Annotated in this window: 69 protein-coding genes and 1 riboswitch (1 of these 70 running past the window's edge); of the genes, 21 read left to right on the top strand and 48 right to left on the bottom strand. The window is 37.5% G+C overall.

Going from position 1 to position 56477, the window contains the following annotated elements; genetic code table 11:
• Positions 1-214 precede the first annotated feature (214 nt).
• From ACTWQB_RS02875 to acpS, 5 genes are all read right to left on the bottom strand, one after another.
• Positions 215-565 (bottom strand): type II toxin-antitoxin system PemK/MazF family toxin, encoded by a 351-nt coding sequence (locus ACTWQB_RS02875; RefSeq protein ID WP_054754806.1) that lies wholly within the window; start codon positions 563-565, stop codon positions 215-217.
• Positions 566-570: 5 nt separating this feature from the next.
• Positions 571-849 carry an antitoxin gene (locus ACTWQB_RS02880; protein WP_443137678.1) on the bottom strand — a complete coding sequence of 93 codons (279 nt, stop codon included), beginning with the start codon at positions 847-849 and terminating at the stop codon, positions 571-573.
• A 130-nt stretch (positions 850-979) separates the two neighbouring features.
• Positions 980-2104 (bottom strand): alanine racemase, encoded by a 1125-nt coding sequence (gene alr, locus ACTWQB_RS02885; RefSeq protein ID WP_443137679.1) that lies wholly within the window; start codon positions 2102-2104, stop codon positions 980-982.
• A 338-nt stretch (positions 2105-2442) separates the two neighbouring features.
• Entirely contained in the window at positions 2443-3465 is a 1023-nt protein-coding gene (locus ACTWQB_RS02890) for a DUF4367 domain-containing protein (protein WP_443137680.1), read from the bottom strand.
• Positions 3466-3623: 158 nt separating this feature from the next.
• Positions 3624-3983 (bottom strand): holo-ACP synthase, encoded by a 360-nt coding sequence (gene acpS / locus ACTWQB_RS02895; RefSeq protein WP_443137681.1) that lies wholly within the window; start codon positions 3981-3983, stop codon positions 3624-3626.
• Between the two features lie 119 nt (positions 3984-4102).
• Here acpS and ACTWQB_RS02900 point away from each other — a divergent pair, with 119 nt between their 5' ends.
• The 3 genes from ACTWQB_RS02900 to ACTWQB_RS02910 all read left to right on the top strand — a co-directional run bounded on the left by ACTWQB_RS02900 (position 4103) and on the right by ACTWQB_RS02910 (position 6712).
• The gene (locus ACTWQB_RS02900) at positions 4103-4720 is read left to right on the top strand and encodes a rhomboid family intramembrane serine protease (protein WP_443137682.1); all 618 of its coding nucleotides are present in this window, start codon (positions 4103-4105) and stop codon (positions 4718-4720) included.
• Positions 4721-4917: 197 nt separating this feature from the next.
• Positions 4918-5817: a DMT family transporter gene (locus ACTWQB_RS02905; RefSeq protein ID WP_443137683.1), complete on the top strand. Its 900-nt coding sequence runs from the start codon at positions 4918-4920 to the stop codon at positions 5815-5817.
• Between the two features lie 40 nt (positions 5818-5857).
• A complete protein-coding gene (locus ACTWQB_RS02910) occupies positions 5858-6712 on the top strand; it encodes a DegV family protein (RefSeq protein ID WP_443137684.1) in 855 nt (284 codons plus the stop codon).
• Positions 6713-6735: 23 nt separating this feature from the next.
• On the opposite strand, the gene ACTWQB_RS02915 is transcribed toward ACTWQB_RS02910, so the two are convergent.
• Positions 6736-7185, bottom strand: coding sequence for an MFS transporter (locus ACTWQB_RS02915; RefSeq protein WP_443137685.1), 450 nt, complete (start codon positions 7183-7185; stop codon positions 6736-6738).
• Positions 7186-7622: 437 nt separating this feature from the next.
• Here ACTWQB_RS02915 and ACTWQB_RS02920 point away from each other — a divergent pair, with 437 nt between their 5' ends.
• Entirely contained in the window at positions 7623-8021 is a 399-nt protein-coding gene (locus tag ACTWQB_RS02920) for a hypothetical protein (protein ID WP_443137686.1), read from the top strand.
• Between the two features lie 364 nt (positions 8022-8385).
• On the opposite strand, the gene ACTWQB_RS02925 is transcribed toward ACTWQB_RS02920, so the two are convergent.
• The 3 genes from ACTWQB_RS02925 to ACTWQB_RS02935 form a co-directional block, all read right to left on the bottom strand.
• The gene (locus tag ACTWQB_RS02925) at positions 8386-8730 is read right to left on the bottom strand and encodes a YppG family protein (RefSeq protein ID WP_443137687.1); all 345 of its coding nucleotides are present in this window, start codon (positions 8728-8730) and stop codon (positions 8386-8388) included.
• A gap of 56 nt (positions 8731-8786) precedes the next feature.
• Positions 8787-9026, bottom strand: a complete 240-nt coding sequence (locus ACTWQB_RS02930) for a glutaredoxin family protein (protein WP_443137688.1) — start codon at positions 9024-9026, stop codon at positions 8787-8789.
• Positions 9027-9089: 63 nt separating this feature from the next.
• Positions 9090-9557 carry a MarR family winged helix-turn-helix transcriptional regulator gene (locus ACTWQB_RS02935; RefSeq protein WP_443137689.1) on the bottom strand — a complete coding sequence of 156 codons (468 nt, stop codon included), beginning with the start codon at positions 9555-9557 and terminating at the stop codon, positions 9090-9092.
• A 121-nt stretch (positions 9558-9678) separates the two neighbouring features.
• Here ACTWQB_RS02935 and ACTWQB_RS02940 point away from each other — a divergent pair, with 121 nt between their 5' ends.
• A complete protein-coding gene (locus ACTWQB_RS02940) occupies positions 9679-10305 on the top strand; it encodes a class I SAM-dependent methyltransferase (RefSeq protein WP_443137690.1) in 627 nt (208 codons plus the stop codon).
• Between the two features lie 4 nt (positions 10306-10309).
• Here ACTWQB_RS02940 and ACTWQB_RS02945 read toward each other — a convergent pair whose 3' ends face one another.
• Positions 10310-11206 carry a diacylglycerol/lipid kinase family protein gene (locus ACTWQB_RS02945; RefSeq protein ID WP_443137691.1) on the bottom strand — a complete coding sequence of 299 codons (897 nt, stop codon included), beginning with the start codon at positions 11204-11206 and terminating at the stop codon, positions 10310-10312.
• Between the two features lie 125 nt (positions 11207-11331).
• Here ACTWQB_RS02945 and ACTWQB_RS02950 point away from each other — a divergent pair, with 125 nt between their 5' ends.
• The 4 genes from ACTWQB_RS02950 to ACTWQB_RS02965 all read left to right on the top strand — a co-directional run bounded on the left by ACTWQB_RS02950 (position 11332) and on the right by ACTWQB_RS02965 (position 15319).
• Positions 11332-11577, top strand: a complete 246-nt coding sequence (locus ACTWQB_RS02950; protein WP_443137692.1) for a GlsB/YeaQ/YmgE family stress response membrane protein — start codon at positions 11332-11334, stop codon at positions 11575-11577.
• A gap of 140 nt (positions 11578-11717) precedes the next feature.
• Positions 11718-12713, top strand: coding sequence for an LLM class flavin-dependent oxidoreductase (locus tag ACTWQB_RS02955; RefSeq protein WP_443137693.1), 996 nt, complete (start codon positions 11718-11720; stop codon positions 12711-12713).
• 12 nt (positions 12714-12725) lie between these two features.
• A complete protein-coding gene (locus tag ACTWQB_RS02960; RefSeq protein ID WP_443137694.1) occupies positions 12726-13418 on the top strand; it encodes a VOC family protein in 693 nt (230 codons plus the stop codon).
• 119 nt (positions 13419-13537) lie between these two features.
• Entirely contained in the window at positions 13538-15319 is a 1782-nt protein-coding gene (locus ACTWQB_RS02965) for a M3 family oligoendopeptidase (protein WP_443137695.1), read from the top strand.
• Positions 15320-15537: 218 nt separating this feature from the next.
• Here the strand turns inward: ACTWQB_RS02965 and ACTWQB_RS02970 are convergent, their stop codons facing one another.
• Positions 15538-16056 (bottom strand): GNAT family N-acetyltransferase, encoded by a 519-nt coding sequence (locus ACTWQB_RS02970; RefSeq protein WP_443137696.1) that lies wholly within the window; start codon positions 16054-16056, stop codon positions 15538-15540.
• Positions 16057-16181: 125 nt separating this feature from the next.
• Here ACTWQB_RS02970 and ACTWQB_RS02975 point away from each other — a divergent pair, with 125 nt between their 5' ends.
• A complete protein-coding gene (locus ACTWQB_RS02975) occupies positions 16182-16538 on the top strand; it encodes an ArsR/SmtB family transcription factor (protein WP_443137697.1) in 357 nt (118 codons plus the stop codon).
• A gap of 3 nt (positions 16539-16541) precedes the next feature.
• On the top strand, positions 16542-18644 hold the full coding sequence (locus ACTWQB_RS02980; protein ID WP_443137698.1) for a heavy metal translocating P-type ATPase: 2103 nt from the start codon (positions 16542-16544) through the stop codon (positions 18642-18644).
• Positions 18645-18842: 198 nt separating this feature from the next.
• On the opposite strand, the gene hisC is transcribed toward ACTWQB_RS02980, so the two are convergent.
• Genes hisC through hisZ form a run of 9 tightly spaced genes read right to left on the bottom strand, consistent with a single transcriptional unit; the run spans position 18843 to position 26328 of the window.
• Positions 18843-19895, bottom strand: coding sequence for a histidinol-phosphate transaminase (gene hisC, locus ACTWQB_RS02985; protein WP_443137699.1), 1053 nt, complete (start codon positions 19893-19895; stop codon positions 18843-18845).
• A gap of 2 nt (positions 19896-19897) precedes the next feature.
• Positions 19898-20512 (bottom strand): bifunctional phosphoribosyl-AMP cyclohydrolase/phosphoribosyl-ATP diphosphatase HisIE, encoded by a 615-nt coding sequence (gene hisIE, locus ACTWQB_RS02990; RefSeq protein WP_443137700.1) that lies wholly within the window; start codon positions 20510-20512, stop codon positions 19898-19900.
• Between the two features lie 4 nt (positions 20513-20516).
• Positions 20517-21272 carry an imidazole glycerol phosphate synthase subunit HisF gene (gene hisF, locus ACTWQB_RS02995; protein WP_443137701.1) on the bottom strand — a complete coding sequence of 252 codons (756 nt, stop codon included), beginning with the start codon at positions 21270-21272 and terminating at the stop codon, positions 20517-20519.
• A complete protein-coding gene (gene hisA, locus ACTWQB_RS03000; RefSeq protein ID WP_443137702.1) occupies positions 21272-21979 on the bottom strand; it encodes a 1-(5-phosphoribosyl)-5-[(5-phosphoribosylamino)methylideneamino]imidazole-4-carboxamide isomerase in 708 nt (235 codons plus the stop codon). The genes hisF and hisA overlap by 1 nt, the downstream gene beginning before the upstream one ends.
• On the bottom strand, positions 21957-22592 hold the full coding sequence (gene hisH / locus ACTWQB_RS03005) for an imidazole glycerol phosphate synthase subunit HisH (RefSeq protein WP_443137703.1): 636 nt from the start codon (positions 22590-22592) through the stop codon (positions 21957-21959). The genes hisA and hisH overlap by 23 nt, the downstream gene beginning before the upstream one ends.
• Positions 22589-23176: an imidazoleglycerol-phosphate dehydratase HisB gene (gene hisB, locus ACTWQB_RS03010; protein WP_443137704.1), complete on the bottom strand. Its 588-nt coding sequence runs from the start codon at positions 23174-23176 to the stop codon at positions 22589-22591. The genes hisH and hisB overlap by 4 nt, the downstream gene beginning before the upstream one ends.
• A gap of 14 nt (positions 23177-23190) precedes the next feature.
• Complete coding sequence (hisD, locus tag ACTWQB_RS03015; RefSeq protein ID WP_443137705.1) at positions 23191-24474, bottom strand: histidinol dehydrogenase; 1284 nt, start codon at positions 24472-24474, stop codon at positions 23191-23193.
• A 5-nt stretch (positions 24475-24479) separates the two neighbouring features.
• Positions 24480-25118, bottom strand: a complete 639-nt coding sequence (gene hisG, locus ACTWQB_RS03020; RefSeq protein WP_443137706.1) for an ATP phosphoribosyltransferase — start codon at positions 25116-25118, stop codon at positions 24480-24482.
• Positions 25105-26328 carry an ATP phosphoribosyltransferase regulatory subunit gene (hisZ, locus tag ACTWQB_RS03025; protein WP_443137707.1) on the bottom strand — a complete coding sequence of 408 codons (1224 nt, stop codon included), beginning with the start codon at positions 26326-26328 and terminating at the stop codon, positions 25105-25107. Before hisZ ends, hisG begins: the two co-directional genes overlap by 14 nt.
• Before the next feature lie 135 nt (positions 26329-26463).
• Here hisZ and ACTWQB_RS03030 point away from each other — a divergent pair, with 135 nt between their 5' ends.
• The gene (locus ACTWQB_RS03030) at positions 26464-27249 is read left to right on the top strand and encodes a histidinol-phosphatase HisJ family protein (protein ID WP_443137708.1); all 786 of its coding nucleotides are present in this window, start codon (positions 26464-26466) and stop codon (positions 27247-27249) included.
• Positions 27250-27678: 429 nt separating this feature from the next.
• Here ACTWQB_RS03030 and ACTWQB_RS03035 read toward each other — a convergent pair whose 3' ends face one another.
• The 4 genes from ACTWQB_RS03035 to ACTWQB_RS03050 all read right to left on the bottom strand — a co-directional run bounded on the left by ACTWQB_RS03035 (position 27679) and on the right by ACTWQB_RS03050 (position 31653).
• Positions 27679-28494, bottom strand: coding sequence for a DUF368 domain-containing protein (locus ACTWQB_RS03035; RefSeq protein ID WP_443137709.1), 816 nt, complete (start codon positions 28492-28494; stop codon positions 27679-27681).
• A gap of 68 nt (positions 28495-28562) precedes the next feature.
• Positions 28563-29327, bottom strand: a complete 765-nt coding sequence (locus tag ACTWQB_RS03040; RefSeq protein WP_443137710.1) for an ABC transporter ATP-binding protein — start codon at positions 29325-29327, stop codon at positions 28563-28565.
• Between the two features lie 293 nt (positions 29328-29620).
• On the bottom strand, positions 29621-30664 hold the full coding sequence (locus ACTWQB_RS03045; protein WP_443137711.1) for a FecCD family ABC transporter permease: 1044 nt from the start codon (positions 30662-30664) through the stop codon (positions 29621-29623).
• A 14-nt stretch (positions 30665-30678) separates the two neighbouring features.
• Positions 30679-31653: an ABC transporter substrate-binding protein gene (locus tag ACTWQB_RS03050; RefSeq protein ID WP_443137712.1), complete on the bottom strand. Its 975-nt coding sequence runs from the start codon at positions 31651-31653 to the stop codon at positions 30679-30681.
• A 123-nt stretch (positions 31654-31776) separates the two neighbouring features.
• A riboswitch (cobalamin riboswitch) is annotated at positions 31777-31961 on the bottom strand.
• 104 nt (positions 31962-32065) lie between these two features.
• On the opposite strand from ACTWQB_RS03050, the gene ACTWQB_RS03055 reads away from it, so the two are divergent.
• Positions 32066-33307 carry a helix-turn-helix domain-containing protein gene (locus ACTWQB_RS03055; RefSeq protein WP_443137713.1) on the top strand — a complete coding sequence of 414 codons (1242 nt, stop codon included), beginning with the start codon at positions 32066-32068 and terminating at the stop codon, positions 33305-33307.
• 12 nt (positions 33308-33319) lie between these two features.
• On the top strand, positions 33320-34090 hold the full coding sequence (locus tag ACTWQB_RS03060) for an enoyl-CoA hydratase (RefSeq protein WP_443137714.1): 771 nt from the start codon (positions 33320-33322) through the stop codon (positions 34088-34090).
• Positions 34091-34323: 233 nt separating this feature from the next.
• Here ACTWQB_RS03060 and ACTWQB_RS03065 read toward each other — a convergent pair whose 3' ends face one another.
• The gene (locus tag ACTWQB_RS03065; RefSeq protein WP_443137715.1) at positions 34324-34872 is read right to left on the bottom strand and encodes an NADPH-dependent FMN reductase; all 549 of its coding nucleotides are present in this window, start codon (positions 34870-34872) and stop codon (positions 34324-34326) included.
• A gap of 319 nt (positions 34873-35191) precedes the next feature.
• Here ACTWQB_RS03065 and ACTWQB_RS03070 point away from each other — a divergent pair, with 319 nt between their 5' ends.
• Positions 35192-35767 (top strand): 3D domain-containing protein, encoded by a 576-nt coding sequence (locus ACTWQB_RS03070; RefSeq protein ID WP_443137716.1) that lies wholly within the window; start codon positions 35192-35194, stop codon positions 35765-35767.
• 112 nt (positions 35768-35879) lie between these two features.
• On the opposite strand, the gene ACTWQB_RS03075 is transcribed toward ACTWQB_RS03070, so the two are convergent.
• The 4 genes from ACTWQB_RS03075 to ACTWQB_RS03090 form a co-directional block, all read right to left on the bottom strand.
• Positions 35880-36296: an organic hydroperoxide resistance protein gene (locus tag ACTWQB_RS03075; RefSeq protein ID WP_443137717.1), complete on the bottom strand. Its 417-nt coding sequence runs from the start codon at positions 36294-36296 to the stop codon at positions 35880-35882.
• A gap of 67 nt (positions 36297-36363) precedes the next feature.
• Positions 36364-37239 carry a GNAT family N-acetyltransferase gene (locus ACTWQB_RS03080; RefSeq protein WP_443137718.1) on the bottom strand — a complete coding sequence of 292 codons (876 nt, stop codon included), beginning with the start codon at positions 37237-37239 and terminating at the stop codon, positions 36364-36366.
• Between the two features lie 53 nt (positions 37240-37292).
• A complete protein-coding gene (locus ACTWQB_RS03085) occupies positions 37293-37745 on the bottom strand; it encodes a GNAT family N-acetyltransferase (RefSeq protein ID WP_443137719.1) in 453 nt (150 codons plus the stop codon).
• A gap of 85 nt (positions 37746-37830) precedes the next feature.
• The gene (locus ACTWQB_RS03090; RefSeq protein ID WP_054751951.1) at positions 37831-38028 is read right to left on the bottom strand and encodes a cold shock domain-containing protein; all 198 of its coding nucleotides are present in this window, start codon (positions 38026-38028) and stop codon (positions 37831-37833) included.
• 260 nt (positions 38029-38288) lie between these two features.
• Between ACTWQB_RS03090 and ACTWQB_RS03095 the strand changes: the two genes are divergently transcribed.
• On the top strand, positions 38289-39038 hold the full coding sequence (locus tag ACTWQB_RS03095; protein ID WP_443137720.1) for a SurA N-terminal domain-containing protein: 750 nt from the start codon (positions 38289-38291) through the stop codon (positions 39036-39038).
• Positions 39039-39068: 30 nt separating this feature from the next.
• Here the strand turns inward: ACTWQB_RS03095 and ACTWQB_RS03100 are convergent, their stop codons facing one another.
• Positions 39069-39749, bottom strand: coding sequence for a class I SAM-dependent methyltransferase (locus ACTWQB_RS03100; RefSeq protein ID WP_443137721.1), 681 nt, complete (start codon positions 39747-39749; stop codon positions 39069-39071).
• A gap of 11 nt (positions 39750-39760) precedes the next feature.
• Entirely contained in the window at positions 39761-40264 is a 504-nt protein-coding gene (locus ACTWQB_RS03105; protein ID WP_443137722.1) for a DUF4269 domain-containing protein, read from the bottom strand.
• 117 nt (positions 40265-40381) lie between these two features.
• Between ACTWQB_RS03105 and ACTWQB_RS03110 the strand changes: the two genes are divergently transcribed.
• A complete protein-coding gene (locus ACTWQB_RS03110) occupies positions 40382-41005 on the top strand; it encodes a lysoplasmalogenase (protein WP_443137723.1) in 624 nt (207 codons plus the stop codon).
• Positions 41006-41084: 79 nt separating this feature from the next.
• Here ACTWQB_RS03110 and arsC read toward each other — a convergent pair whose 3' ends face one another.
• From arsC to ACTWQB_RS03125, 3 genes are read right to left on the bottom strand one after another with little or no spacing between them, the layout of a single operon-like run.
• Positions 41085-41504 (bottom strand): arsenate reductase (thioredoxin), encoded by a 420-nt coding sequence (gene arsC / locus ACTWQB_RS03115; protein ID WP_443137724.1) that lies wholly within the window; start codon positions 41502-41504, stop codon positions 41085-41087.
• A gap of 15 nt (positions 41505-41519) precedes the next feature.
• Complete coding sequence (locus tag ACTWQB_RS03120; protein ID WP_443137725.1) at positions 41520-42812, bottom strand: arsenic transporter; 1293 nt, start codon at positions 42810-42812, stop codon at positions 41520-41522.
• A 14-nt stretch (positions 42813-42826) separates the two neighbouring features.
• Entirely contained in the window at positions 42827-43171 is a 345-nt protein-coding gene (locus ACTWQB_RS03125; RefSeq protein ID WP_443137726.1) for an ArsR/SmtB family transcription factor, read from the bottom strand.
• Between the two features lie 172 nt (positions 43172-43343).
• On the opposite strand from ACTWQB_RS03125, the gene ACTWQB_RS03130 reads away from it, so the two are divergent.
• Complete coding sequence (locus tag ACTWQB_RS03130; protein WP_443137727.1) at positions 43344-43766, top strand: disulfide oxidoreductase; 423 nt, start codon at positions 43344-43346, stop codon at positions 43764-43766.
• A 2-nt stretch (positions 43767-43768) separates the two neighbouring features.
• Positions 43769-44239: a thioredoxin family protein gene (locus ACTWQB_RS03135; protein ID WP_443137728.1), complete on the top strand. Its 471-nt coding sequence runs from the start codon at positions 43769-43771 to the stop codon at positions 44237-44239.
• Positions 44240-44476: 237 nt separating this feature from the next.
• On the opposite strand, the gene ytzI is transcribed toward ACTWQB_RS03135, so the two are convergent.
• From ytzI to ACTWQB_RS03150, 3 genes are all read right to left on the bottom strand, one after another.
• Positions 44477-44638 carry a YtzI protein gene (ytzI, locus tag ACTWQB_RS03140; RefSeq protein ID WP_443137729.1) on the bottom strand — a complete coding sequence of 54 codons (162 nt, stop codon included), beginning with the start codon at positions 44636-44638 and terminating at the stop codon, positions 44477-44479.
• A 12-nt stretch (positions 44639-44650) separates the two neighbouring features.
• Positions 44651-46132, bottom strand: a complete 1482-nt coding sequence (locus ACTWQB_RS03145) for a DEAD/DEAH box helicase (protein WP_443137730.1) — start codon at positions 46130-46132, stop codon at positions 44651-44653.
• Positions 46133-46347: 215 nt separating this feature from the next.
• The gene (locus ACTWQB_RS03150; protein ID WP_443137731.1) at positions 46348-47499 is read right to left on the bottom strand and encodes an acyl-CoA dehydrogenase family protein; all 1152 of its coding nucleotides are present in this window, start codon (positions 47497-47499) and stop codon (positions 46348-46350) included.
• A 135-nt stretch (positions 47500-47634) separates the two neighbouring features.
• On the opposite strand from ACTWQB_RS03150, the gene ACTWQB_RS03155 reads away from it, so the two are divergent.
• Positions 47635-47940, top strand: coding sequence for a YggT family protein (locus ACTWQB_RS03155; RefSeq protein ID WP_443137732.1), 306 nt, complete (start codon positions 47635-47637; stop codon positions 47938-47940).
• Positions 47941-48008: 68 nt separating this feature from the next.
• Here the strand turns inward: ACTWQB_RS03155 and ACTWQB_RS03160 are convergent, their stop codons facing one another.
• The 11 genes from ACTWQB_RS03160 to ACTWQB_RS03210 form a co-directional block, all read right to left on the bottom strand.
• A complete protein-coding gene (locus ACTWQB_RS03160; protein ID WP_443137733.1) occupies positions 48009-48881 on the bottom strand; it encodes a DMT family transporter in 873 nt (290 codons plus the stop codon).
• A gap of 10 nt (positions 48882-48891) precedes the next feature.
• Positions 48892-49218 carry a hypothetical protein gene (locus ACTWQB_RS03165; protein ID WP_443137734.1) on the bottom strand — a complete coding sequence of 109 codons (327 nt, stop codon included), beginning with the start codon at positions 49216-49218 and terminating at the stop codon, positions 48892-48894.
• Positions 49219-49287: 69 nt separating this feature from the next.
• Positions 49288-50010 carry a 3-ketoacyl-ACP reductase gene (locus ACTWQB_RS03170; protein WP_443137735.1) on the bottom strand — a complete coding sequence of 241 codons (723 nt, stop codon included), beginning with the start codon at positions 50008-50010 and terminating at the stop codon, positions 49288-49290.
• Positions 50011-50077: 67 nt separating this feature from the next.
• On the bottom strand, positions 50078-51046 hold the full coding sequence (locus ACTWQB_RS03175) for a ring-cleaving dioxygenase (RefSeq protein ID WP_443137736.1): 969 nt from the start codon (positions 51044-51046) through the stop codon (positions 50078-50080).
• 70 nt (positions 51047-51116) lie between these two features.
• Positions 51117-51959 (bottom strand): hypothetical protein, encoded by an 843-nt coding sequence (locus ACTWQB_RS03180; protein WP_443137737.1) that lies wholly within the window; start codon positions 51957-51959, stop codon positions 51117-51119.
• A 110-nt stretch (positions 51960-52069) separates the two neighbouring features.
• Complete coding sequence (locus tag ACTWQB_RS03185) at positions 52070-52579, bottom strand: GNAT family N-acetyltransferase (RefSeq protein WP_443137738.1); 510 nt, start codon at positions 52577-52579, stop codon at positions 52070-52072.
• A gap of 178 nt (positions 52580-52757) precedes the next feature.
• Positions 52758-53195, bottom strand: a complete 438-nt coding sequence (locus ACTWQB_RS03190; protein ID WP_443137739.1) for a pyrimidine dimer DNA glycosylase/endonuclease V — start codon at positions 53193-53195, stop codon at positions 52758-52760.
• A 13-nt stretch (positions 53196-53208) separates the two neighbouring features.
• Positions 53209-54072, bottom strand: coding sequence for a 5'-3' exonuclease (locus ACTWQB_RS03195; RefSeq protein WP_443137740.1), 864 nt, complete (start codon positions 54070-54072; stop codon positions 53209-53211).
• Between the two features lie 47 nt (positions 54073-54119).
• Complete coding sequence (locus tag ACTWQB_RS03200; RefSeq protein WP_443137741.1) at positions 54120-54311, bottom strand: hypothetical protein; 192 nt, start codon at positions 54309-54311, stop codon at positions 54120-54122.
• A 153-nt stretch (positions 54312-54464) separates the two neighbouring features.
• Complete coding sequence (locus ACTWQB_RS03205; protein WP_443137742.1) at positions 54465-55001, bottom strand: hypothetical protein; 537 nt, start codon at positions 54999-55001, stop codon at positions 54465-54467.
• 45 nt (positions 55002-55046) lie between these two features.
• Positions 55047-56186 (bottom strand): M20 family metallopeptidase, encoded by a 1140-nt coding sequence (locus ACTWQB_RS03210; protein WP_443137743.1) that lies wholly within the window; start codon positions 56184-56186, stop codon positions 55047-55049.
• Between the two features lie 106 nt (positions 56187-56292).
• Here ACTWQB_RS03210 and ACTWQB_RS03215 point away from each other — a divergent pair, with 106 nt between their 5' ends.
• On the top strand, positions 56293-56477 hold the 5' portion of the coding sequence (locus ACTWQB_RS03215; RefSeq protein ID WP_443137744.1) for an HD domain-containing protein. The gene runs 391 nt beyond the window's last position; 185 of the gene's 576 nt are visible here — the first part of the coding sequence; the start codon lies at positions 56293-56295; the stop codon falls past the right edge of the window.

Consider the following 56477-nt stretch of genomic DNA (forward strand, 5'->3'; position numbering starts at 1 on the left):
ATTCTCGAAATTTCTCTATTTCTTTCAGGACAATTGGACGCACTCGTCCCCCATATTTGTTAACGAATCGATCCCAATGATTATGTTTATCAAAAAATATGCGTCTTAGAATATTATCCATACTAAAAAAATACCACAGAACAGCGTTCTATGGCACAATTTTTATACTTTCTTATCTTTTAAGAAAAAACACCTAGTGTCTATACTAGGTGTCTTAAAGGTCCATTAAACCTAAACTAATTTGTAAAGCTTCATCGACCTGTTTCATCAGGTGTTCATCCAATGAAGTTATTTTGTCGGTTAATCGTTGTTTATCAATCGTACGTATTTGTTCTAATAAGACTACCGAATCTCTTTCAAACTTATACTTTTTTGAATCAATCTCAACGTGGGTAGGCAGTTTAGCTTTCTGAATTTGAGCAGTAATAGCTGCCACAATCACCGTTGGACTAAAACGATTACCTATATTATTTTGTATAATGAGGACTGGGCGAACTCCGCCTTGCTCTGATCCTACAACGGGTGTTAGATCAGCATAGTAGACGTCGCCACGTTTTACGTACAAATTAATTACACCCCACTCACTAAGCGCTCAAGAGTGGTTTCAGCCTCCTCTTCGGCTTCAAATGCTTCAGATGCAATTCCTAAGTTGATATTTCTCATTTCGACATAACCACGGCGCATCTTATCTTTAATTTTACGTTTCTTTTCCTCTTGCACATAAGTGTTAACAGCTTGCAGGATTAATGCCTCACGATCAAGTTCATCGTGATTTTCAACTAAGTGATCACACTCGTTAATTAAAGACACGGGTAGTCTTACGACAATTTCTTTCGAAGCTTCAGACATTCCTTACACCCCCAGGTTAATTCGCGCAGCAAAATCTATTCATTATCATAGCACTCTTCCCCATGATTCGTAAAGAAAAAACAGAAAAAAAGTCGGTTATAAAAGAATTTTAAGTGATTTTTAAGAAAAATTAGTGTTTATTTTTATAGAACCTTGGAATTCTTTCACCTAACATACAAGGTATTTCATAGTTTATCGTTTCAAGATGGTCAGCTACATCATCCATCGTAACTAGACTAGATTCTTGAGAGCCAATTAGTGTAACGGTAGTACCTAATTCATAACGTTGGTCGAGTTTTATCATGCATTGGTCCATGCATATACGACCAACAATCGGAAAAAGTTGGTTTTCAATTTGGATTTCAAAGTTTTGTAGCTTTCGTATCCATCCATCCCCATAACCAATTGGGATAGTTCCGATCCATTCGTCTTCTGGAGCACGATAAGTAGCTCCGTAACTAATTGCATCACCTTTGTGAATCCACTTAACATGAATGAGCTTAGAATATAGTGCAAAGGCAGGTTTCAAGTTAATCGGTTTCTCTGCTTTAATTGGTTTGGATGGGTATAGCCCATACATACTAATTCCAAACCGTACACCATCATACATATCATTTGGAAAGCGCATAGAAGCAGCTGAGTTACCAATATGAATTGTAATTGAATCTGGCAAATAAGGTTTAACTTGTTTTAACCACTGTCGGAATGCCCCCAATTGTTGATGAAAGTATTTCAAGTCTTCTTCATCAGCCGTTGCAAAATGGGTGAAAACACCTGTGATTCTAATATTAGAATCATTACAAGCCCTAATAACATCATATGCTTCTTCAACACTTCTTATACCTATACGTCCCATACCTGTGTCAACTTTAAGGTGGATAGATAAATCTTGATCCTCTAATTGACCTTTAGCCTGTTCTATCCATTCCGTTTGAAAGGCTGTGAGTGTAATACCATTTTCAGCAGCCAACTGGACGTAGTCTGGGCTTGTCCAACCCATCACAATAATCGGAATTTCCTTGAAATGTTTTCTTAACCTCAAAGCTTCGTCTAATATTGCAACAGCTAATGTAGTAGCTCCAGCCTCAAGAGCTGCTTGCGCTACTTCAACTTCTCCATGTCCATAAGCATCAGCTTTAACAACAGCGAAGACTTCTTTATCTAGTAGATGTTTTTTCATTTCTCTTACATTGTGACGAATCGCATCAAGATCAATGTCAATCCATGTATCACGATGATATCCAGCTTTATCCATGCTATACCCTCTTCTAATTGTTATTTATACTGTCATTATTATCTTAGTAACCTTCTGATACTGTCAATGGAATCACCGCTGGAAATTATATTAAATTGATTTGGCATACATAAAATCAATAACGATATAAATTTATTAGACATAAGAAATCATTATATGAGACATTTGAGGACAAATTGAGGAATAGAATTTTGTCGAAAATGGGTATTCGTCTTAATTTATAAGACATTGAAGTCAATTTATAGGACATTATAGCTAAAATATGAGATATTGGCACAAAAAAATTACCCATAATAGAAACTATTACGGGTAATCAATAATTCACAACAGTATTCATTTTATTTCATCGCTTGCCCTTGAACAGATTTAGCAATTGCCATCATCTCTTCAATGGTTAACGTGTCACTCGCTAACACGAAACTCATACCATCTTGTTGCCACTCAAGGGAATGACCAGAAAAATGACCCACTGTAAAGCCTAAGTCTACCATTTCACCCTGTGCGTAGACTGGTACATCTACAGAGGTAGGGTGAGAATTCGCGTACATCTCTTGTACTAACGAGAAGTGCTTGTCACCTTCATACGTTAAGATTGATCGCTCGCCATTTTCCGTCGAAACTACTTTCTCGTTTGTGAACTCAACCCCTTCAGGTAAGTTCGTTGGATAATAGACCGCCATTGACTGTTCTTCTAACTCAGCAACAGTTGGAACACTAACTGTACCTTCTGCTAAGTTTTGCTCAGTATTGAATTCACCCTCTTCAATTTCAGGGTTAAATTCAAATTCTGTGAAATCTACTTTCACCATCGTCTCATTTTGAGAGTTTAACACTCTTACATGAGCTGGCTCATATGTTTTCTTATGGAAGTAGATTTTTTGGTAAGGTAATTGTTGATTACCTTTATAGTTCGTTTTCACAGTAAACTCATAGAAATTTTCCGTACTCTTGAATTCACGGTCAGAGTCATTTGCGATATCTGACACTAACGATGTGAATAGATATGGCTGGCTATGATGTTTCGGCCAATCATTTTGGAACTTGTAACTTTTGTTGATGGAAGGAGTTAATACAAAAACACCTTCGTCATTTCTTAAGATTACTTGGTTCCCTTTTTCATCTAGCTCATTTTGAAGTACAACTTTGTAATAATCGTCTTTCTTATGCCAAACTTGTACATCAAATTGTTGTGGTTCTTCTCCTGTTTCGATCACCATGTCTGCATTTGCTTTAAAGCTTTGCATGTCCCCTGCTTTTTTGTTTAATGCATCCACAACATCTTCAGCCGTGTTCTCTCCACACGCTGCCAGTAGCCCCACCATTGACAAGAGTAAAATGAAGAGCACTAGTTTTCTTTTCATTCAGACAACTCCTTCGCCTCATAATCGTTACTTATTCTTTAGGAACAAGCGATCTATTCGTGTTGCGGTGACAATGTGCACATTGGATCATTTGTTACCCCGCAATACACTATATGAGACGACTTGTCTTAATATGCAGACTAGCTATAAGAGAAATTTTATTTTTCTATAATGACTTGTGCTACAGCGTATTCCTTACTATGAGAAATAGATACATGTGCGCCTTCTTTAAATATTCCATTTTCAAATAGTTGAGGACGTCCATATTCATCAGCAATAATTTCTATAGATTGAAAAGATAGATGACGCCCGATTCCTGTGCCCATTGCCTTACTATAAGCCTCTTTAACTGCAAACCTTCCAGCAATATATTCTACTTTTCTCTTTTGATGAGTATAACTTTCAAGCTTGTCTCTTTCTCTATCAGTTAAAATTCTACGTATAAATTGATCGCCTTTATTGATTAAACGTTCAATTCTATGTAATTCAACAAGGTCAATCCCTGTACCGATAATCATATTTTCACTCTACTTTCCACAAATTTAATTGAAACTTTTAATAAAGATTAGTATCCTTAAGAAAAGTGCTTATAACACGATTTTAAGCGCATACATATTTTACGAAAGAGGCGACCTAAATGTTTTTCATCCGAACTGAAAGCTTTCAACAGTTTTTAAAGCTTTACCCTGTTGTATCAGTAATCGTCGCCATCAATCTAATTTTATTCTTATTTACTCATATCATCACGTTACCCATATTTGTTGATTTGTTTACATTAATGGTTGGGTTTAACCTATATATTCAAATGGGTGAATATTGGCGGCTATTAACTCCTATCTTCCTTCACGGGAGTATTATGCACGTCTTGTTTAATAGCTTTAGTACTGTATTATTTGGTCCTGCTTTAGAACAAATGCTGGGTAAATTTAAGTTTATTTTATCATATTTATTAACGGGGATTCTGGCAAATGTTGCTTACTACTTCCTTGGAGATCTCATGGCTTCACATGTAGGGGCTTCAGGTGCGATTTATGGCCTATTTGGTCTATATGCTTATATGATTTTCGCTAGACGCGACTTAATTGATTCGCAAAGTACACAGATCGTTGTTGTCTTTATTATTATCGGTTTCTTAACATCGTTTGGACCTGGTATTAACTATATTGCACATATCTTCGGCTTTATTGCTGGGTTAGCATTAGGTCCCATACTAATCGACAAGATTAAGAACAGCTATTATGATCGATATATTTAAGGTTAATCATAACCTTTTCCTATAAAAGGGGCAGATTGTTTTCAAAAACGGACCGTACTTTTGGAAAAAGGGCCGATATTTTTAATAGTGGGAGTATATTCTTAAAAAGAGGCCGACAAATTTCTCAAACTGGCCGTAAATCTCAAAAAAGAGGCCATTATCCTAACCATAAACTTACCAATCGAGGTGTTCGAGGAATGGAGCAAAGACAAGTCGCACCATACATAGCCATTACAATCGGTGTACTAGCCGTTTCAACTTCAGCCATCTTTGTCCGATTAGCTGATGCTCCTTCTTCAATTGTAGCTCTTTATCGGTTAGTGTTTGCTGTTTTACTCATGCTACCGCTTGTTTTAATAAAGTTCCGTCACGAATTAGGTAATATTTCAAAAAGAGACTTGCTATTATCAACGGCATCGGGTATATTTTTAGCTTTACATTTCATTTTATGGTTTGAATCTCTAAATCACACATCCGTTGCCAGTTCGGTCGTATTAGTGACAACACAACCTATTTGGGCATTTATTGGCGGGTACCTATTCTTTAAAGAGCGATTCACAAGTGGTGGAGTTATTAGCTTAGTCATTGCTTTTGTTGGGAGTGTCATTATCAGTTGGGGTGATTTCCAAATTAGTGGCATGGCTTTATTTGGAAACTTTCTAGCTTTGATGGGTGCTATTGCAGTGACTGGTTACTTTTTATTTGGCCAGACTGTTAGACAACGTTTAACTTTAATTCCATACACATTCATCGTTTATGGGATCAGTTCTATTACGTTAATTATTTACAATTTAATATTAAATGAACCATTTACGGGGTATACAACTGATACATGGCTTTACTTCTTAGCTTTAGCGATCATCCCGACATTTTTTGGCCATACGCTATTTAACTGGGCCATAAAATGGGTGAATGCATCAACAATTACGATGGGAATTCTATTTGAACCAGTTGGTGCCTCAATCTTAGCATTCTTCCTCCTAGATGAACTTGTCACATGGTCACAGTTTTTAGGTGGAGTCATAGTTATATTTGGTTTAATACTATTTATTTTTAGCACATCTAAGAAAAAGAAGGTCAAAGTATTAGACAATTAGCATATTAAATTATAAAAAGAAAATAAAAAGAGGTGAGGTTATGGATTTTCAACTAATGGTAGACGGCGGTGCTGATCTATCGAAAGAAACCATAGAACGTTTTAACATTAAGATTGTCCCACTGAATATTCATTTCGAGGATGCGGAATACAAAGCTGGAGAAGACTTAGATTTGCAGACATTTTATAACAAAATGTCTGAAGCTGAAGAATTGCCAAAGACCTCCGCTTCAAGCCCAAATGACTTCTATGATGCCTTTAAAGAAGTAGACCCAGAAATCCCAATATTAATGCTTGCACTTACGAAGAACTTAAGTGCTACGTATCAAAACGCGGTTCTTGGTAAGGAAATGCTTCTAGATGAAGAACCAAACCGAAAAATTGAAATCATTAATACAAAGACAGCTTCTAGCGGAATTGCGTTATTAGCTAATGAAGCTATTAAATTAAAGCTAGAACAAGTCGACTTCAAGGAAATAACCGAAAAGCTTAAAGGCTATGTTGAAAAAACGACGACACTTTTTTCATTAAAAACCGTAGAAAACCTTATTAAAGGCGGAAGATTGGACAAGATGCGCGGAACAATCGCAAAAACCCTTAACATTAAGTTGTTAATGAAAGCATCAGAAGAAGGTACCATTGAAGTAACCGAGAAGGTCCGAGGGGAGAAAAAAGCATTACGCCGCCTTGTTGATCAAATTGGAGATTACTCTAAATCATTGGAAGGCAAAACAATCGCCCTCGCCCATAGTAACTGTGAAGAGAAGGCAAAAAAAGTATTAGCTACCATTCGTGAAAAGTATCAACCAGAAGAAGAGATGCTTGTTGAGATGGGTCCTCTCATTGCAACACATGCTGGGGAAAGTGCCCTTGTCCTGTCATTCCTTGAAGATTAATAATGAAAAAAAGTGCTGACCGATTATCGGTCAGCACTTTTGTATGTTCCATGATATTTTTCATAGTCTGGTGCAGGTGAGAAGATTGCTAAGATCATGGCTATAATTGGAAGTATGAGTACAAGTAATAATATTTCTTGATAACCTCCGTACCATGCAAAGAAATAACCAAATGGAATTGGTCCTAATGCTGAACCGAAAACCATAGTAGATTGCGCTAGAATCTTTATACTTCCAAGATGCGTTCTACCGAAGTAGTTTGGCCATACAATACTTAACGCAATACGCTCAAATCCGTGGGCGAACCCCCATATTACGCCGTATATAATAGCTCCTGTGGCACTAGATACAAAATAGAGCGTTGTGATTGCAATAATGTGTATCGCAAACATGCCAGATAATATATAGTTCACTTTCACTTTATCTGCTAAATATCCCGATATAAATGTAACTGGGAATCCGATAATTGCCATTATTGATATATATTTTAAACTAAAATAATGGGTTATAGTAGTAATATGTAGTTTACAGTCTGAAAAAATTGACAACAGTCTGAACTGCGTTAATACGATTATATCATTGGGATGCTAGTGCTAATGGGCAGAGTATATATAGTTTGTCACCACCAATGGAAATTGAATTGTAGATTATTAATATAATAGATATCCATTATGTAAGAAAAATGACAGAAAGACGAGACGGTAATTAATACAACAATTGCCGTCTCTTTGACATTATGAATTTATGATCACTCATTTCTAGGATGAAAAAAATCATCTAAGTAAGGTGTAAATATGTATAATGTTTTTGGTTAAAGCCTGTGTGTTAGCTTGAATTGCATGTTATCCTTATAAAATATAATATTAAGAGGGACTTAAGCAAAAGTTGAGAAGAATCTGGGGGAGATTACTTGAAAAGAAAATTACTAATTTCACTTATTACATCAATAATATCTGTTCCAATAGTTGCCTATTTTTTTAATGATTTTATTTTTCCTGCCCATTTCGGTTTGCTTGGATTTGTTAGTCTTTGGGTAGTACCAATTATACTAATCTATGGAATTCCAGTTTCATTTATATCAGATAAAGTGACCCAAAAAAAACTGGGTTCTAAACGCATGTTTTATTCACTAACTATTCACTTATTTTTAGGCACACTATTTGCATACCTTTTTATTTTAATTTTTGATAACAGATTTATTCCTTCTATGGCACATCCAGTAGATCGAACATTATTACTAGGTTCAATGGTTACAGCCTTCGTTTTTTGGGGCGTTACTGAGTATTTGAGACTTAAATCATATAAATAATCGGCCACTAGTTTAATTAAACCACTGCTATGCAAAAAACTTCGTTTACCAGAGTTATGAATGATGTATACCCTTTGGATAATCTCTGAACGTGCGCATAACAAGTAATTTTAAAGATTTACCTGCCTTCTACGCAAAATTTACTAAATGTTGAAAATTAATCTTTTTAGACGAGAAGTATTTAAATTATAGAGTAATTTATATGACATTAATTGCTTTATAAACTATCCTTTCGATTAAAGAGTAGGGCAGATAGAAAATAAAGTGTTAAAGACAGTATTACTCTTAACCGAAAAAGAGGTAAAAGATATATCATAATTGTAAACCTAAAAAATAAGTCTTTCCGATAATGAATCGGAAAGACTTAAGGTCTCATTCCCTTGACGAAGTCATTTAACGTCTTAACCATTGGGGCGATTTGAGATGCTGTTTTCATAAATTGATTAGTTGTTGCAATCACCTTATCTATATCCACTTCACCTTGATCATCTTGAAAGTATTGAAGTAATGGAGCCACAGTGTTTTGTAAATTCATAGAATGATTTTGCTCATATTGATCTGGAACTTCAAAATATAATGGTTGTTGTTCATTGTGAAATTGTTGCTGATATGGGTTCTGAGAATATTGGTTCGGATAATAATAGGAAGGATAATAATAATTATTAGGGAAATCTGGTTCATTGAATATTTGATTACGATGGTTATTCAAGGTACACACCTCCTAACTCATCTTATGATAGATGGGCTAGGAAGAGTGTTTGTCTATTAGTGAATACCTAATTCTTTTTTAATTCGGTTGAATTGCAAGCCTTCAATATAAGTATCACCTATCAAAATTGTAGGTGTCGCAAATATTCCTTGGTCTTGCAAAATCTTTAGGTGATCAGGGTTTTCTTTTATATTCCGTTCTTCGAAATTAACCCCCCATGAATCAAGCTGACGTTTTAAATGCTCCGACTTTCTACACTGCTCATGACTGTAGACAATAACCGATTGATTATTCAATTAATGTCACCTCATTCTAGTTGTTACGTAATCCTTATTCCCATTACGTAATTAAGGTAAACATTACGAATTATTTTTTAATGAATCTGCATGAAGGCCTAATCGCTTAATTAAATCAATCGCCTGTTGTTTTTCTTCATTAGATAAACCATCCATAATGTGTTCAATTTGCTTCCAATGTTGAGGGAATATGTCATTCAATAATAAGCGTCCCTTTTCTGTTATTTGGGCAAACGTCACACGACGATCTTGATCAGACCGCACACGCTCTAAATAGCCTTTTTTCTCCAAATTATTAACAACATAGGTAATACTTCCGCTTGTTAATAAAATTCGTTCACCAATTTTTTGTAAAGGTTGTGCCCCTCTATGATAAAGTAATTCTAAAGTTGCAAACTCAGTTGGGTTTAGCCCATAACGAACCATATCGTCTTGAGCCAAATCTAAAATAGTTCTAGTTGCTTTTGATAATACGACAAATAACTTTAAAGAAGGATCTTCTCTACGTTCTTTATAAACTTCATGTTCCATAATTTCCATCACCTTCCTGTCTTATAAACTCATTATAAGGATTACAGTGAAAAGCGTCAAAACAGTTTTCAAACAAATATAAATCTGTCATAATAAACTTGCTTCAAGGAGGTTTAAAAATATGATTGAAGATACAGGTGAACGCGTAGTTCCGAAGCTGATGGATCCATTAAACCCGCTATTGTTAGAGCATATTGCTCGTTACCAATTTGCACTTGATTATTTGTACGGGAGAGTATTAGATTTATCATGTGGTGCTGGATACGGTACACATATGATTGCCAAACGTCGAAAGAAAGAAGTTATTGAAGTAGTTGGACTAGACCTTGATCAAGAAGTTATTAGGTATGCGAAAGGTGAATACTATCATCCTAAATCAAGATTTGAAGTGGGTGATGCAACGGATCCATCTTTGGTAGATACTTATGGGGCATTTGATTGCATCGTAAGCTTTGAAACAATTGAACATATTGAAGATGAACAAGCCATTTTAGATAATTATTATAGATTGTTAAAGCCTGGCGGAACCTTAATTGTGTCAACTCCGTTCGGCGAAGGTCGTGGTGTACCATGCGGAAATCCATTCCACATATACCAGCTTACTCAAGATGAATTTAGAAATCTATTTAAAAACCAATACGAAGAAGTAGAATTTTTCTATCAAAACGGCGTCGTTTTAGAGCCTTTTAAACGAGAGAACGTTCATTATCCACTCGGTGTAGCTGTATGCAAAAAGAGCGAAGAATAGTCAACTATTCTTCGCCTACTAAATTCTCTCCAACTATTACATCTAGTTGATCCGGTAAAGCTTGAACCTCAATAGGGGTTTCTAAATATACTTCCCCATCTGTATCTACCTCTTCTACAGTTGCTGCGTTAATCTTAACTTTTTTTCCTGTCATATGTTTAATTTGATTATCTTTATTTTCATCTCGAATGTAAGATAGTGAAAACCAATCTCGAATCGTTTGTAAATTAGATTCTTTAATAATGAGAATATCTAATTGTCCATCATGAATAGAAATGGTTGGTAACGGAAATTGGTGAGTTCCTATGAAATGACCGTTCATGACTAAGACCATGACTGCTTCCTCAGTAAAAGTTTCACCATCCACGGTTATCTCAAATTGGTTTGTTTCACTTTGCTGAAACTTTTGAATCGCACTTATAAAATAACTTAGCCTTCCTAGTGATTGTTTTAATTGCTCATCTATATTCTCAGACGTTTCTGTTATAAGGCCGACACCAGAAAAATTCATAAAATACCGATTATTAATTGATGCTACATCAACAGCCTGTGGTTGTGATTGAACAATATTTTGAGCGGCTTTTTTAATATTTAACGGGATTTCTAACGTACGAGCTATATCATTACATGTACCTCCAGGTAAAATAGCCATGTAAGGAGGTTTTTCTAAAGACATTAATTCATTTACTACTTCATGAACCGTTCCGTCTCCACCATAAACAATCACAAGATCCACATCTTGTTGACATGCCTCTTTTAAGTCCTCAATTGATTCAGATTGATAAATGGTTAGTTCTTTAATATATGGATGTAAAATAGGGATTGCCTGTTGCATCAGCTTGCTCTTCTCATCCTCAGGCTTATCAGCATTTAATATTAACATCGCACGTTGGTAGTTCATATCATCACTCCATTATTATTAGTTTTCCTCAACAAGTCAAAGTTCAAACCAGTTAATAGTATTGTTTTGCCACTATACGAATATGGGTATAGTAGTAACAACAATTTAGAAAAAGGAGTGTTAGAATGGGATTAATACTATTTCTAATAGTTGGTGGGATTATCGGTTGGATTGCTGGTCTAATGTTAGGCGGTGTACCAGGCGGAATTATAGGTAATATTGTAGCTGGTATTATTGGTGCATGGATCGGTGAGTCCTTATTTGGGCCTTTAGGTCCTGAAATAATGGGTATTCCAATCTTATCAGCAATTCTAGGTGCGTTAATTTTTGTTGCTATCTTAAGTATTATTCTAAAAATGATTAGAAGATAATTCATTCCCACATAAGCTTTTGCGACATTTCGACGCAAAAGCTTTTTTTCACTATTACAGTTAAAGGCATATCAATTGAATTTTATTAATAAATATCAAACAATTAAGGCATATATTTCAAATTAGAAAGGTGTCTAACTATGAGTTTACAACTAAGTGTTTTAGACCAATCACCTCTACTACAAGGTCACAACGAACAAGATGCTTTGGCACAAACAATAGCCTTAGCCAAACATGTTGATGAGTTAGGATATAAACGTTTCTGGATGAGTGAACACCATAGTACAAAAAGTTTGGCAGGTTCTGCACCTGAAATCTTAGTATCTGCTGTTGCAGCTCAAACGAAACATATACGAGTTGGTACGGGTGGTGTTTTATTGCCTCATTACAGCCCGTATAAAATCGCTGAAACGTTTCGTGTGCTCGAAGGGCTATATCCAGGGCGAATAGATTTAGGAATTGGGCGTGCTCCAGGCGGAATGCCGGGAGTTAACTACGCATTAAACCGTGGTCAGTATCCAGATGTCCAAAGTTACCCTACTCAAGTATCTCACCTGATTGATTACCTAATAGGGGAATCACCAGAAGGCTATGAAGTGAAGGCAACTCCATTTGGAAGTACGGTCCCTCCCGTGTTTATGTTAGGGTCTAGTGGCGGAAGTGCATCTGTTGCTGGTCAACTTGGTACTGGTTACACATTCGCTCAATTCATCAATGGAGATGGTCACCCAGCTGCTATTGATCGTTATTATAATAGTTTTATTCCATCAGACATTATGAGAGAGCCTCAAGCCAGTGTAGCCGTATTCGCCGTCATTGGTGATACTGAAGAGGAAGCTGAATTTTTTGCATCAAGCTTAGATTATGCCTTATTAACATTGGCACAAGGGAAAGTTCGACAATACTTCCCTTCACCTGAAGAAGCAAGTCAAAACAAATATAATATGTATGAACAAGAGGCGATCCGTGATAACCGTAAGCGAATGATTGTCGGTGATGTGCAGAGTGTCAAGCAACAACTTGAGCACTTAGCTGATACATTTAAGGTTAATGAAATTATGGTTAACTGTATTGTAAGTCCATTTGAACGACGCGTAGATTCTTATACAAAATTAGCTAACGCATTTAATTTATAAGGAGTGAACGTTATGTTAGCTTTTGATCATTTAGTGATATACTCAAACGATCCTAAGCGACATCAAGAAATTTTCTCTTCATCTCATAAACAAGTTGGCGTCCAAGGAGGTCAGCACAACGATTGGGGTACTCACAATTATTTGGCATTTTATAACAATAACGCTTATGTTGAGTGGCTAGGGATTGATGATGAAACGAAAGCCAAATCATCGGATAACCCTCTTATTCAACATGCTTATCATGCTATGACTAGCGAACATGAAGGTCCCATTCAGTTCGCATTAAGAGTGGACGATATCAAACGATACCAACAACATTTTGAGGATCATAACATTGAGTATGCAGGCCCCTTTCCTGGTAAACGGACTCGGCCTGATGGAAGTACTTTAGAGTGGAGTATGTTATTTCCTAAATATGACTTTAATTCAGAACCTCTTCCATTTTTAATAGAATGGAGTGGTGAAGGGAATAAACCTTTAGACCAAGCAGACATGAATCCAAGTGATTTTAATAAAATCATGGTTTACTCTAATAATCCAAAAGATTTTGTATCCCGTCTGAAATCAATTTACTTACTAGATGACCCACAATCAAAAGATGGATTTGAATGGGAATTAGAAAACGGTAAACTTATTGTGAAAAAAGGTACAGGATTAGAAGCACGTTTTAAGTTCAATTTAATCAAATTTAAGTCAACATATTAAGGCCTCGACTAAGAGGTCTTTTTTATTTCCTAACCCGAAATATTCTTTAATCGAAGTTTTGATTATGGTATAATGACCATAATTGAAAGAATATTTTGAAGTTATGAGGAGGCCAACATATGAGTCAAACAACTTACCCAGTAGTCTGGGACTTAGATGTCTTTTTTAAAGGTGGTAGTGAATCGCCTGAATTACGTCAACATTTAGATGAAACGAAAGAACGTGTGCGTACATATGCAGAAGCAGCAAAATCATTTAATACACCAACTTCTGCTTCTGATGCTGAAGAAGTAGTTAGCAAGTTAGAAGAAGTGTCTGACTTAATGCAACACATTAGACAAGCAAGTGCTTTTGTTAGCTGTTTAGAGGCTCAAGATATGAGTGATCAGAAAGCGAGCGCCTTACGCAGTGAAATTACAGAAATGAGTGCATTATTTGGCTCATCCATGAATGTTATTAAGCAGAAGCTTTCTAAAACCGAAGATAGCGTATGGAATGAATTATTAGAGCATGAAAAATTAAGCGAACTAACCTTTGTATTAAACGAATGGCGCGACCAAGCCAAAGAAGAGCTATCTGAAGAGGAAGAAGCTTTAATCACAGCTTTATCTGTAGATGGTTATCATGCTTGGGGGCAAATGTATAACACAATTGTTGGTGGTATGACTGTCAAAGTTAACGGTGAAGAATTATCTGTTGGTCAGACTAATAACTTATTGTCTCATGAAGACCCAGCTATTCGTAAAGAAGCTTATGAAAAGTTAGAAGCGGCTTGGAAAGAGAAGGAACACCTTTTTGCTAAAACATTAAATCACTTAGCTGGCTTCCGTCTTAACACATACAAAAAGCGTGGATGGGATAACGTACTTAAAGAACCACTTGATATTAATCGCATGAAGGAAGAAACGCTAGATGCGATGTGGGATGCGATCTCTAAAAACAAAGAGTTATTTGTAGACTACTTAAATCGTAAAGCACAACTGTTAGGTAAAGAAAAATTAGAATGGTACGATCTTGGAGCACCAACTCAAAAGAACAAGAAAAAATTATCTTATGATGAAGGTGCGGAATTTATCTTAAAACATTTTGAAAAGTTCAGCCCGAAAATGGCAAGCTTTGCTAAACGTGCATTTGAAGAGGCGTGGATTGAAGCTGAGGACCGTCCAGGTAAGCGCCCAGGTGGTTTCTGTACAGGCTTCCCATTAAGTGAGCAGTCTCGTATTTTTATGACTTATAGCGGTTCAATGTCTAACGTGGCAACACTGGCACATGAATTAGGCCATGCGTTTCACTCATTTGCGTTAAAAGGTGTTCATCCACTAAACCGTCGTTATGCGATGAACGTGGCTGAGACAGCTTCTACTTTTGCAGAAATGATCGTGGCAGACGCATCTGTAAAAGAAGCAAACTCAGATGAAGAAAAAATTGCATTATTAGAAGATAAATTACAACGTAGTGTCGCGTTCTTTATGAACATCCATTCTCGCTTCTTATTCGAAACACGCTTTTATGAAGAGCGTAAAAATGGGTTTGTTCCAGCTAGTCGCTTGAATGAATTAACAGATCAAGCTCAACGTGAGGCTTATTGTGATACTGTAAATTCAACAAGCCCTAGTTATTGGTCGAACAAACTCCACTTCCATATTACAGGTGTTCCGTTTTATAACTTCCCGTACACATTCGGTTACCTGTTCTCATTAAGCATTTATGCTAAAGCACTTGAGGAAGGCACAAATTACGAAGATCAATATATGGCACTTCTTCGCGATACAGCTGTGATGAGTGTTGAGGACCTTGCTATGAAACACTTAGGCGAAGATATCACAAAAGAATCATTCTGGGAGAAAGGTATCGAACTTTGCAAGAACGATGTGAAAGAATACTTAAACTTGACTGAGTAGATATTGATTGATTAAGGCCGGATGGTTCCGGCCTTTTCTTATATTTTTCATGACATATGGTCAAGAATATCGGCCTGTTTTCGGATTTTTTAGGTCCCTTTTGTATCAGTGGTTTTTTTGAATTTATCGGTCAGTTTTTCAGAAATATCGATCGCTTTCTGAAATATATCAGTCACTTTTCAAGATTTATCAATCACTTTTTTTAAAACATCGCTGACTTATTTCAGCGATGTTTTTCCATTAACATTCTTTTCATAATAAACAAATGGTTCTTTGTAATGACCATGTGGTTCTGACGTTACATATGAGTAACCAGCTTTTTCAAACAAACGTAGCGCTGCTTTGTTTGATCCATTTGTATCTGTTCTTAATGACGGTACTCCCTTCTGTATAGCCAATTGATCTGCATGATGATAAAAAGCTAATCCAATCCCGCGCAGTCGCGACTCTGGATCAACGGCTAATCTTTTCATACACAAAAAAGGCTTCTGTGAGATTTTCCACGGAATTTCATCATATTCATGATGCCCTTCATCACTAATGCAAGCAACACCTAGCAATTCTCCGTCATCATCGTACACATATAATTGTCCATTATGTAAGTCTTGTTCATAGTGCTTCTTTGTTGGATACGTATCATCCCATTGGTCATTGCCTTCTTTTAGCATTTGAGCTTTAGCTTTTTTTACAAGTACTTCAATTTGTTCTAAGTCTTCTTTTCGTCCTCTACGAATCATGTTGCCACCTCTTTCTTTATAAAGATTTTACTCGATTAAAATAAGTCATTCAATTGATTGACATTCAAACCACCATTTGAATATAATATATTCAAACAGATATTTTAATGAAAGAGGTTAACGTTATGAAACTTCCAAATTGTACGTCTGCGGTAACTGAAGAGGAACTGCAGCATGTCTATACATCACTCAATCAAGTACCAATTAAATCAGTTAGTCAACTTTTCAAAGTATTAAGTGACGAGACACGAGTCAAAATCGCGCACGCTCTTACTATTCAAGATGAATTATGTGTTTGTGATGTGGCAGCGATTACCGACACGTCTGTCGCAAGTGCTTCCCATCATTTACGCACGTTAAAAAAACATGGTTTAGCCAAAATAAGAAAAGATGGCAAGAATGTTTATTATTCGCTCGATGATCATCACGTTCATGACTTGATAAAAATCGCAATCGAGCACCAGGAGGAACTGGAGGAATAAGTTATGGGAGATCAAGAACAAAGTTTTTATGTTCAAGGTATGTCTTGTGCCAATTGCGCCAAAACGTTTGAAAACAACGTAAAAGAAATCTCAACCGTTAAAAATGCTGACGTGAACTTTGGTGCATCAAAAATCACCGTAGAAGGGGCAGCATCTATTGAAGATCTTGAAAAAGCTGGCTCATTTGAAAACTTAAAAATCACCCAAGAATATGAGGATACCCCTCAAAAATCATTTTGGGATTATGTTAAGGAAAACGGCAATGTCGTTGGTTCACTCATCTTTTTAGCATTAGGTATTGCTCTTTTCTTTCAAATTGGTGAAGAGCATCCTGTGACGATCGGATCGTTTATTGCTTCTATTGTCATTGGAGGCCACCGTCTATTCATAGCTGGTTTTCAAAACTTAGTTAAACTGCGCTTTGATATGAAGACATTAATGACCATTGCCGTCATTGGTGCCGCTTTAATCGGGGAGTGGATTGAAGGTGCCGCAGTTGTCATTTTGTTTGCGATTAGTGAAGCACTTGAGTCTTACTCTATGGACAAAGCACGAAATTCAATCAAATCATTAATGGGGATCGCCCCTAAAACCGCTAATATTATGAGAGATGGTCAACAACAAGAAGTTAGTGTTGATAACATCCAAGTGAATGATATCGTCATAGTCAAGCCAGGTGAGAAAATACCGGTCGACGGTGTGGTCTCAAAAGGTGAGTCTTCGATTAACCAAGCATCTATTACAGGTGAGTCTGTTCCAGTTTATAAAGGATTAGATGATGAAGTTTTTGCCGGAACTCTTAACGAGGAAGGTTATTTAGAAGTTAGAACGACGAAATTAGTTAAAGACTCGACTTTATCTAAAATTATTCATCTCGTTGAAGAAGCACAAAACGAAAAAGCACCTGCTCAACAATTTGTCGATCGATTTGCGGCTTACTATACACCTTTAATTATGCTCATTGCATTAGGTGTAGCAACTGTACCCCCACTCTTTTTCGGAGCTCGATTTGAAACTTGGTTATACCAAGGGTTAGCTGTATTAGTCGTTGGTTGTCCTTGCGCCCTAGTTGTTTCAACTCCCGTTGCTATTGTCACAGCAATTGGAAGTGCAGCTCGAAACGGTGTATTAGTTAAAGGCGGAGCTTATTTAGAATCTCTAGGACATATCGATGCCATCGCTTTTGATAAAACAGGTACGATTACAAAAGGTGAACCTGTCGTCCAACACTATCAAAACCTATCTAATAAAAGTGATGACGAGTTATTTTCAATCGCAAGTAGCTTAGAACGACAATCACAGCACCCATTAGCCAGAGCTGTTATACATTATGCTGAACAATTTAACCTTCAGCATTACGAAGTTGAAAGGTTTCAAGCACAAACAGGTAAAGGTATTACAGGATTGATTAACGGAACCGATTATCAAATTGGTAGCCCTGGGATGTTTCAGGAATTAAGCGCAGCGGTTCAAATTGAGGTCGAAAATCTACAAGAACAAGGTCACACCGTCATCTTAATTGCAGGAAACAACACCGTTATTGGCATCATCGCGATTGCAGATGCTGTACGTGACATGCCGAAACAGATGATTAAAGACATTCACGCACTAGGCATGAAACATTCGATCTTACTAACAGGTGATAACGATAAGACCGCCCGTTCCATTTCAGAACAAGTCGGTATCAAAGAATTTTTGGCAAATCTTCTACCGAAAGATAAGCAAACACAGATCAAACAGTTGAGCCAAAAATACGGTAAAGTAGCCATGGTTGGTGATGGAGTCAATGACGCTCCTGCATTAGCCACAGCAGATGTCGGCATCGCCATGGGAAGTGCCGGAACCGATACCGCACTTGAAACCGCGGATATAGCATTAATGGGAGATGACTTAAGCAAGCTACCATTTACAGTGCGCCTTAGCCGACGTACATTAAACATCATCAAACAAAACATTGGATTTGCTTTAGGCTTAAAAGTAGTCGCACTCTTACTCGTCATTCCAGGATGGCTCACACTTTGGATCGCCATCCTAGCCGATATGGGCGCGACACTACTTGTAACACTGAATGCCTTGAGGTTAATTAAAAATAAGGAAACTAATTAGTGAAGGTGGCGACTCCTGTTCGCCACCTTCACTTTTTCTTTAAATCCAGGGACCATTTATGAAATTCCCCATATATTTAATTTTTTCCTCATAAATTTAAATTTTTCCCCATATATTCAGATTTTTCCCCATAAATTTAAAAAATTCCCCATAAATTACGTAATCATAAGAAAAGCGCAAGCATGGCGCTTGCGCTTACTAAGTAACAACCAATTTAACATTCCTAACTAAAGTCTCCATCTCATCTTCTGTTCCAATTGAAATCCTTATATAATCTTTCAAGTTCTCAAAGTATCTCACATAAATTTTCTCTTGCTTTAGTGTTTCGTATAATGCTTTAGCAGGTATTCGGTTGGGTTTAACAAACAAAAAGTTGGCTTGTGACGATAAAACATCAAAACCTAAACGTTCAAGCTCACCCTTCGTCCATTCACGAGTTTTAACGATTTGTGAGATCGTCTCTTGATAATAATCATCATCTTGTAAAGCCGCTTCAGCTCCGGCTAAGGTGACACGATTGATGGTATAAGAGTTAAACGAATTTTTGATCCGTTCTAGCCCTTTGATCAGTTCGGCGTTTCCAATGGCATAACCTAACCGAATGCCGGCCAACGCATGCGATTTAGATAACGTGCGCGTGATAAGGACGTTTGGATATTTTTTCGTTAATGGAACAGCTGATTCGGCACCGAAGGCTACATATGCTTCATCAATGATTACCACTTGATTTGGATTCCTCTTAACAATGGTTTCAAATTCATCCAAGCCTAGAGCCAATCCAGTCGGGGCATTGGGGTTAGGGAAAATGACGCCACCGATGGAATCACACATGCCCTCTACATTTATTGAAAAATCATCTTTCAAAGGAACCGTCTGATACGGAATGTCATAGAGCTTTGCATATACTGGGTAAAAACTATACGTAATCTCTGGAAACTTTATGGCTTCATTCGGTTCGAAAAACGCTTGAAAGGCGAACGCCAATACTTCATCTGATCCATTTCCGACAAACACATGTTGAGGCTCCACGCCTTCTCGTCTTGCAATTACATTTCTAAGTGAATCCACGGTCGGGCTAGGATACTTTCTTAGGTCATCACCAATAGCACCTTGCATCGCATCTATCGCTTTTGGTGACGGTGGATATGGATTTTCATTCGTGTTTAACTTAATGACATTCGTCTCATTCGGCTGCTCTCCTGGTACATAAGGCTTTGTTTTTCGAACCGTACTGCTCCAGAACTTACTCATGTTTAATCCCCTTTCAAACGCTTAGTTAACTCTTCTTTAACCCGTTCGACTGGCAGATCCTTCTCTGCTAATAACACTAAGATATGATACGTTAAATCCGCAATTTCCATCGATAGGTTTTCATCATCATTATTTTTCGCCCCAATAATGATTTCACCGGATTCTTCCCCAATTTTCTTTAAAATCTTATCGATTCCTTCATCGAATAAATAGTTCGTATATGACCCTTCTTTTCGATTGTCGCGTCGATCTACAATCGCATCATACACTTGATGCACGACATCCCTTCTAAAGGAAGGCTCTTCTCCTAACTCGATATCACGGTAAAAACAACTCCGCTCCCCGGTGTGGCACGCGACACCTTTTTGCTCAACTTGAAGTAAAATCGTATCTTGGTCACAGTCATAACTCATTTTCTTAACAGTTTGCGTGTTACCTGATGTTGCACCCTTATTCCAAAGCTCATGTCTGTTTCGGCTAAAAAACCATGACGATTTCGTTTCTTTTGTTTTCTGTAAAGCCTCCTCGTTCATATAGGCCAGCATTAATACTTCGCCAGTTCGATAATCTTGAACAACTGCTGGGATCAATCCATCTTCATTAAATTTAAATTCCATCTAATCACCCTAATCTGATTGGTAAGTCTTCAAGAGATAAATATTGCTTTAAATCATTGATTTCAATTTCACCAAAGTGGAAGACTGATGCTGCCAGCGCTGCATCTGCGCCATTTTTCAACACATCTAGAAAATGCTCCTTCCTCCCTGCTCCGCCTGATGCGACAACTGGAACGTTCACCATGTTGGCTAATTGGCGTGTAACCGAAACATCGTAACCGGTTTTCACACCATCTGCATTCATCACATTCAATACAATCTCGCCTGCACCGCGCTCGACACCTTCTTTGGCCCATTCAAATAACTCGAGACCTGTATCTTGTCTTCCACCTTGAACAAACACGTTCCATTGACCATTTACTAACTTCGCATCGATCGACAACACGACACACTGATCGCCGAAACGTTCTGAAGCATCACTGATTAAGACAGGATTTCGCACAGCCGCACTGTTCACGGACACTTTATCCGCTCCTGCATTCAACACCGTCCTGAAGTCTTCAGCAGTCGTAATCCCTCCTCCAACTGTAAAAGGGATATGTACTTCTTCAGCTACGCGCTCCACAACGTCTAAAAAAATGGACCGTTTCTCATGTGAAGCCGTAATATCATAAAACACTAATTCATCCGCGCCCAGTTCACTATATCTCTTACCTAAGACAACGGGATCGTCTACGTCTTGGATATTCTGAAACTGAGTTCCTTTTACGACTCGACCATCACGTACATCGAGACACGGAATAATACGTTTTGCTAACATTAAACTTCCTCCATAACAGCTTTGAGGTCAATTTTTCCTTCATATAAAGCCTTACCGATGATCGCTCCGTAGATTCCCATTCCACTTAAAGCTTGAATGTCATCGATACTTGTAACGCCACCAGATGCAATGACATCAATGGACGTTGCATCATTCATATAATTTAACTCTTGTAGGTTTGGTCCTTGAAGCATCCCATCTTTTGAGATATCGGTATAGACAATGGTCTGAACGCCTGCAGATTCCAGTTCTTTAACAAAATCAATGGCTCTTAACGTCGATGTCTCCGTCCATCCGTCTGTCGCCACATATCCATCTCTCGCATCAATGGACACCACAACTTGTTCTCCAAAATGTTCCACAGACTGTTTAACAAAGTCAGGTTCCTTTACAGCCGCCGTTCCTAAAATGACACGATTAACTCCAATGTCTAATAATTCTTTGATTCGCTCAATTGATCGAATACCACCACCAACTTGAATCGGTACATTAACTTCTTGAACAATTTTTTGAATGACCTCAAGATTATTAGAAGGATTCCCTTTTGCCGCATCTAAATCGACAATGTGTAAATAGGTCGCCCCTTCACGAACCCAGCGTTTCGCCATTTCAATCGGGTCTCCATATTGTGTTTCCTGATTATAATCCCCTTGCAATAACCGAACGCTTTGTTGGTTTCGTATATCAATTGCCGGAAATATCTTCACGTGTCACCATCTCCCCGAAGTTTTTTAGTAGCTGCATGCCCACTTTAGAACTTTTCTCTGGATGGAATTGCATGCCCATCACATTTTCCTTCATCACCGCCGACGTGAACCTTTGACCATAGTCTGTTGAAAATAAAACATCTTGTTCATCATCAGCTTTCGCAAAATAAGAATGAACAAAATAAACATAATTGTCATTTTGAATACCTTGAGTTATGGAATGATCCTTATAGTATTCAGACACTACCAATTGATTCCATCCCATATGAGGTACCTTTAAATCAGTTTCAAATCTAACAATCTCTCCTGAAATTAACCCTAATCCATCATGCTCACCATGCTCATAGCTTTTATCAAATAACAATTGCATCCCTAAGCAAATCCCGAGTAGTGGCTTCCCTGTAGCCGTTTCATTAATAATTTTTTGGTCAAAACCTTTCTCCTGCAACCGTTCCATTGCATGCCCGAAAGCACCTACTCCAGGTAAAATCATCCCTTTAGCTTCACTTAAGTCGTCAGGATTGTCAGTGATGAAAGATTTTAATTCTAGTAAATCAAGTGCATGCTTAACGTTTCTTAAATTGCCTGCACCATAATCGATAATCGCAATCATGATAACGTCCCTTTCGTCGATGGTACCTGACCATCTGGATTGACTACGGTCACCGCTTCATTCAACACACGGCCGAACCCTTTAAAAATAGACTCTATGATATGGTGACTGTTTGATCCGTGTATAAGCTTAATGTGTAACGTCACTCCCGCTTGATTGACAAACGCACGGAAGAATTCTTCAACTAATTCCGTATCAAATGAACCCACCTTCTCAGGCAAACCGTCTACATCAAAAACTAAATAAGGACGATTGGAAACATCAAGTGAAACTAAACTTAATGATTCGTCCATTGGTGTAAAATCTGATGCATAACGTTTAATTCCTTTTTTGTCTCCAATCGCTTCCTTAAATGCTTGCCCTAGAACAATGCCTATGTCTTCAACAGTGTGATGGGCATCAACATCCAAGTCACCATCGGCTTTAACAGTCAACCCAAATTGTCCGTGTGCCGCAAAGAGGGTTAACATATGATTGAAAAAGCCAACCCCTGTATCAATTGCGCTTTGACTAGAGTCATCGACATTTAAAGTTAAATCTATTTTTGTTTCAGTCGTATCTCGTTTAATGGTTGCTTTTCTCATCCATTGCCTCTCCTTTACTCAAAACGTTTACGAATAGATGCTGCGTGACCATCAAGGCCTTCTTCATCCGCAAAACGAGCAATGTTTTGTTCCACATCACGTAACGCTTGCTGATCATAATAGATCACGCTTGATTTTTTCATAAAATCATACACACCGAGTGGTGAAGAAAATTTCGCCGTTCCGTTCGTAGGAAGGGTGTGATTAGGCCCCGCCCAATAATCGCCTAAAGGCTCAGGCGAGTACTCTCCAAGAAAAATGGCACCAGCATTCTTAACCCGGCCAAGCTGCTCAAATGGATGTTCAATCATTAACTCCAAGTGCTCTGGAGCTAGTTCATTAACGAACTCAAATGCCACATCTAGATCAGGTACAGCGTAGATGGCACCATGATGAAACAGTGAATGTTGCAAGATATGTTTTCGTTCGCGCTCTTCCATTTGTTGATTGATTTCATTTTGCACGCTGGTTGCAACCTGATGTGAGGTTGTCACTAAAATCGCTGACGCCATCTCATCATGTTCAGCTTGAGCGATTAAATCCGCTGCGACATAGGATGAATTGGCCTGTTCATCAGCGACAATACAAACCTCACTCGGCCCTGCGATCATATCAATGCCGACCTCACCAAACACATACTTCTTTGCACGCGCTACATACGCATTACCTGGACCCGTAATTTTAAAAACTGGTTTCACACTCTCCGTTCCATAAGCCAATGTGGCAATACCGTGTGCACCACCTACTTTTAAAATCTGTGTTGCCCCAGCTATTTTCGCAGCAACGATCGTCAAAGGATTCACCGTTCCATCTTTGTCAACTGGAGTTGTCACGATGATGTCATTTACTCCAGCCACTTTTGCAGGAATAACGTTCATCAAGACAGTTGACGGATAAGCCGCTTTGCCACCAGGTACGTACACACCTATACGTTCGATTGGTGTAACTTGTTGACCTAACCAAATTCCAGGCTGTTCGTTGTGATACCATGATTGCTCTTTTTGTCGAGAATGGTACTGTTCAATATTTGACCTTGCTTCTTCTAAAATTTGTTTAAGGTCATCAGTTGTGGAGTTCATTGCCTCTTCGATTTCATCATTGCTAACCACAATCGAATCTAGTTCTACTCCATCAAGGTCTTTAATGTAGTTTAGAACCGCTTTGTCTCCTTCTTGTTTAACACGATCGACGATAGTTTTGACACGTTCATCTATAGTTGATAAATCACTACTTTCTCTTTGCTTACGTGCCCTTGTAATTTGTTGAATGTCATTTTTTGAAATTTGTTGGATTTGCACAATGCTCACCCTTTCGTAACCTTTACAGCTTCTTTGACCTGCTGTACTAACGGTAAAAGCATATGACTCTTCGTTTTGTAACTCGCTTTATTTACGACTAACCTCGCGCTAATGGCATACATATTTTCTATAACATCAAGTCCGTTCTCTTCTAACGTACGTCCTGTCTCAACTATATCGACTATGACATCTGACAAACCAACTAATGGCGCTAATTCAACCGAACCATTCAATTTAATCGTTTCTATTTGTTTACCCTTTTCTTTGAAAAACATCGTCGTTACTCTCGGATATTTCGTAGCAACAGACAGCTTAACTGCTTGATTTAAGTCAAACCCGGCCTTTCCAGCAACTGCAAACCGACATTTTCCAAACCCTAAATCAACCAACTCAAAAACATTCGCATTCGCTTCAAGCAAAGTATCCTTCCCAGCAATGCCAAGGTCAGCTGCACCATTCTCTACATAAGTCGCGACATCTAAAGCTTTAACTAAAATTATTTCATACTGTCCGCAATCGCTTGGTAAAATTAATTTTCGACTATCTTGGTAAAAGGAAGAGAATTGTATACCTACCTCTTCAAAAATTTTCATGCTTTCTTCAGCAAGTCTTCCTTTAGTTAATGCAATTTTAATTCTTCCCATATAATTGCCCTACCTTACTTAAAAGATCTTGTTGATTGTCATAAGTCTCTTCTAGACCTTCACTTATGATGCAGTTCTTATCCAAATTAATTAAGATGTCACTGTCTTGGCTATTGAATAGGTCTACAATCCATCCTCGTTGCCTAAAACCTCGTGCAAGCTCAAATGCTTTTGACTTATTTTCACTTATAATGGATAGCCTAGGTGTATCATAAGAAAGGTTAGCACCTTGTTGATTCAGAGCATCAATTAATTGATCGATGTACACCCCAAACCCTATGGCATCTACCTTTAACCCAAATTCTTCCGTTAAATGATCATAACGTCCTCCTTGGATAACTGAACGACCAAAATCAGAAACAAACCCTTGAAACATAACTCCTGTATAATAATTCAAGTTATTTACAAGACCTAAATCGATTGATATATAGTTAGATAGCCCAAGCTCTTCTAATTGATCAACAATCCATTCTAACTCTTGAACAGCCTGTAACATATTTTTCGTAATGGATAACGCCTTTGCACGTGAAATTACATCCTCAGGAGCACCGAACAATCTGGTCAAATTCAATAATACATCTTTAACGTTAGAATCGACTTCGTGCTGATTAAGAATCGTTTCTAATTCAAACTCATTCTTTTGTTCTAATTTGTCTTGAACTTCACGTTGGGTACTCTTTGGGAGGCTAATTTCTTCCATCAATGATTGAAAAAATTCAGCCTGACCTAAATCGATTTGAAAGCCTTCTAAACCGACAGCTTTTAGAGATTCAATCGCTAAGGCAATCATTTCTACATCAACATAAGGGTCTTTAGGTCCAAAACATTCCACACCTAGTTGTGTAAATGATCTTGAAAACACATCGGAGTCACCATTTTGCATTCGAAAGATATTCGTGACGTAAGAAAGTTTTTCAAAATCAATCGTGTCCTTAGAATTCGCAACCATTCTTGCGATAGGAATCGTTGCATCAGGTCGAAGGACTAAAATCTTTCCATCGTGATCTATTAACTTAATCATCTGATCCGTGTCCATCGTGCCAGGCATATTCATAAAAAGATCGTAATATTCAAATGTTGGGGTTTGAATTGGCTTAAACCCATGCAACTTAGTTACTTGATTAATTTGATCAATGACATATTCTTTTTTCTCATAATCGTTAGAATATAGATCTGCCACACCTTGAGGTAATTGATTTCCGAATTGCATAAACAACTTCCTTTATCCCTCTATTTATTTATCACTTTACCAAACTAAAGATATTGTTTATTATTGTAATGGGTGTACATGTATCTGTCAAGCTATTAAAATAAGACTTAATATTAGTAGAAAGGAAGATGAAGAATGCGCGATTTCCATATGCACTCGACGTTTTCTGCAGATTGCGAAGCTCCGATGGAAAAGATGGCAGAATCCGCTGTAAATAAAGGATTACAATCCATTTGTTTTACCGATCATATAGATTATGATTATCCAGATACATCAATCGTTTTCGATGTGGATTTAGACCAATATGAAAAATCCTATCAAAAAGTAAAAAAACAGTTTGCTAGTAAACTTGATATTTATAAGGGCATTGAACTAGGAATCCAACCACACTTGGTTAATCAATATTTAGACTTAACGAAAGCAAATCGTTTTGACTTTATCATCCTGTCTATGCACACAACAGACTGTAAAGACTTACACTCTGGAAATCTATTTGAAGGGTGTACGTTGCACGAAGCTTATGACAAGTATTATTCAGAGCTTTTAGATTGTGTAAAGCGCTATGACGCATTTAGCATTTTAGGGCATATTGACTTAGTAACGCGATATAAGTATGAGGATGGTGTTCACCATTTTCATGAAGTCATTGAGGAAATCTTTAAGACAATCATTCCACGTGGGCAAGGGATTGAAATTAATACATCCGGATACAAGTACAACATGAATCGTCTACTGCCTAGTCGTGACATTTTAGAGTTGTATCACCAACTGGGTGGTGAGATTATTACGGTTGGATCTGACGCACACAGACCAGAACGCGTTGGGGACCGAGTAGATGAAGCCTACGAATTGTTGAGAGATATCGGCTTTAAATACGTTTCGACTTTCAACAACCGTGAACCTGTTTTTCATAAATTATAAATAAAGTAGTGATTTTACCAATTTAAAAGTGGTTGAATAAAAGTCCTTTAAATGAACAAACTCCTAACGCAGTCTTAAAAAACACGTTAGGAGTTTCATTTTGTGAGATCTAATATGCTTAAAAAAGTTATTTGAAAGAGAGAAGGCGGCGACTCCTGGTCTGCTAAAAGCAGTCACGTCCTGCGCCTGCGATTACTCGGCGCAAACTTAAGCAAAGAGGTAATGCAAGTAGCATTTGTGACCAACGCCGACACTAGCACGTCCTATTCGTCGCGGGAAGAGCACGAGACGAAAATCACCCAAAACGAACTTGTGAGTTTTGGGAAGTTGAGGCAGTGCCTGCGAAAAGCGTGCGCCATGAGCGATTTCAAATTTAGTTAAATAAATAGAGTCAGTTAAACATTTTTCCTCTTTTGAGAGAGTAGGTAGTTAATGTTCAATTTTCCCTAAACCATAAGCCACTAATAACCCTACGATTAGAAATACAATGCTAAGCACGTTCAGCATAATTTCCGCTTCGAATCCCGGAAAAATTACAACTAAAGATCCGATAACTAGACCGATGATTAACGCGTAAGTTTGATAATAAAAACGATGAAACAAGTATCTTAAAACTTTACTCATAATAATAAGTCCAAAAGCAATTCCTAAACCAAGTGGCACTAACGCTTCAATTACTAAGTTATGAATTGCATTTGAGAATGTCGGGTACATTCCAACTAGCAATAATAAAAATGAACCACTGACTCCTGGAAGAATCATTGCCGAACTTGCTAACCACCCAGATAGGAATAACATAATATAAGTTGTTGTTGAGAATGTTGTAATAGGGTCACCTGTTGGATCTGGATCAAAGAAAACCATCGCTCCAACAAATAGAGCTGCTAGTATCAATAAAATAAAATGTGTTCCACCAAATGTCTCTTGGTACTTGGACTTTTTAGCTAAAAATGGAATGACACCTGCAATTAACCCTAAGAATAAAAAGGCTAATTGATTAGGATAATGCTCTAATGCCCAGTTGATCACACCAGCTAAACTCCACATAGCAAATAAAATACCAATTGCTAGTGGAATTAAAAAAGTTAAACTTTTCTTCCAATCTTTTGTAAAAACACCATTTATGGCTTCTATAAATCGTTCATATATTCCTAGAACAACCGCAATTGTTCCACCACTTACGCCTGGAACAATATCACTTGCTCCCATTAGTAATCCTCGATATAAATTTCTCCATTCAACCATTCTTCTTCCCCATTTCGTTTCATTACTCGTAACCATTATACTAGACAAGCTGTCATTTAAGAATGGTTTTATAATAAAATTTGGGGAATATTGGTTTTAGGATGACGTACAATCTCTGGATTTGCGTGATAAACGCTCTCTAATGTTTCTTTTGCAATAATTTGATCGCTTGAACCAATTTGAATTATTTTTCCTTGGTCCATTAAAACGAGCTCATCACAAAATTGAGCGGCTAAATTGAGATCATGTAGGACCATAATGACCGTTAGTCCCTCTCTCCTTTGCCAATCTTGAACCATTTTTAAAATATTTAATTGATGTCCAATATCTAAATACGTCGTCGGCTCATCAAGCAACAACAATTGTGGTTGCTGCACCATCGCCTTAGCAATCGCTACGCGTTGTCGCTCCCCACCACTTAACGTGTCTAACATCTGATCACGAAACTCGGTTAACTCTGTTATTTGTAAGACTTTTTCCACTAACTCATAGTCATGCTTGCTCTCACGTTGGAAAAATCCTAAATGTGGATAACGTCCCATTAAGATTGAGTCGTAAACCGTAATTGGATATGGAGAAAGGCCTTCTTGTGTCAGGACTGCCATGTATTTAGCCAACTTCTTAACAGGCCAATCCTGTACATTTTTGCCCATAAAGTTAATCTGACCTGAACTGGACTTCTCAAGTGCAGAAATCAGTTTTACAATCGTTGACTTGCCTGCTCCATTAGGCCCGATTAAACCTATACATTTCCCTTTCGGTACTGACAAATGAATATTCTCAACAATTGGCTTTCCTTCTACGTGTTTACTCACATTTTGTATCTCAAGCATCGGTTTTCCTCCTAAGAAAAGTGCAAGGAGCACACATAGTGTTTGGGCGCATTGCCATACAAGTTTAAAAATTATAATGGCAAAGTGATTGTTCAATTTTGGGTTTATAATAAAATTTTTAAAGAAGTGGTTGAATTGTGATAAGCGAAGGTGGCGACTCCTGCGGGAACAGCACGAGCTGAAGATCCTCTTATAGAAGAAAATAAATTTCTTCTATAAGATAGCTGAAGCCGTGCCCGCGGAAAGCGTCCACCTAAGAGCGATTCCAATTTCAACCACGAAGTTATAACTGATTAAAAGAACCCTCGCTTAGCTCTGCGCAATAAATAACCAAAGAATGGAGCACCTAAAAACGCTGTAATCACTCCAAGTGGTAGTTCACGTGGAGCCATGACCGTTCTTGCAACCGCATCAGCACCAACAAGGAAAATCGCCCCACCTATGATTGACAACGGTAAGATTACACGGTAATCTGCCCCAAACATAAGTCGTATGATATGCGGTACAACCAAACCAACAAATCCAATCGCACCCGATACCGACACAGCAGCACCAGTAATAATTGATGCTAATATCAATAACAGGAAACGCGTGCGTTGGACAGACACACCACTATGATGCGCCGCTTCTTCACCCAGCCCTAACATGTTCAATTCTTTTATAAAAAATAGTGAAATGACAGCAACGACCGCTATAATCGGGAAAATAATTTGATTATATCCCCAATCGGTTAGAGCCAAGCTTCCCATCATCCAAAAAACGATTGTCTGAAGTTGCTCATTTGATAGAGCTAATACGAGTGATAAACACGCCCCAACAAATGACTGGACAACGACACCTGCTAATATAATGGTTTCTAGACGAACCTTTTGATTAACACGTGATAAAAAGTATACGATTAACAGACTGATAAACCCAAATAAAAAGGCAACAGCAGGTAATGTAAACTGGCCTAACCAAAATGTTTGTAACCCAAACACAATTACTAAAGCTGCTCCAAAAGATGCTCCAGATGAAACACCTAAAATAAATGGATCAGCTAATGGATTTCGTAATACCCCTTGATAGATAGCCCCTGCTAAAGCTAAGGCTGCCCCAACTGTTGCTCCTAATAGTACCCTAGGTAATCGAATATCCCATACAATGGTTTCAGTCGATGGGCTCCAATTAACCTCTACAAAGTTTGATAAAATCGGTATTTTTGAAAAAACAATCTGCCAGGCAAGCTGCCAATTAATGTTGGCAGCCCCCAATGTGACAGACAAACTCATAACGCCTAATAAAATAATAAGAAATACGGGTAACCAAACCCATAATATATGTCGTTTATGTTTCACTAGATAAACGTCCTTTACTCAACTAAGTCTGGATACATGGTTTCTGCTAGAACTTTTAAACCTTCTGTCAAACGTGGCCCCGGTCGTGTTAATAGATCACCATGCAAGTCATGAACCTGTTCTTCTTTTATAGCTGTGACGTTTTCCCAATTTTCACGTTGCATAACTTGCTCAACAACATCTTCTGTATAGTAACCATACGTTGTGAAAATTAACTCGGGATCTTTTTCCAATATAACCTCTTCACTGACTTGCGGCCAGCCTTCTTGATCACCAATAATATTGATTCCACCAGCTAAGTCAATTAGTTCATCGATAAATGACCCTTCACCACCAGAGAATAATTCAGGGCCGACTTCAACCCAAACTCGTTTCTTTTCATCTTCTGATAAATTGCCGACAGCATTTTGAACGTCTTCAACATCTTGTTTCATATCAGAGATGATCTGTTCAGCCTGCTCTGCATTACCAGTTGCTTGACCTGCTAGATTAATATCCTCATAAACTTCTTCTAAACTTTGAGCCCCTAACACTAATACGTTTAACCCTGCATTACGCATTGCCTGAATATCATCTGCATTATTTAAATCAGCCACAACTAAGTCAGGTTCTAAGGCAACGATTTTTTCTATACTTAGCTGTTGATCGCCAACCTTCTCAATGTCATGCACCTCGTCAGGGTAATTCGCCCATTCAGAGACACCTACAACTTCTTCACCTGCGCCTACAGCAAATACTATCTCAGTCGCACTTGGTATTACTGAAACAATTTTTTCAGGCTTTTCATCGATTGTGATTTCTTCACCTGACTTATCTGTTAGTGTGACGGATCCAAATTCATCACTAGATGATTCTTCATTATCTTGTTCTTGTTGCTCTGTATCTTCTTGTTGACCCTTTGTTTCTTCCTCTGTTTGATCTCCTTGGCAAGCTGCTAACCCGACAGCTACTACCATTGCTATTAACCATAACCAAATTTTGTTCTGCATCTGAATCTCCCTTTCAAAAATAAAAAATACCCTCGTTTTCCGACAGGTTTCAAAAAACAAGGGTATGGTATCACATATATTACAATTAACAGACCATAGCCGTTCCTTTAAACCCGAAGGATCACGAGCTAAAACAACAAGGCAGGTCTCCTGGCTTAGGGTCATAGCTTCTAACCCCTTCCCATCCTACTCGGACAGTGGTTGGCTAGTTGCTTCCCATACACAGTGGCGGGACCGCGTCGGATTCTCACCGAACTTCCCTTTTAAGTAAACACCGAAATGTTTACACCCTATTGTTCCAAAATATTCAATTCGATATTTCCATATTAATCTGTATCTTATTAGAAGTCAATTCTATTTATTCAGATATTTATGGTAGAATTTAACTAGATAAATAGAAACGGGTGATCTTATGGACATAGGAGCAATTATACAATTCTACCGCACCAAAAAAGGATTAACTCAAAAGGATCTAGCAAACGGTGTCTGTTCCATCTCATACCTTAGCAAAATTGAAAGCGGGGTCATACTCCCTAAACAAGATACCATAGAGTTAATCTTTGAACGACTTAATATGGATTATGACAAATTAACGTCATACGATGAGGAAACTATCCATAAACAAGTTGATTTATTGTACAAGTATATTACTGAACAAAGGTTGGATGAGGCTAAAGAGGTTGTAGATGAGTTACAAGAGGTGATCACACCTTTTCACGAACCATATGTACAAAATTATTTTGAACTCATACATTTTTATTATCTTATAACCATAAATCCAACTGAAAAATTTAAAACGAACCTTCAGGAATTATTAAGATTAGAAAATCATTTTGAAGGTAAAAAATTATTTTATTTTTATAAAATCGTCGGCTTCTATTTCAATTGTCATTTAAATGCTAAAAAAGCTAATGGATATTTCCATAAAGCAGTCAACATATTAGAAGAAAACAACCTTAAAGACCCAGAGATTTACTATTTACTCGCACTATCTTATATGGGAATGCAAAAGCCTATTTATTCTAATTATTATGTTGGCATTGCTCTTGAACAATACGCGAACGACTTGAAGTACCGAAAAGTCACGGATTGTTATCACCTTCTAGGAATAAACTATTTAAATTTAGGAGCTTATGACATCTCGGAGACTTATTTCAATCAAGTCTTAAAATCTAAGCCTATGGGAGATTCGCCAAAAGTAAGATCACGTGCTACTCATAACTTGTCGATTCTTCATTATCGAAGGGGTGAATTAGACCAATCCCTAAAGTTATTACATGAAGCATTAGAGAACCACACGCACCTATATGATATTGTCCATTCGACATTAATCATTGCAAAAATTTATTTTGAACAAGGAGAAATGAAACTAGCTGAAGAATTTCTAATAAAAGGAGAAGAGTTATTAAAAGGAACAAACTTAACAAAAGTGCGCCACCGCTTTTACATTCTCAGACATCAAATCTATAATCAGACACATGATGAAAATTTCATTGAACGATGTGAAAAAGTGATTCTTCCACACTATCAAACTATTGGTGAAACAGGACTTATGAAAGAGTTGTTACAATTACTTGCAGAGGTTTTTACCGAAAAACAAGATTACGAAAAAGCAATTAACTATTACAAACAATTAAACGAAATCAAAATTTAATGAGGTGAACATATGGGAAACACAATTAACATAGTAAGAGAAGGAGCCGTTACAACGATTACATTAAACCGTCCGGATCATCTTAATGCTATGGATGTTAAATTATTAACAGAATTAAATGATGAATTGCAAAAAATCAAAGATGATGACTCTAAGATTGTTGTATTAACTGGTGAAGGGCGAGCGTTTTCTGCAGGCGGTGATATGAAAACAATGCTTCAAAACTCTGACCCAGAAGGTTTTAAAGATGTTATGAACATTATTAAGAGTGTTGCCACTACATTTTATTCATTACCTAAAGTAACAATATCTGCATTAAATGGGGCTGCTGCAGGCCTTGGGTTAAGTGTAGCACTTGCGGCAGATTACGTTATTGCAAATGAAGATGCTAAAGTGGCTATGAATTTTATAGGAATTGGGCTTATCCCAGATGGTGGTGGACATTTCTTTATGGAACAGAGGTTAGGACCCGTTAAAGCAAAACAAACAATATGGGAAGGCAAAATGATGTCAGCTAAAGAAGCTCAAACTCTTGGTATCGTGGATATTGCAACGGACCAACTTGAAGCTGCATTAGGTCAATACCTTAATAAGCTTCAACAAGCACCACTTCAATCAATGATTCAAAGTAAAATGATTATTAACAACAAACAATTGCCTCTATTAGAGGAAGTACTAGATCAAGAAACTCGCGGTCAAGCAAAAATGCGTCAAACACATGATCACAAGGAAGGAATTGATGCCTTCTTAAACAAGCGTGAACCTCAATTTATTGGTGAATAAATAAAAAAGAAGCTGAATGTTGAGTGCTTGATAGCACATAACATCCAGCTTCTTTTTTTGTCTCTATGCTTTTGGTTAAATGTCGTTGTCTTCATGTCACGTGTACGTGAAACCGGGGCAAGTGCTCGTGTAACTCGTTCAAGTATCGCTTTAGAGTCCTAGATTGTTACTGTAATACTCCCAAATGTTCATAAAACAATCGCAACTGTCTATTTAGAGCAGAGTTTCCACGTTTAATCGTTCAAGAGGTCTTGACTTAAGTTAATATATTTTGCAAATACTTGCGTTAAATCTTGAATCCGTCTAATCACATCTTCATCGATTAATTCTTTTTCATGAGAGAAATGATTGGCATGGGTGTACACATAATTTGGAGTTGTCAAACAGCGAAAATAATCTAAAATCGGTTTAAGTTGATTTTCAATTACTAAATGGTGCTGAAAGGTTCCACCATTTCCTATAATAGCCACTGGCTTATAGCGCATACATTTTGGAGAGATTAAATCAAACATATTTTTTAGAGATCCAGGAATTGAACCTTGAAAGACAGGAGTCGCAATAATATATCCATCCGCTTCCTCTATAGAATGAATCAGACGTTGGGTATCCTCATTATAGTCTTCTTTTGTGCGACCGTCAGCAAACTCCATATTATAATCTTCTAAATAAAGCCTATCTATTTCATTTGAAGGTATCCATTCCACTAAATGTTTTTCCACTTCTTTAAGTAAAACTTTAGTTTTCTCTCCCGTAACCGTCCCATTTATTAGCAGAATCTTCAAGATGACGTCCCCTTCCTAAGTTTTACATCTATATCTTATTATATTAAGGTCATTTTCATTGTGTTTATTAAAGTATAAAACCAAATAACTAGTAACCGTCAACTGAAACAACTCATATGAGCCTTAAGTCTAATACGTCAATAGTTATTTGTCATCATATTGTTACATGTCTGACCAAGCATTGTAATTGACTTGAAACTATGAGTTGTTATACTAGCCAAGGGTTAATAAAGGAAGAGTATTCCTCTATTGACCTATTTGGGGAATGAGAAAGTAAATATAGACTTTTGTCATATTGACATAAAATGGAGGTTTTCAAATGAGTAAACGACTAGTTAGTGTCATAGCGTTTTTATTAACGTTTGGTGCACTAATGATGTTGAGTACTCCATTAAGCGCAACACAGATGCACTCATCAACTTTAGATAATCAAACTGGAGCACAAGAACATCATGTTAAGTTCTTCTCAGAATTTGAACACAAATTAGCTGAGAAAGGTAAAATAAAACTGATTGAGCCTGAGCCAGAAACTCAGCAAGCTCAAAAGTCTGAAAGTCAACAAGACAATCAGGATGTACAACAAGTTAGTCAAGAAAGCGAAGGCGGAAAGCAAATGTATGTGAAAGCTACAGCTTACACCGCTTACTGTGAAGGTTGTAGTGGTACCACTTATACAGGCATTGACCTAAGAGCCAATCCTGATATGAAAGTAATTGCTGTTGATCCTAATGTAATTCCTTTAGGCTCGCGCGTTTGGGTTGAAGGTTACGGTACAGCGATTGCTGGAGATATCGGCGGAGCCATAAAAGGAAATCGTATTGATATCTTTATGGCAAGTGAAGCCGACGCTAATCGATTTGGTGTACAGCAAGTAAGAATAAGAATATTAGATTAATAGACAAGCCTCTGCTTAATAGCAGGGGCTTACATTATAAACAGGCCGATAAATTATCAAAACAGGCCGTAAAACAATACAAAAGCCGAGGGAAATCCCTCGGCTTTTAACTTTACTTAGCTTTTGCTTCTAACTCAACATCTACGTTACCACGTGTCGCTTTTGAATACGGGCAAACTTGATGTGCCTCTTTCATTAAACTGTCTGCTTCCTCTTGAGAAACACCACTAATTTCAGATATTAATTTAACCTCAATCTTAAACCCACCATCTGAAGCATCTTTCATGAAACTTACTTCAGCAGTTGTTGTAGAATCAATATCCTTATCATTATTTTTAGCTACTAAGTTTAATGCCCCGTCAAAACATGTAGAATAAGTAGCCGCAAACATTTGTTCAGGGTTTGTCCCTGTCTCATCCGAATTCTCAGTCGGCATTACGACATTTAGATCAATAACACCATCATCGGATTTTACATGACCTCCACGGCCACCTTTTGCGGTTGCTTTTGATGTGAAAAGTGTACTCATTAAAACCACTCCTTTATAAAATGTCACATTTACTTGATACCCTTAAATTACCAATCTCATTCATATTCTAAAGAATCTTCTTCATATGAACTTGTTCAATGGTTTTATTAAAACCTAATTCATTTAAGACACTTAATAATTGATTATCACGATTAGGAAAATTGATTACGTGACGTTTTACACCATCACGATCCAATTTGAATATTTTATGTAAAAATGTCATAACCAACAAAACATCATTCTCTAATACCGGCTCAATTCCAAACTGGTAGAGCTGTATTGATTGTGGATACCCATTATTATCATAAGCCTCTTTCGTCATCGCATAACCAATTGGCCGTTCGCGGTCATAAAGTATATAACCAATACCTTCTTTTAAACTTTCCAGCTGATTTTGCCAAGGCATCTGATTTTGAAAAAATGATAAAGCTTTAATTTTCTCTTTAGGTACCCTAATACATTCTAATTCGTAATCATGAATCACCGTAATATCTTGACTTTCATCAGGTCCAGAGAAGAAAGACAACCTTTCAATCAACTCATACCCATGTTTTTCATATAGTTTAATTGCTCGTTGATTGGTTGAAATCGCCTCCAGATTAGCTGTTTGGACTTCCCTTTGTTTATAAATCGTAAATACTTCATTTATAAGAAGTTGACTGAGCCCAGTCCCTCGATACTCTGGCACAATCCCTGTCCCACCATTCCAAGCATTTAGGTAATCATTCTGCTCACGGAAACCATTCATCACAATAGCCACAGGGGCATCACCATCAAAAGCCACGATGGAATACTCTGCACTTAAGTCTTCATTAACCATTCGCTTAAGAAATGTTTCTGGCTTCATCGTGACATCAACGGAATAACCTTCAAACCCTTTATTCCATACATAAATTAATTCGTTAATCGTGCATTCAGATACTTTTTTAAAAGTTATATTCATGATTATCACATCCTAAAGACTACATTAAACACTTAAAGCTATAATTCCTTCTTTTAAGATGATTTTCCTAAGTACAACATTTCCACATGAGGGATGCCATCTTCTAAGAACTCTTCTGAGATAGTTTTGAACCCACATTGACCATAAAAATGTTGTAAATGAGATTGTGCTTCAATTTTGACATTAGGTCGATCATAAGCATTTGCTATATAACTCAATACTTCATTCAGCATCTTAGTACCAATACCAGTTCTCCTCGTACTCTCATGTGTAATGACTCTTCCAATAGAAGCTTCTTCAAATTTTACATTTGGAGGAATTATTCTGCAATAAGCAATAATTTGTTCATCGTTTTTTACAAAAAAATGTCTGGACTCTTTGTCGTAACCATCAATTTCAGGATACGGACAATTTTGTTCAACGACGAAAACATCTACACGTAACTTTAAAATGTCATATAGTTCATCGTGAGTTAATTCATAGAAAGTTTTATTTTCCCAATTCATGTTGACACCCCACTTATAAAGATATAGAAAAAACGCACGTAAATTTTCATTTACGCGCGTTTAGTAGTTAACAATTTAACATATATTATTTAGCAACAACGTTAGCTGCTTGTGGTCCACGATCGCCTTCAACGATTTCGAACTCAACGTTTTGACCTTCTGCTAGAGTTTTGAAACCATCAGCTTGGATCGCTGAGAAGTGAACGAATACGTCGTCTCCGTCAGGACGCTCGATGAAACCAAAACCTTTTTCTGCGTTAAACCATTTTACTGTACCAGTCATATAGAATGACCTCCTTTAAAGTATTACGACAAAACAATTGAATCTTGTTACTTTGACTTCCTAAAAGAGGTCATTCAGTAAACGTCGATCCCAATTACTTCGTACAATTAATACTCTACTTCATTTGCAGAGAAAAAGCAAGTCATTCGACACACATTACATTTTCTTTACATGATTGTTATAACTTGTATGACTAAACGACAATATGCTACAATTCATACTCGAAACCTAATTTTTTAGAACAAAAGGATGTGTATCACATGAAAAAGTTTTTAACAACAATCCTTATCGTGATGTTAACCGCTTTCTTAGCTGCTTGTGGTGGCGACAGCGAAGAAGGAGATAATCCAGAAGAACCTAATCAAGAAGAGCCTAACCAAGAAGAAGAAAATAATGAAGATACAACTGCAACAGAAGATATTGAAGACGATCAAGTTGTAGCTAAAGTAAATGGGGAAGATATTTTAGGTGCTGACCTTAAATCAAGTGTTAGTTTCTTTGAACAACAATACCAACAAATGGGACAGGACCCTTCTCAATTAGCAGGTCAACTTCAGCAACAGGCTTTAGATAACTTAATTCACATTGAATTAGTTAAACAAGCTGCTGCTGATCAAAATATTGAAGCTAGCGAAGAAGAAGTTGAAGAAGAATATCAGTCTCAAATCGAACAAGTATTAGAAGCAACTGAATTAGAAAGTGAAGAAGAAGTTTTAGAAGAAAACGAAACTTCTGAAGAAGAAGTAAAAGAAAATATTCGTCAAAACCTAATCACAACTAAGTACCTTGAAGAGAATATTGAAGAACCAGAAGTTTCAGATGAAGAAATCCAAGAAGCTTATGACAACTACAAGAGTGCTATGGAGCAGCAAGGTCAAGAGGTTGAAGAAAGCTTAGAAGATATGGAAGAAAGCTTAATTCAACAGGTTAAAGACCAAAAATCTGGCGAAAAAGAAATTGAACATCTAGAGCAACTTCGTGAAGAAGCAGATGTTGAAGTCTTAATCTAACTAACGAAAATAGCTACCGAAAATCGGTAGCTATTTTTTTAACATAAATATGGTCATGAATGTTAAAGCTTGTTGCATGTCTTCAGGTAAACTTCCAACATGTTTGAGGTCAACTCCGCGTTTATATACTTTCTCACGCCCTACAATTTCAAATGATTGCTCTTTGGCTAACTGCTCGAACTCCCACGGCATCATCGTATTCATAATAACAACTTCATTGTACAATCGTTTATAACTATTTACTCTAGGCGCTGCTGTTGGCCCTAAGATTCCTATACAGAGGTAGCCACCAGGCCTCACGACCCTTGAAATTTCTTTTAGAGCATTAATCGGCACTTCTGTCCACTCTAAGGCATTGATTGCCATAAGAGCGTCAAATTGTTGGTCCTGAAACGGTAAATCGAGCATATCAGCTTGTTGAAACGATAAGCGGTCTTGACTGTCTGATAATCGAGCCTGGCATAACTTCACCATTTCTTCAGACAAATCAACGCCCGTTACCTCATAACCTTCTTTCCATAACTTGTAGGAACCATACCCATCCCCACACCCTAAATCTAACACTTTTGAGTTCGGTTCAACGTGTTCTTTAAAGAAAGGTACGATTGCCTTTCTGCTTCCGTTATCCCACATTTCTTGGCTCCGGGAATTCCAAAAAGATGCATTTTCATCCCATTTTAATCGGAGTTGCTCCTGCCATGCTTTTGTCATGATTTGACCTCCTAGATTATTGAACAATCTATCCCATACTGTATTAAAGCTTCGTATGGATCACCTGGTAGTTCTAGTACCTTGCAGAATGCTGGCTCGGTTTTATAGCCCTCTTCTTTTAATGATTTAATTCGTTGTGTCAGACTTGGTTGTTGATTCAAGATTTCTTTTTCTATGATCATATGTAAATAAGCATACTGTTCTTGGACTGGCCTATTTTGACCAAATAATTCAAACTCAAAACCTCCGTATCTGAAGTTGGCTTTTACTACTTTACAGCCTCTAATGACCTTTTCTTTCACTCTAAATAATTCATAAGAGCTGTATAGATATTCAATTTCCTCTCTGAAAGCTTCTAGATCCTTAACCTCCATAATGATATCTAAATCAGAATTCTCTGTATCTACACCAATAGGAAGCGTGCCACATAATGTTGGGTTGTATTCACTAAGCTCATTAAGTATATTGAGCTGTTCTATTCTCTCAAGAGCTTTTTTATAACGATCCTTTTTCATCAATGGAACCTCTTTCTTAGACAATCATATACTCATAACCCTGAGCATATGATGTAAATTATCCTCAATCATTTTATGTCGTTAAATGAATAGATATTATAAAGGAGTGTGACACAAATGAAGAAAGCTCTGCCTTCTCTTATTTTGCTTACTGCCATCTTTTATATGTTTATCTTACCTGATTGGCCACTTGTGATAAAGCTATTCTTTAAAGGTTTACCAATTGCACTAATCATTATCTATGCATTTATCAATCTACCGAAACAACGGTTTTTTATCCATTATGCGATTATTATTGGGTTAGTCTTTAGTCTAGTCGGCGATCTCACCTTGCATTGGTTTGTGATTGGGTTATCTGCATTTTTAGTTGGTCATATATTTTATACTATTGGTTTTATATCAAAATTCCGACCTTCTTTAGTCCGTGGAATCACCTTTATTCCTGTAATCATTTATAGTTATATTTTAGGTAATGGAATCTTGAGTTCGATCAAGGATTCAACATTAATTCTCCCAGTTACATTATACATTATTGTCATCTCGATTATGGCATGGACAGCGATTATGACTCGAAATATCTATACTGCGATTGGTGCCATTTTATTTGTCATCTCTGATTCTATTTTAGCTTGGAATATGTTTGTGACCAATGTTCCTCTATCAGGTATCTTAATCATGATGACTTATTACGGGGCTCAATTTTTACTAGCTTATAGTTTGAGATTTTATAAAACTAGATAAAAGGTGTCTTACCCGAAATGGTTTAGACTTGATTACTAAAAAGAGGAGATCGACTTTAGATCGATCCCCTCTTTATGAATTAACTTCTTTCCTTTAGTTCAGTTATTCTTCTTTTAATCTCATCTCTTACCTCTCGAAACACTTGGTTAACTTCTTCCTCTGTGCCTTCAGCTTTTGCTGGGTCAACTAAGCCCCAATGTTCGGATTCAACATTTGGAGATAGAACTGGACAGTTTTCACGTGCATCTCCACATAACGTAATGACTAAGTTTGTTCTGTTTAAAAGATCGCTATCAATAATTGATGACTCTTGATTTGAGATATCAATACTGATTTCATTCATCATCTCAACTGCCTTAGGATTAAGTCCATGTGCTTCAATCCCTGCGCTGTGGACCTCCCATTTATCTCCTAAGATTTCCTTCCCTAACCCTTCTGCCATCTGACTGCGGCAAGAGTTACCTGTGCATAAAAAGTATAATACTGGCTTTTCAGACATAAAAATCCCTCTCTTTTAAATAAGTAATAATGATACGTAAAGCCCTAGTAAAGTAAAGAACAGAACTGGGATTGTTAAGATGATTCCTACTTTAAAATAATAAGCCCAGGAAATGTGAATACCTTTTTTCGATAATACATGTAACCATAATAAAGTAGCTAGTGATCCAATTGGTGTGATTTTCGGACCTAAGTCACTTCCGATCACGTTGGCATAAATCAATGCCTCTCTGACCGTACCTGTTGTGTTTGTTTCAGCTATTGCTAGAGCATCAATCATCACGGTTGGCATGTTGTTCATAATCGACGACAAAATCGCTGCGATAAAGCCCATTGACATCGTTGCCGCTAATAATCCATAATCAGCTGCTGAATCAAGAACTTGGGCTAGAAGATCTGTCAACCCCACATTACGAAGCCCGTATACGACAACGTACATTCCTATTGAGAAGAACACAATATCCCAAGGTGCCCCTTTAACCACATCTGTCGTTGGAACGGCTGGACTTCTTTTTGCCATCCATAAGAAGAAAATGGCGATCATCCCTGCTACAAACGATACTGGTATTTCAATAAATTCACTTACAAAATATCCAACTAGTAAGACAGCTAACACAACCCAGGACAGACGGAACATTTTATGATCCTTAATGGCTTCATGAGGTTGTTTTAATTTTGTTAGATCATAATCTTGTGGTAATGATTTTCTAAAGAATAAATATAAAACAATAATACTTGCGAGTAATGAAAATAAGTTCGGTATGACCATTCGAATTAAGTATTCTGTAAAGCCAATCCCAAAGAAATCAGCAGATACGATATTGACCAAGTTACTGATGATCAGTGGTAACGACGTCGTATCGGCAATGAATCCACTTGCCATAATAAACGGTAGAATCATAGCCTCTTTAAATTTGAGTTCACGTACCATTGATAATACAATTGGCGTTAATATAAGTGCTGCTCCATCGTTTGCGAACAAGGCGGCTACAGCTGCACCTAATAATGTAACCAATATAAACATTTTAAGTCCGCTACCGTTCGCTAATCTTGCCATGTGAAGTGCTGCCCACTCAAAGAACCCAATTTCGTCTAAAATTAACGATATTAAAATGATGGCAACGAATGCTAATGTCGCATTCCAGACAAGATCTGTAACGGCAATAACATCACCGAACGTTACGACTCCAAAAATTAGTGCTAAAATCGCACCCCCACATGCAGTCCACCCAATTCCTAGGCCTTTAGGTTGCCAAATGACAAATGTAAGGGTGATTAAAAAAATCAAGCTTGCTACTATTATGTCCACGTTGAAACTCCCCTCTAGTCACAAATAATACGTAAATTATTTTTAGATAACTCATCTAGCTCTTCTTGTCCATTTGGTAATACATTTAGAATATCTTGAACCATATCAATGGCTGAGTGTTTTCGATTAATTGAGTAAAATACCCAATGACCATTACGACGCTCATTAATTAATTTTGCATCTTTAAGCTTACGTAAATGTTGACTAATTGCCGGTTGAGACAAGCCAAGTAACTCAACTAGTTCACAGACACAACACTCATCCACATTTACATAACGAAGTATAGATAGTCTTGTTTTATCTCCCATTAACTTTAAAATTTGGGCTGTATCCACCACATTTAGTTCAACCTTTTCCATTCCATGACCACCTTAAATATTAGTAATTGCTTATATAATGATATATTTTTAGGACGAGTTTTTCAACGACTTTCATACATTTCACAAATAATTTACATTAAGTCAGCACAAATCACTTACAATCTAGTAAAATTCATATTATAATCTTTTTGTATAAAAAGTAGGTGTGTAAATGAAAAAGGTTAATGAAAACTTATTAATATTCGCATGGATTGTGGCTTTCATCGCGACATTAGGTTCACTCTACTTCTCAGAGATTAGACTTTATGAGCCATGTAAACTATGCTGGGTGCAACGAATCTTTATGTACCCAATGGCAATTATTTTATTTATCGGCATAGCCGTTAAAGATTCTAAAGTTATTCATTATACAGGTGCTTTATCATTAATTGGGTTTTTAATCTCTGTTTACCACTATGCCATTCAGAAGGTAGAAGTACTCCAACAATCAGCACCATCATGCGGACAAGTGACTTGTACTGGTGCATATATTGACTGGCTTGGATTTATTACCATTCCATTTTTAGCAGGAACAGCCTTTTTAATGATTTTAATTGCATCTATTATGGTTTGGAAAAATATGAAGGAGGACTAAGCATGAAAAAGCTTATTATATTCGGGGTTGTGATTATTACGCTATTTGCTGCAACCGCCCTTTTAACAAATCTAGCTCAAGAGGAAGTTAGTGAGGACAACCCGTATGAAAAAACAAATTTAGATCAAGCGACCATAGACTTATTAGATGACCCACATTATCAAAACATCATTACTCCTGAACAATTAGAAGAGACATTATCATCTGGAGAAGAAACGACTGTTTATTTCTTCAGTCCAACTTGTCAATATTGTCGTGAAGCAACACCACGCTTAATGCCACTTGCTGAAGACATGGGTGTAGAAGTACAACAATATAACGTGTTAGAGTTTCAACAAGGTTGGAATGAATATAATATAGAAGCAACACCTACGTTAGTGCATTTTGAGAATGGTGAAGAAGTTGCCCGCATTAAAGGGGCTGCACCAAACGAACAGTATGAAGCGTTCTTTAATGAATATGTAGTGGAGTAATTCTATTAAAAGCGATTCCTTAGACGAGGGATCGCTTTTTTTAGAGAGAATGCTTTTTCGCACTGGCGAAAAAGCTACTAATCAAAATCGCGCCATTTATCTACCCCTATTTTAAATTTATCAACCCCTTTTCGAAATTTATCTACCCCGAAATTTGTCGACGAAGTAAAAATGGCTATTTTATCTACCCTTAATTCTGATTTATCTAACCTAATTACAGCGAAAAACCCCAGTGAGCTAATGCTTACTGGGGTTTTTGTCTGGTTCATCGTCTTCTTTATGACGATCAGGTACTGGATCCACTTTGTGATTATACGAATACCCTTTAGAGATCGCAAAAATGGTCAAGGCTAGTACGCCTAATACAATTGCGATTGATATGATAAGAACTTTTAACATCTTTAAACACCTCTATTGATTGGAGTTGCGACGTTTACGGTTCCCTTTTTGTCCTCTGTTGTTTGAACGGCGATCATCACGACGTTTTCCACCTCGGTTACGATCCCCTTGACGGCCACCACGACGTCCACGGTTGCGGTTACTACCGCCACCTTTGTTACCAACCTTTTTCACTCGTAATGGTGAAACAGCTGTTAACTTAACTGGTGTACGGTCTGGTTCTTTTGCTAGTAACTTTAATGCTGCTGCTACGACATCCACTGAATGGTACTCATCTAATAAGTTTTCAGCAATACGCTTATACTTTTGTAGGTCTTGCTCCTCAATAGCAGCTAAAAGCTCATCACGTGTAGCTTGCTGAACACCTTCTAGCACATCATCATAAGATGGAACTTGCTTACGTGTCATTTTGTGTTTTGTAAGCTGTTCGATGTTTTTTAAATGTTCACTTTCCCTTGGTACGGCAAACGTTACGGCTTGACCTTTTTTACCAGCACGTCCGGTACGTCCAATTCTATGGACATAGCTTTCAGGGTCTTGTGGTAAATCAAAGTTGTAAACATGGGTTACACCAGAAATATCTAAACCACGTGCTGCAACATCCGTTGCGACTAGTATGTCCGTTGTTTGATCTTTAAATCGTTTGATGGCACGTTCACGTTTTGCCTGAGTAATATCTCCGTGTATACCTTCTGCCGAATAACCACGCTTTAATAAACCTTCTGTTAATTCATCAACACGCTTCTTCGTACGACCGAATATAATGGCCAATTCAGGCGATTCGATATCCAATAGCTTACATAACACATCGAACTTCTGAGGTTCTTTGACTTCTAAGTAAAACTGCTCAATATTTTCAACGGTCAGTTGCTTTGATTTTGTACGAATGACTTCTGGCTGATCCATAAAACGTTCAGCTAAGTTCTGAATTCGTTTTGGCATCGTCGCAGAAAATAGAAGTGTTTGGTATTTTGAAGGAATTTCCGCCATAATAGCTTCAATATCTTCAATGAATCCCATATTTAACATTTCGTCAGCTTCATCCAGCACTAACGTGTGAATTTCATCTAAACGAATCGTTTTACGACGAATATGGTCCAATAAACGACCAGGTGTCGCCACCACAATCTGAGGACGCTTCTTCAACGCTTTAATTTGACGTTGAATGTCTTGCCCACCATAGACTGGAACGGTTCTAACACCTTTGTTCTGTCCAATTCTGTTTAACTCTTCACCAACCTGAATGGCTAGTTCACGGGTTGGTGCAATGACTAGACCTTGAACCTTTGATTGGCTCATGTCCATTTTCTCGATCATTGGAACACCAAATGCTGTTGTTTTCCCTGTACCTGTTTGTGCTTGTCCAATCATATCCCGGCCTTCTAATGCAACCGGAATAGCTTTCTCTTGAATCGGTGTTGGATTCTCAAAACCCATATTCGATAGTGCTTTGACAATTTCTTCACCAATATTAAAATCTTTAAATGCGATCAATCTGTTTCCTCCTAAAAATTAAGTAAAATTATCTTGATTATGAAAAACTCGTTAGACATTCTCTTCAGGCGTGGATCTAAAAAGAATTGTCGTATATTCTAAAGATAGCTTTCCTAAATATAGATAATTTTATGAAGGAATACTAAATCCAAATAAATTTCCGAACTTTTCATAAGACAATTCAGTATAACTGTTTCACACAACGAAGTCAACTTTTAGTCCAATAAGTTAGATGCTAAATGCTCTAAAATTAAATCGTCCATCGGCGGGTTGTGTAACCCTGCTCTTACGTCACGGTAATAACGTTCAAACGGTAATTCTTTCGACAGCCCTCGACCTCCAGCAACACGCATCGCTAAATCAACTACTTTATTGGCATCATTTGTTACCGTTACTTTAACGACAGCTAGTTCTTTTGCCAAATGTTCACGGTTTTCCGGATTACAATCCCACTCTTCTGCCACATGATATAAATAAGCTCTAGCACGTCTTATTAACATTTCCATCTCACCAATTTTTTGGCGAATATGAGACTCTTTTGAGATTGGGTGGTCTAAACTGTTAGGTTGAAAGTCCTTTGCAAAACGTACTGCATCGTTTAATGCCGCCTGAGCAACACCTAAATAACAAGCAGGAATGTGGAGTAGCCACCCTTTTGGTCCTGACCTTTGATCTTTTCTTTCAACTAAACTTGCATCACTTAACTTAACGTCTTTTAAGACCAGATCATCACTCGCTGTCCCACGCATACCCAGTGTATCCCACGTTTTGTCGACCGACACCCCTTCCGCTTTCATATCGACGACAAACCAACCAATTTGTTCTTCTTCTTCAATCCACGCAGATACAATTGCATAGTCTAACACCTCTGCCATGGTGGTAAAAGTTTTTATTCCATTTAAAATATAGCCATCATCTTGTCTAACCGCAATCGTTTCTGGACGACCTCCACGCGTTGGACTACCTGTATTTTTCTCAGTCGATGCTCGATTAAACAACTTTTGTTCTTGAGCCTTACTTGCAGCCCATTTAAAATCAGCTTCAGACCAAAGTTTGCCTTCTTTCAACTCCATTAAAATACCGTTATGCCAGCCAACCGATAAAGCTGTGGCAGCATCTCCTTCTGCAATTTTCTCTTGCATGATTAACCATTCATAAAGTGATAAGTCCTCACCACCGTAAATCTCGGGTAATACAATAGATAAGTATTTATGTTTTTTCAAAGTTTGCACCGTTTCATCTAAAAAACTTCCTTGTTGATCAGCTTTTTTTACATGCTTTTTTAGCTCTGTAGATAAATTTTCTGCACGCTCATATAGATCCTTTTGTCGATTATTTTTTAAAAATAAGTTACCTTCTTTGCGCATCTGATTATCTCCCTTCTGAAGTATAAGATATCATATGTACTTACTAGGAATTAGCTTAATACATCTGCACAAGATAATAAAACGTTTAGATTTTATTTATTAATGGAAAATAACCACAAAGGAGGTTGATTTCTGATGAAAGGCAATCGTTTTATCAATTATTTAATAAATGTCATTATTGGTCTTGTTCAATTAATACTAGGCTTACGAATTATTTTAAAGCTATTTGGGGCATCTGTATCGGCTCCATTTGTTGAGTGGACATATAATACAAGTGAACCTTTACTACACCCGTTTGAAGGGATCTTTCCAACTAAAGTGTTAGATGGGACATTCGTGGTCGAATTCTCCGCTATATTTGCCTTTTTGATCTATACGATCATTGGTTATTTCCTTACGAGTCTAATATTGGGGTTTGATCGTAAGTGGAATAAAAAATAGTCTACGACCAACTAATAGTACGCCATTTTAACAGGTAGTATGGTTCACTACCTGTTAGCGCACGGTACTTAAGTAACCGTGCGTTTTTTTATGCGTTCTTTATTAGATAAAACAATTAGCCCTATTACTAATAAAGCTAAACCAACTGCTGCAACCACACTAACCGTTTCGTTCAAAAGACTAATACCTAACAGTGCAGCTGTTAATGGCTCAGCTAATGCTAATGTTACAGCTGTCGAAGCCGTAACAGCTTTCAACCCTCTCGCAAACAATACATAAGATAAGGCCGTTGCTAAAATTCCTAAGTGTAAGATTGAAAGAACCCCAGACCACTGAAGTGTCCAACCTAAATCAGAAGTTAGCAATAGAGGAAGCAACATTATTGCTGCTGTCGTGAATACAAGTGCAACGACGACATCAGGTGGATGTTTTTCAATTAATGATTTGCTTACAAATGTATAGATAGCAAAGGATAAACCTGCTGTTAATGCGCAAATCATACCGATTGGATTAAATATTACCTGTTCACCTGACTGAAATAATAATATACAACCTAAGATGGCTAACAACGTTGAAAATCCCCAGATCCAATCAGGGAGCTTTTTATAAAACAATAACTCGATTAGCCCAGCAAAAATCGGTGCACTACAAATAGCGACCACCGTTCCAATTGCGACTCCCGTGAGGTCCACACCTGTAAAGAAGAACGGTTGATAAAGTGCCATTGCCAATGCACTGATGAACAAGGGCCACTTAGGAATGCTCTTAAAATCGATATTTCTTTGGAACATGATGTAAACAAATAAAGCGCCTCCTCCTATGAGTAGGCGCAACGCTCCAATTGTTAATGGATTCGCTTCATTTGGCGCTAGCGCTTGAGCAGTCCCAGTCGTTCCCCACAATATTGCCGCTAACAAGACAAGAAAGATGCTAATTTTCATAAAGACCACCCTAATTTAAATGACGCTCAAACCATAAATAAGAAAACACTCGATATAGTAGAAAAATTATAATCCCAATGATGAAGATATATTTAATGGAATCAGAAATAAACATTATTGGAATTAATGCGATTAAGCCAATCACAGAAAAGAAGTTAGAATACGTCCCGTTAACAGGTGTGTTGCTTACAATCAAAGACGACATACCCTTGATTTGATCAACATAACAATCTTTACAGTACGGCACTAAACTGAACAACACTGTAGTCGTAACTAGTTCATCTTTATCCTTGATTGGCCTAGAACATTCTTCACAGAAAACTTTTCCTTCACTCACAACATTTTCTCTCCCCATTTTTAGTTGCCTCAATATTAACATTTTTCTAATAACAGGTGAAGGTTCAACTTAGAAAGGGTTTGTTGCCCATTGTAGCGATTGTTTAATAAAGATACGTTGATTTAATTTAAGTTGAGCTACCATATACTCAGCCAAGTCTTCTGGTTGCATATACTTATCTTCGTTTTTCTCTTCTAGTTGATCTCCGAAAACTAATTCAGTAGCAACTAGGCTTGGATTCATCGTAAACACTCTAATATTGTGTTTACGTACCTCTTGCATAAGGGCTTCACTCATACCTTGAACAGCAAATTTAGATGCACTATATGCAGACGAACCAGCCGTTGCTTTAAGGCCATTACTAGAAGATATGTTAATAATGTCGCCTTTATTTTTCTCGATTAAGTCTGGAAGAACCGCGCGTGTTACATAGTAAGTTCCAAAAACATTGACCTCGATTGGCTTTTTCCATTCATCAGGGTTAGCATCAATTAAATCTCCTCTTGAACCAACACCAGCGTTATTGATTAGAATGTCAGCTTTGCCAAGGCGATTTCTCAGTTGACTGATTGCATTGTTCACAGCATCCATATCTGAAATGTCGACGGCTTCATACTCAACATTAACACCATAACTTTTTAGTTCCTCAGCGACTTTTTGAAGTTTCTCCTCAGTTCGTGCGATTAATCCTACGTGTACTCCCTCTTTTGCTAATTCTCGAGCTGTAGCACGTCCAATGCCAGAACCTGCTCCAGTGATATAAGCAATTTTCCCTTTAATGTTTTGACCCATGTGACATCATCCTTTCATTGGTTAGTTATTTACTATTTTAGGTAAAAAGAAAAGCCGTGGGCAATCATCACGGCTTATAATCAATTGGTTTTAAGTTTTGTTCTATTTGATCGCGACGGTCTTCTAAGAATGGAGGTAATGCTAGTGATTCACCTAGGTGGTCAACATCTTCATCTGTTGCAAAACCTGGACCATCTGTCGCAAGTTCAAACAGAATCCCATTTGGTTCTCTGAAATAAACTGATCTGAAATAAAAACGATCGACAAATCCAGAGTTACCAATCCCTATTTGATTAAGTTCATCTAGATATTGACGAATTTTTTCTTCATTTTCAACTCGGAAGGCAACATGGTGGACCCCACCGCGGCCAAGCCGTTCTTGCGGCAAGTCAGTACGAACATGAATATGCAACTCTGCACCAGTTCCACCCTCACCTGTTTCATAAACAATCACCTGGCGTCCATTGGAGTGATGTTCATATTCGCCTGAACGTGTGAATCCCATCAGTTTTGTTAAAATCGCTTCTGTTGGATTTAACTCAGGAACAGTTAAATGAATTGGGCCTAAGCCAATGATCCCATAATTAGGGTCTGCTGCACTTTTATCCCAAGGGGTTCCACCAGCAACACCTTGATTTGTTTCATCAGATACGAGAATTAAGCGCTGATTTTCGAAGTCTTTAAACGGAATCACGTTACGCCCAAACTGTTCAACGATTCCTTCATTTTCAACATCGTGTTGATCTAAACGTTTTTTCCAGTACTCAAGTGCTTCATCATTTGGTACACGTAGAGACGTGGTTGAAATACTATTATTACCATTATGATTTTGTCCAGCACGTGGAATTTCAAAGAACGTTAACTCTGTGCCAGGGTTTCCAATTTCATCGCCGTAAAACAAGTGATAAACTGACGTATCATCTTGGTTGACCGTCTTCTTAACCATTCGCATTCCTAATATTTTTGTATAAAAATCAACATTCTGCTGAGCATTTGCTGTAATCGCAGATAAGTGGTGAATACCTAGTAACTCCATGAAAAAGCTCCTTTCAATAAAGCTTTTATTTTATTATATGCTAACAAATAATATCTTGAATTCAAAGTAATTAGTTTTTACCTGGAAAGCTTTCATAGAAATCTATATCCTCAGGGTATACGGTACCTTCTTGTACGAATCCACCTGAGTACTCAACTTTTAATGAAACTTCTAATACATCATTTAAAGGTTCCACGACCACATAATATAAACCTGGGTCATTAACCGTATAACCCTCATCGTCCTCTATTACTGAAGGCAACTCGCCTCTTACAATCTCTTTTTTCTCATTTGAACCATCTGTGTATTGATATGTTGCGGTAATGTTCTCTATATCAAAATAGGGTATATTCCGTTGATCCTCATGTTCAAAACCGATAATAAGAAAATCGTCACCACTATGATGTTCATGAGATATTAACATGGCTGGCCTGTATAAATCACTAGGGATCGGTTGAATTTCTGAAGTTCTGCTGACCTGCCCTTCACTAATAATTTGAAATTCGTATTCTTTTAAAGGAGTAACTTTTAACGTAGCAGAATATCTATTTCCTTCCAAATGCTCTGCTTCAACTTGAATCCAATCGCTCTCACGTTCTCTATACATTAAGCTAATCTCAGCATCACTCTCAACCTCATTGAACGACCAATCTAACTCCATTTGCACTTCGTCATGATCAGATTCATCAGAGTTAATGTCATAATTTACATCCGAAATCCATTTGTTACTTTCTCTAATGCTATCCACTTCCCGATAAATCGAGTTCGTACTCTGATTTAACACTTGGCCGAAGTTCATTTGTATTTGTTCTTGTTGTGTTGATATTTTATTTTCCAATCTAACGAAGTAAAAAATGTTCATTAAAATCATTAAGCCTAATATAGCAAACGTGATTTTATGATAGCGATCCATGAAATCTCCCCCCCTAATTAAAGAAAAGGTGATTTCATGAAGTAGAAATCACCAAGTTCTTCCTATTATATCATTTTTTGCGAACGGTTAGAACGGTTACAAGTTTTAATTTACAACTCAATCCAAAATCGATTGACTACCGTTCCATCATCTTCTGTAAAGGATTGATCTTGTACACCGCCATTATTCACAATCACTTTCTTTGAGCCGATATTACCTTCATTACATGTAATGAGCGCTTTCTTTATTCCCATCTCTTGAAGACGATTTAAACAAGCCTTTAACATAAAGGTGGCATGACCTTTCCCGCGCTCAGTTGGTCTTACACCATACCCAACATGCCCACCGATTTGTAGTAGTTTTTCATTTAAATCATGACGTATGTTACAGCTTCCAAGTATGCGACCTTCATCGTTAACTAGAAAATAAGTGGTATTAGCCACCCAACCTTCACGAATGACACCTTGTGATTCGTTTTGCCATCGTTCAACAAACGCTTCGTATTGGTCATTTACTTTCCTCAATGTTGTTGGGACGACTTTTTCTTTGCTCGCTTCCCATTCTTGTATGTATTCATAAAATGCATCTTTTAGTTCAAGATTTGGTTTTACCAATTTCATATAGATCCCCTCTTCCTTTTATCGACCCCTTTATGAGATTTATCGACCCCATATTGATGGTTATCGACCCCTTTTCAAAATTTATCGAACCTTTTTGCCAATTTATCGACCCTTAGTCTCGATTTATCGGCCGTTTGGTATGAAAAAAGTGAGCTTCTTCAGCTCACTTTTTACTTTACTAATTAACTACTTCCCACTCTTCAACTGGGCCATCGATGACTTGAAATAATGGGTGTGGAATGATGTCTTTTGCGACTAATGTTTTTAGTTGTGTTAACCTATCAGGGGCTCGCTGTCTTAATTTCGCACGAAGGTGAGCCCACTCATACTCAAGCTGACCAGTTGTCACTCGAAGCTGTTCGCCAGTCTCTATTTTAATAATTTTAGAATGGTCAAAATTATAGCCCCGAGCTTTAGCTTCTATATAAATGTATTCTAGATAGAGTCCAATTGCTTGAATCGGATCTTCCTGTTCGCGAAATCTCACTAGCTGAGGATGTTTCTTATACCCCTTAGTTTCTCCCAGTAACACCTTTTGTGCCAACAATGACTCTCGCCAACAAGCAACTAACCCTTTGGCATCTAAATATCTAGGGTGTATGGACCATAAACGCATTTTGCATCAACCTCTATATCATTTGATCTAAACGTTTAAACTCTAATTCTTGGAACTTCTCCATGACTCGGTCACGATTAATTCGAAACTCTGCATTTGATAAATCACAAGTAACCCCTGCCTCACAGTAGATCTCCGCTAACCTCCTAGACAGATGCACCATATCAAGATCTGCCTCGAACTTTGCTCGCTGTGCCTTAGTTAGTGAATCTAAGTTGTTTAAAATGTTTTCTAATGAACCGTGTTGTTTAAGTAGTTTTAGGGCTGTTTTCTCACCAATTCCACGGACACCAGGGTAGTTATCAGATGAATCTCCCATCATTGCTTTTAGCTCAATCATTTGTTGTGGCGTGATTCCTTTTTCTTCAATAAAGCGTTCGGCATGATACACATCGTAGTTGCCGTAACCTTTTTTGAATAACACCACATTAACGTTTTCATCAAGAAGCTGAAGAATATCTTGGTCACCTGTTAAGATATAAACCTCAGAATCTTCCTTATATAAATTTGCGAGAGTACCAATACAGTCATCGGCTTCATAGCCTACTTCTCCAACATTAGGAATATCCATCGCTTCTGTTACTTCTTTTACCAGATCAAACTGAGGGATTAACTCCTCAGGGGGCGCCCCACGGTTGGCTTTATATTCTGTATACAAATCGTTTCTAAACGTATGACTTCCCATATCCCAACACGCAATCACGTGAGTAGGTTGAAAGGTGTTCGTCGCTGTCAGTAGGTGTCGAACAAAACCATAAATTCCGTTTGTAGGAATGCCTTTACTGTTGACCATAAAATAACCTGACATAGCTGTTGAATAGAACGCACGAAATAATAGAGCCATTCCATCCACTAATAAAACTTTATTCTTCTCCATTTTGAAGCCTCCAATATATAAAAGACAGACTTATTCTGCCTGTGTGCCTATTTTCTCTCAACTGTTCTAAATAGTCGTATAAATTCTTCAGGCGACTTTTTGACATGTAAGGTGAAAACACCTTTAGTCGTATGTAAATAAAAGAACCCGAATTGTTGCGACAACATTTTGTACGAAACATCTAGCACTTGCTCAATCGGAAAATTTTGCTCAGTCGTGACAATACGATCCTCATACAATTCAACCCAGTGTTCTTCTTCAATCCGCTTCTGTTCAAAGTTAAAATGATCGATTTCTCGCCTGATGCTAAAGTAGGGATGTTTGTGTAAAATTGATAAAACTCCCTTCTATGTTCTGAAAATATTATAGCATTCAAGTTCAATCGTGTCTTGTTAAAAGATAGTTTCAGTAGGTTTAAATTGTACTAATTCATTCTTATCGTTCAGTCCTGCTTTATCGTTATTACGTGCTCCCATATCGACAAAGTGAGCTCCTCTATCGACATTCAGCGCTCTCCAATCGACATTCAGAGCTTCCCTATCAACATTCAGCGCTTCCATATCGACATTCAGAGCTTCCATATTGACATTCAGAGCTTCCATATCGACATTCAGAGCTTCCATATCGACATTCAGAGCTTCCATATCGACATTCAGAGCTTCCATATTGACATTCAGAGCTTCCCTATCGACATTCAGAGCTTCCATATCAACATTCAGCGCTTCCATATCGACATTCAGAGCTTCCATATCGACATTCAGAGCTTCCATATCGACATTCAGAGCTTCCATATCGACATTCAGAGCTTCCCTATCAACATTCAGAGCTTCCCTATCAACATTCAGCGCTTCCATATCGACATTCAGAGCTTCCATATCGACATTCAGAGCTTCCATATCGACATTCAGAGCTTCCTTATCAATATTCATTTACTTTTAATGAAAAAATAAAGCCGTAGCATCTAGGCTTCGGCTTTATTTTCCATATTCACATAGTAACAAGGCCAATAGTGCACTGCGCTTTGGCATTTCACTGATGACGCAATGCTCATGGTGAGCATGTGCCCCAGCACCAACTGCTCCGAGCCCGTCTAAGGTTGGTGCAAGCGATGCCGTAAAGTTCGCATCACTTCCGCCACCTGTGAACTCTTCTATTAATTCCACACCCAAGTACTCATGTGCTAGTTCTTTAGCTTTTTCGAAAAGTCGTTCGATCTCGTCTGTGCGTTCTAATGGTGGTCTGTAAATTTCACCAGTCACGCTAATTTCAATGTCTGGGTCGTGAGGTTTTATGTTTTGAATAAGCGGTACCACTCGGTCCATCTCTTCTTTTGTTTGGACACGCACATCCACAACGGCATGCGCATCTTCTGCGATGACATTTTTTTGAGAACCGCCATCAATTAACCCAACGTTCACAGTCGTTCCTTTTTGTAAATCTGTAAGACTCGATAAATATGTGATTTGTTCAGCTAGCTCTTCAATAGCACTAGCTCCTTTTTCAGGGTCAATCCCTGCGTGGGACGGAACACCATGCACTCGAATCTCAAATGTTCCAACACCTTTACGGGCTGTTTTCAAAGCGCCTTCCTTGCCAAGTGACGGTTCCAACACAAAAACACCGTCACTTTTTTTAGCTTCTTCAATAATATAGCCTTTTGATGTCGGGCTTCCTAATTCCTCATCACTCGTCATCATTAAGACGATTTTTTTATTTAAATGAACACGAAGTTCTTTCAGTGCCTTGATCGCAAATAATGCTTGAACAATTCCAGCTTTCATATCAAAAGTTCCAGGCCCATAAGCTTTGCCGTCTGTAATAGAAAACGGCATTTCCTCTAATGTGCCTTCTGGCCAAACGGTATCCATATGAGTAATGATTAATAATTGCCGCTCTCCTTCTCCCCATTCAGCCTTCAAATGAGGTGAATAACAATCGCTAGGTAAAAGTTCAACCTTACCACCTGTTATGTCCTTAAAGATTTGAGATAAGTGCTGTCCAATCTTTTTCGTTAAATCTGGTCTAGTTGATGGTGATTCGTAACAAACTAGTTGTTCTAATAAATCTACCATCTCATCTTCTCTTTGATGTAAATAATCAACTAATTCCTTCAACAGTTTCTCCCCCGACGGTCTATACAATCTTTCATTATTATTATACACTTTTTCATAACAAACGGTTATAGGGTGTGTAGAGATTATGAAGGAAAATTTTAAGCAAATGATGGAAGTCATTCACCTTTCTGAAAAACTTAAATACGAACTTCGACATAGTTGGTTATCTAACGGTAGACAAGAAAGCGTTGCTGAACACACTTGGAGATTATCATTAATGGCAATGCTAATCGCGCCACACTTAGAAAGAGAAATCGACACTTCTAAACTATTAAAAATGATTATTATCCA

The organism is Piscibacillus sp. B03 (genome assembly GCF_052246295.1).
Taxonomy (GTDB): Bacteria; Bacillota; Bacilli; order Bacillales; family Alkalibacillaceae; genus Piscibacillus.

Coding starts and splice junctions, on each gene's coding strand:
- ACTWQB_RS02880 (WP_443137678.1), bottom strand. CDS start 849: ATGTCTGAAGCTTCGAAAGAAATTGTCGTAAGACTACCCGTGTCTTTA.
- alr (WP_443137679.1), bottom strand. CDS start 2,104: ATGGATAAAGCTGGATATCATCGTGATACATGGATTGACATTGATCTT.
- ACTWQB_RS02890 (WP_443137680.1), bottom strand. CDS start 3,465: ATGAAAAGAAAACTAGTGCTCTTCATTTTACTCTTGTCAATGGTGGGG.
- acpS (WP_443137681.1), bottom strand. CDS start 3,983: ATGATTATCGGTACAGGGATTGACCTTGTTGAATTACATAGAATTGAA.
- ACTWQB_RS02900 (WP_443137682.1), top strand. CDS start 4,103: ATGTTTTTCATCCGAACTGAAAGCTTTCAACAGTTTTTAAAGCTTTAC.
- ACTWQB_RS02905 (WP_443137683.1), top strand. CDS start 4,918: ATGGAGCAAAGACAAGTCGCACCATACATAGCCATTACAATCGGTGTA.
- ACTWQB_RS02910 (WP_443137684.1), top strand. CDS start 5,858: ATGGATTTTCAACTAATGGTAGACGGCGGTGCTGATCTATCGAAAGAA.
- ACTWQB_RS02915 (WP_443137685.1), bottom strand. CDS start 7,185: ATGGCAATTATCGGATTCCCAGTTACATTTATATCGGGATATTTAGCA.
- ACTWQB_RS02935 (WP_443137689.1), bottom strand. CDS start 9,557: ATGGAACATGAAGTTTATAAAGAACGTAGAGAAGATCCTTCTTTAAAG.
- ACTWQB_RS02940 (WP_443137690.1), top strand. CDS start 9,679: ATGATTGAAGATACAGGTGAACGCGTAGTTCCGAAGCTGATGGATCCA.
- ACTWQB_RS02945 (WP_443137691.1), bottom strand. CDS start 11,206: ATGAACTACCAACGTGCGATGTTAATATTAAATGCTGATAAGCCTGAG.
- ACTWQB_RS02950 (WP_443137692.1), top strand. CDS start 11,332: ATGGGATTAATACTATTTCTAATAGTTGGTGGGATTATCGGTTGGATT.
- ACTWQB_RS02955 (WP_443137693.1), top strand. CDS start 11,718: ATGAGTTTACAACTAAGTGTTTTAGACCAATCACCTCTACTACAAGGT.
- ACTWQB_RS02960 (WP_443137694.1), top strand. CDS start 12,726: ATGTTAGCTTTTGATCATTTAGTGATATACTCAAACGATCCTAAGCGA.
- ACTWQB_RS02965 (WP_443137695.1), top strand. CDS start 13,538: ATGAGTCAAACAACTTACCCAGTAGTCTGGGACTTAGATGTCTTTTTT.
- ACTWQB_RS02970 (WP_443137696.1), bottom strand. CDS start 16,056: ATGATTCGTAGAGGACGAAAAGAAGACTTAGAACAAATTGAAGTACTT.
- ACTWQB_RS02975 (WP_443137697.1), top strand. CDS start 16,182: ATGAAACTTCCAAATTGTACGTCTGCGGTAACTGAAGAGGAACTGCAG.
- ACTWQB_RS02980 (WP_443137698.1), top strand. CDS start 16,542: ATGGGAGATCAAGAACAAAGTTTTTATGTTCAAGGTATGTCTTGTGCC.
- hisC (WP_443137699.1), bottom strand. CDS start 19,895: ATGAGTAAGTTCTGGAGCAGTACGGTTCGAAAAACAAAGCCTTATGTA.
- hisIE (WP_443137700.1), bottom strand. CDS start 20,512: ATGGAATTTAAATTTAATGAAGATGGATTGATCCCAGCAGTTGTTCAA.
- hisF (WP_443137701.1), bottom strand. CDS start 21,272: ATGTTAGCAAAACGTATTATTCCGTGTCTCGATGTACGTGATGGTCGA.
- hisH (WP_443137703.1), bottom strand. CDS start 22,592: ATGATTGCGATTATCGATTATGGTGCAGGCAATTTAAGAAACGTTAAG.
- hisB (WP_443137704.1), bottom strand. CDS start 23,176: ATGAGAAAAGCAACCATTAAACGAGATACGACTGAAACAAAAATAGAT.
- hisG (WP_443137706.1), bottom strand. CDS start 25,118: ATGGGAAGAATTAAAATTGCATTAACTAAAGGAAGACTTGCTGAAGAA.
- hisZ (WP_443137707.1), bottom strand. CDS start 26,328: ATGCAATTCGGAAATCAATTACCTCAAGGTGTGGCAGATCTATATTCT.
- ACTWQB_RS03030 (WP_443137708.1), top strand. CDS start 26,464: ATGCGCGATTTCCATATGCACTCGACGTTTTCTGCAGATTGCGAAGCT.
- ACTWQB_RS03035 (WP_443137709.1), bottom strand. CDS start 28,494: ATGGTTGAATGGAGAAATTTATATCGAGGATTACTAATGGGAGCAAGT.
- ACTWQB_RS03040 (WP_443137710.1), bottom strand. CDS start 29,327: ATGCTTGAGATACAAAATGTGAGTAAACACGTAGAAGGAAAGCCAATT.
- ACTWQB_RS03050 (WP_443137712.1), bottom strand. CDS start 31,653: ATGCAGAACAAAATTTGGTTATGGTTAATAGCAATGGTAGTAGCTGTC.
- ACTWQB_RS03055 (WP_443137713.1), top strand. CDS start 32,066: ATGGACATAGGAGCAATTATACAATTCTACCGCACCAAAAAAGGATTA.
- ACTWQB_RS03060 (WP_443137714.1), top strand. CDS start 33,320: ATGGGAAACACAATTAACATAGTAAGAGAAGGAGCCGTTACAACGATT.
- ACTWQB_RS03070 (WP_443137716.1), top strand. CDS start 35,192: ATGAGTAAACGACTAGTTAGTGTCATAGCGTTTTTATTAACGTTTGGT.
- ACTWQB_RS03075 (WP_443137717.1), bottom strand. CDS start 36,296: ATGAGTACACTTTTCACATCAAAAGCAACCGCAAAAGGTGGCCGTGGA.
- ACTWQB_RS03080 (WP_443137718.1), bottom strand. CDS start 37,239: ATGAATATAACTTTTAAAAAAGTATCTGAATGCACGATTAACGAATTA.
- ACTWQB_RS03085 (WP_443137719.1), bottom strand. CDS start 37,745: ATGAATTGGGAAAATAAAACTTTCTATGAATTAACTCACGATGAACTA.
- ACTWQB_RS03090 (WP_054751951.1), bottom strand. CDS start 38,028: ATGACTGGTACAGTAAAATGGTTTAACGCAGAAAAAGGTTTTGGTTTC.
- ACTWQB_RS03095 (WP_443137720.1), top strand. CDS start 38,289: ATGAAAAAGTTTTTAACAACAATCCTTATCGTGATGTTAACCGCTTTC.
- ACTWQB_RS03100 (WP_443137721.1), bottom strand. CDS start 39,749: ATGACAAAAGCATGGCAGGAGCAACTCCGATTAAAATGGGATGAAAAT.
- ACTWQB_RS03105 (WP_443137722.1), bottom strand. CDS start 40,264: ATGAAAAAGGATCGTTATAAAAAAGCTCTTGAGAGAATAGAACAGCTC.
- ACTWQB_RS03110 (WP_443137723.1), top strand. CDS start 40,382: ATGAAGAAAGCTCTGCCTTCTCTTATTTTGCTTACTGCCATCTTTTAT.
- arsC (WP_443137724.1), bottom strand. CDS start 41,504: ATGTCTGAAAAGCCAGTATTATACTTTTTATGCACAGGTAACTCTTGC.
- ACTWQB_RS03125 (WP_443137726.1), bottom strand. CDS start 43,171: ATGGAAAAGGTTGAACTAAATGTGGTGGATACAGCCCAAATTTTAAAG.
- ACTWQB_RS03130 (WP_443137727.1), top strand. CDS start 43,344: ATGAAAAAGGTTAATGAAAACTTATTAATATTCGCATGGATTGTGGCT.
- ACTWQB_RS03135 (WP_443137728.1), top strand. CDS start 43,769: ATGAAAAAGCTTATTATATTCGGGGTTGTGATTATTACGCTATTTGCT.
- ytzI (WP_443137729.1), bottom strand. CDS start 44,638: ATGTTAAAAGTTCTTATCATATCAATCGCAATTGTATTAGGCGTACTA.
- ACTWQB_RS03150 (WP_443137731.1), bottom strand. CDS start 47,499: ATGCGCAAAGAAGGTAACTTATTTTTAAAAAATAATCGACAAAAGGAT.
- ACTWQB_RS03155 (WP_443137732.1), top strand. CDS start 47,635: ATGAAAGGCAATCGTTTTATCAATTATTTAATAAATGTCATTATTGGT.
- ACTWQB_RS03160 (WP_443137733.1), bottom strand. CDS start 48,881: ATGAAAATTAGCATCTTTCTTGTCTTGTTAGCGGCAATATTGTGGGGA.
- ACTWQB_RS03170 (WP_443137735.1), bottom strand. CDS start 50,010: ATGGGTCAAAACATTAAAGGGAAAATTGCTTATATCACTGGAGCAGGT.
- ACTWQB_RS03175 (WP_443137736.1), bottom strand. CDS start 51,046: ATGGAGTTACTAGGTATTCACCACTTATCTGCGATTACAGCAAATGCT.
- ACTWQB_RS03180 (WP_443137737.1), bottom strand. CDS start 51,959: ATGGATCGCTATCATAAAATCACGTTTGCTATATTAGGCTTAATGATT.
- ACTWQB_RS03185 (WP_443137738.1), bottom strand. CDS start 52,579: ATGAAATTGGTAAAACCAAATCTTGAACTAAAAGATGCATTTTATGAA.
- ACTWQB_RS03190 (WP_443137739.1), bottom strand. CDS start 53,195: ATGCGTTTATGGTCCATACACCCTAGATATTTAGATGCCAAAGGGTTA.
- ACTWQB_RS03195 (WP_443137740.1), bottom strand. CDS start 54,072: ATGGAGAAGAATAAAGTTTTATTAGTGGATGGAATGGCTCTATTATTT.
- ACTWQB_RS03205 (WP_443137742.1), bottom strand. CDS start 55,001: ATGAATATTGATAAGGAAGCTCTGAATGTCGATATGGAAGCTCTGAAT.